This window comes from Streptomyces sp. NPDC026673 (genome assembly GCF_040638135.1).
Lineage (GTDB): Bacteria > Actinomycetota > Actinomycetes > Streptomycetales > Streptomycetaceae > Actinacidiphila.
This window is the reverse complement of the sequence record NZ_JBEZXR010000056.1, coordinates 1-57092: the sequence shown is the minus strand read 5'-3', so window position 1 is coordinate 57092 and position 57092 is coordinate 1. Positions and strand designations below refer to the sequence as shown.

The window sequence follows — 57092 nt, the reverse complement described above, 5'->3', positions numbered from 1 at the left end:
CTCCGCCGTCATCCCGTGTCCGCCGTGGTCCATCCGTCACTCTCCTGTCGTGCCTGCCGCACGCACCGCGCCGTCGGCAATGTGCCGGTTGGGGCGGGTGCGCCCGCACCAGACTAGAACCGCCCCCGGCCGCGCTTGCGACCGGGGGCGGTTCGAGGAGTGTGGTCAGCGCGTCACAGCACGCACTCGGCCTCGACGTAGCGCTCGGCCGGGACGGTCTTGAGGTGCTCGACGGCGTGGGACAGGGGCACCAGGGTGATGTCGGTGCCGCGCAGCGCGGTCATCATGCCGAAATCGCCGTTGTGCGCGGCCTCGACCGCGTGCCAGCCGAAGCGGGTGGCCAGCACCCGGTCGTAGGCGGTGGGGGTGCCGCCGCGCTGCACGTGGCCGAGGATGACCGGGCGGGCCTCCTTGCCCAGGCGCTCCTCCAGCTCCACCGAGAGCCGGGTGGCGATGCCGGTGAAGCGCTCGTGACCGTAGACGTCCTTGGCGCCCGACTCGAACCGCATCGTGCCCTCGCGCGGCTTCGCGCCCTCGGAGACCACGACGATCGCGAACTTCTTGCCCGCCGAGAAGCGCTCGCCGACCCGCTGGGTCAGCTCCTCGATGTCGAAGGGGCGCTCCGGCACGACGATCGCGTGCGCACCGGCCGCCATGCCCGAGTGCAGCGCGATCCAGCCGGTGTGGCGGCCCATGACCTCGACGATCAGCACACGCTGGTGCGACTCCGCGGTGGTCTTCAGGCGGTCCAGCGCCTCGGTGGCCACCGTCACGGCGGTGTCGAAGCCGAAGGTGACGTCGGTGGAGGCGATGTCGTTGTCGATGGTCTTGGGCACGCCCACGATCGGCAGCCCGTTGTCGGACAGCAGCCGGGCGGCCTTCAGGGTGCCCTCGCCGCCGATCGGGATGATCGCGTCGAGGCCCAGGTCGGCGACGTGGCCCTTGGCCCGTTCGACGCCGTCCCGCAGGTGCTCGGGGCGGACCCGGGAGGAGCCGAGGATGGTGCCGCCGCGGGCCAGGATGCCGCCGACCGCGTCGAGGTCCAGCTTGCGGTAGTCACACTCCAGGAGGCCCTTCCACCCGTCGTGGAAGCCTATGACCTCGTCCCCGTGGTCGACGACCGCGCGGTGCACGACCGACCGGATCACGGCGTTCAGGCCGGGGCAGTCGCCGCCGCTCGTCAGCACACCAATACGCATTTGCTCGTTACTCCTGAAAGATCGATCCGGGCGCCGGACCTCGTCGTCCGGATGGACCCGCGGCGACGCGCACCGCTGTTGCTACGTTATCGAGCCGGGTGCGGGCGGCGGAAACGCCGCCCGCAGTGCGGACACCACCCGGCCCGGGCCCCGTTCTCCCCCGGTGCGGCCCGCGACGGTGCGGGCCTCAGGCGGGCTGGCTCGCCGCCGCGATGCGCTCGGCGCGCAGCGCCTCGTACCACTGGTCGTCGACGGGCGGCAGGGCCCTGACGTCCATGGCCAGCTTGATCAGCATGTCCGCGATCTGCGGGTTGCGGGCCATGACCGGGCCGTGCATGTAGGTGCCGAAGACGGTCTCGTTGTACGCGCCCTCGGTGCCGTCGCCCGTGCCGTTGCCGTTGCCGAAACGGGTCCGCGCCAGGGGGCGGGCGTTCTTGCCGACGTGGGTGACGCCCTGGTGGTTCTCGAAACCGGTCAGCGGCGGCAGGCCGAGCGCCGGGTCGATGTCCGCCAGCACGTCGCCGACGCAGCGCTCGCCCTCGCCGCGCACGCTCACCACGTCCAGCAGGCCGAGGCCCGGCTCGGGGCGGCCGAGGTCGTTGACGAACTCATGGCCGATGATCTGGTAGCCGGCGCACACCGAGAAGACGATGGCGCCGTTGTCGACGGCGCGGTTCAGTCCGCCGTCGCGGCGCAGCCGCTCGGCGGCCAGCCGCTGCGGACGGTCCTCGCCGCCGCCGATGAGGTAGATGTCGCCGGAGGTGGGGATCGGCTGGTCGGACCGTACGTCGATCCGGCTGACCGGCACCCGCCGCTGGCGGGCCCGGCGCTCGGTGACCAGGACGTTGCCCTGGTCACCGTAGGTGCTGAGCAGGTCGGGGTAGACCCACACCAGACGCAGGCTGGAGTCGCTCACAGCGTGTTCTCCTGTCGAAACGGGTCTTCGGTCAGTTGCCGACGCGGCGGCGCAGGTCCTGGAAAGCGGTGTAGTTGGCGATGGCCTCAATGCGGCCGGCCGGGGAGGTGCGCACGGCCTCGTCGAAGTCCTGACACACCTCGAACTGCAGCCCCGCCACCTCGAGCCGGACCGCGAGGTCCAGCTTGCGGTCGCCGATGACCCGGATCGGGTGCCCGGCCAGGCGGGTGTAGTCCACGTCCCACAGCCAGGAGGTGTCCGTGCCGTCGGCCCCGCGGGCGTTCACCGAGAGGATCACCGGGGCGGGCGGGCCGTCGATCAGCGAGAAGGTCTCCAGCCAGCCGGCCGGGTTCTTCGCCAGCAGCAGCCGTACGTCGCGGCCCTGGAACTGCACCACGTCGTAGCGGCCGGCGACGGCCTGCACCTTGTACATCCGCTCCAGGGCGACCTTGGGGTCGACACCGAAGGCGGCGGCCGCGGCGGCGGACACCGCGGCGTTCGACTTGTTCGCGCGGCCGGGCAGCTGGAGCTGGATCGGCCACGCGGCGCCGTACGGGTCGATGACGTGGTCCCCGGACAGCGCCCAGGTCGGCATCGGGCGGCGGAAGCCGCACTCGCCGCAGAACCAGTCGTCGGAGGGACGCTGCAGGACACCGCCGCAGGAGGGGCACGACCAGGCGTCGTCCTTCCACTCCTGGCCCGCCGCGACCCACACGACGGTCGGGCAGGAGGAGGCGGCCCAGGTGATCAGCGGGTCGTCGGCGTTGGCGATGATGATCGCGTCCGTGCCCGCCAGACCCTCGCGCCACTTCTCGGCGAGCATGCGGGTCTCGGCCGCCCGGTCGAGCTGGTCGCGGGAGAGGTTGAGCAGGGCGATGGCCTTGGGCCTGACGTCACGGGCCACGCCCGCCAGGTACTTCTCGTCGACCTCGATCACGCCGTAGCGCGCCTCGGAGCCGCCCGCGAGCGCCGAGGTGATGCCGGCCGGCATGTTGGCGCCCAGGGCGTTGGAGACGACCTCGCCGTTGGCGCGCAGCGCCTCGGCGAGCAGTCGGGTGGTGGTGGTCTTGCCGTTGGTCGCCGACACGAGCACGACGTCGAGGTGCGTCGCCAGACGCGCCAGCAGATCAGGGTCGAGTTTGAGGGCCACCCGGCCGCCGATCACCGATCCGCTGCCCCGGCCCGCCGCCCGCGACACCGCCGCCGCGGCCTTGCCCGCCGTAACGGCCAGCTTCGCCCGGGGCGACAGTGGCTCCGCGTTGCCTGCCATCGTGTCCATATCCTCCTCGCGTCCGGCCCCGCCCACCGTCCCGGCGGCCGTCCGGAGTGCGCGCTTCCGGCCCGTTCCGTCAGCCGGGAGGCGACGGTCGCGGATCAGCCTATCCACTTCCCCTACCGGGGCAGAAACGAGCCGTCCCCGTACGCTGGCCCGCATGCGACACGCCACCATCCCCGGCAGCTCCGGGACCGTCCGCCCGATGCGGTTGCTGGGTGATCCGGGACTCCGGGAACCCTGCCGCGACGTGACCGTCTTCGACGCCGAACTCGCCTCCCTCGTCGAGGACTTGTTCGCCACGATGTACGCGCACGACGGGGTCGGGCTGGCCGCGAACCAGGTCGGCGTACCGCTGCGGTTGTTCGTTTTCGACTGCCCGGACGACGAGGACGTCCGGCACCTCGGGCATGTGGTGAACCCCCGCGTCGTGCACAACGGCGGCGTCGTGGTGGCCGGCCACGAGGGATGTCTGTCGCTGCCGGGCGTCCACGCGGGTACCCCCCGGTACGACGAGACCGTGCTCGAGGGGGTCGACCTGAGCGGCGAACCGGTGCGCGTCGAGGGCACCGGCTTCTTCGCCCGCTGCCTCCAGCACGAGTGCGACCACCTGGGCGGCGGCGTGTTCATCGACCGCCTCACCGGCCTGCGCCGCCGCCGCGCGCTGCGCGCGGTCCGGCGCGCCCCGTGGGCCCCTGGCGACGGCCGGGCCCCGGCCCCCGGGCCCGCGTAGGCCGGAGCCGACCTAGAGCCGCGGCCCGCCCGGGCGGTCGCCCACGGCGGCAAGGCGGCCCCACAGCAGGTCCGCGAGGTGGCGGACGAGGACGTCGCGGGAGACGGGGCGTTCGCCCAGCCACCAGTCCCCGGCCGCGTGCATCATGCCGACGATGCCGTGCCCCCACACCCGGGCGGCCACCTGGCCCTCGGGGCCGAGGTCGAGCCGCTCGGCGATGAAGCCGGCCAGCTCCTCGCCCATGCGGCGCAGCACGGGGGCGGAGTGGCGGCCGATGTCGAATCCGCGGTCGGAGTCGCCGGCGTTCTCGGCGGGGTGCATCAGGAAGCGGTAGACCTGCGGTCGGGCCTCGATGGCCGAGAGGTACGCGTGGAGGGTGGCCTCCACCCGGTCGCGGCGCTCGTTGGGCGCGTCGAGGGCGGCCCGCAGGTTGGCGAGCAGGGCGTCGGTGTGGCGCTTTGCCAGGGCTCGGTAAAGCCCGCTCTTGTCGCCGAAGTGGCGGTAGAGAATGGGCTTGGTGATGCCCGCCTCGGCGGCGATGGCGTTCATGGACGCCTCGGGGCCGTCGCGCAGCACGACGCGGTCCGCGGCCTCGAGCAGCTCCCTGCGCCGCTCCTCCGCCGCGGATGTCGTCCGCTGCTCCTGCCGCCGGCTGGTGTCCACCCGAGCCTCCCCGCCCGTTCGAATTTCCTCGCGCCTGCGAAACGTAACACCCATCGTCCGGTTGACATCCCTTACCAGCCGGTAACAGACTGGCGTTACCGCAAGTAACAAGCACGTGGAGGGGACAATGGGCGGCTTCACGCTCGAGCTCGACGACGACCAGAAATCGGTGCGCGACTGGATCCACGGCTTCGCGGCCGACGTCATGCGCCCGGCGGCGGCGGAGTGGGACGAGCGCGAGGAGACCCCCTGGCCGGTGATCCAGGAGGCCGCGAAGATCGGACTCTACTCGCTGGACTTCTACGCGCAGCAGTACTTCGACCCGACCGGCCTCGGCATCCCGGTCGCCATGGAGGAGCTCTTCTGGGGCGACGCGGGCATCGGCCTGTCGATCGTCGGCACCGGCCTCGCCGCCGTCGGCGTCCTGGCCAACGGCACCGAGGAGCAGATCGGCACCTGGATCCCGCAGATGTACGGCGACGTCAACGACGTGAAGGTCGCCGCCTTCTGCTCCTCCGAGCCCGACGCGGGCTCCGACGTCGGCTCCATGCGCACCACCGCGGTGTACGACCAGGCCAAGGACGAGTGGGTCCTCAACGGCACCAAGACCTGGGCGACCAACGGCGGCATAGCCAACGTCCACGTCGTCGTCGCGGTCGTCGACCCGGAGCTCGGTTCCAAGGGCCACGCGTCCTTCATCGTGCCGCCGAACACCCCCGGGCTCTCCCAGGGGCAGAAGTTCAAGAAGCACGGCATCCGGGCCTCGCACACCGCCGAGGTCGTCCTGGACGGCGTGCGCGTCCCCGGCAGCTGCCTGCTCGGGGGCAAGGAGAAGCTGGACGAGCGCCTCGCCCGGGCCCGCGAGCGGGCGAAGGGCGGCGAGCGCGTGAAGAACGCCGCCATGGCCACGTTCGAGGCCTCCCGCCCGGCCGTCGGCGCGATGGCGGTGGGCACGGCCCGCGCCGCGTACGAGGTCGCCCTCGACTACGCCATGACCCGCACCCAGTTCGGCCGCCCCATCATCGACAACCAGGGCGTCGCCTTCCAACTCGCCGACATGCGCACGCAGATCGACGCGGCCCGGCTGCTGGTCTGGCGCGCCTCCTGGATGGGGATCTCGGGCAAGCCCTTCACCTCGGCCGAGGGCTCGATGTCCAAGCTCTACGCCAGCGAGACGGCGAAGAAGGTCACCGCTCAGGCCATCCAGATCCTCGGCGGCAACGGCTTCACCCGCGAGTACCCGGTGGAGCGCATGCACCGCGACGCGGCCATCTACACGATCTTCGAGGGGACGAGCGAGATCCAGCGCCTCGTCATCGCCCGCACCCTGTCGGGCATGCCGATCCGCTGACGCCCGGCGCGCTCACGCCGCCGTCCCGGTCAACCCGGCCGCCTGCTCGGCGATCGCGAGGACGGCGGCGTTGGTGTTCGCCGCGGGCGGCCGGCGGGCCTCACGGACGCGTCGACGACACGGAGCGGTCGACACCGTGCCGCCGCAGGAACCGCCGCAACTCGTCGGCCGGTGGATGGCCGGACCCGGCAACGCCTCCCCGCAGTACCCGCCGTACCGCCGTACCCGCCGTACCGCCGTACCCGCCGTACCGCCGTACCCGCCGTACCGGCGGGCCGGCGGAGCCGCCACGCCGACCGCACGGGCGATGCGCGGCCCGGTCGGCATCCGGTCCACGTCCCGCTCGCCGGCCGGCAGCGCCGGGTCGATCGCCGGCGGCACCGAGGGGTCGGGCGACTCCAGGCGTACCGAGCGGCGGCTGTACGGGGGTGAGCAGGCCAGACTCGATGGCGCGGCCCCCGGACCGGCCCATCCGGAACGCGCCGGGAGGCGTCAGCGGCGCCGCGAGGGACGGGCGCGCGGCCGCGGGCGCAGGGCGGCCTCCAGATCGTCGAGGGTCTCCAGGAGCAGCTCGGCGCTGCGGCGGACGATGCGGTCGGCATCCGAGGCCGGCCAGTCGTCGAGCGTCGCGTGGACGGGGGAGAAGTCCGGCGGGCGTCGTTCCCGGACCGCGTCCGCCGCGTCCGCCGTGGCCGTGCGCAGGCGCCGCGCGAAGGGCGCGGCGTCCGGTACGGGAGCGGCGTCCGGGGCCGGGAGATGGGCCTCCATGAGCATCGGGACACGCCCCATGGCCGACAGGGCCGCGTCCGCGCCGTCCGCCGCGCGGCGGGACAGACCGCGGCCCCGGACGGGCTCTGCGTCGGCGCGGGCGACGGCCTGGTCCCAGGCGACCGCGGCCGCGCGGGCGTCCAGCAGGGCCGCGCGCACCGCCTCGCGGCTCCCCCGGGCGGGGGCGGCGTGCGCCTCCATCGCCGCGGCCGCGTAGCGCCCGGTGGCCTTGATGCGGTCGGCCAGCCGGTTCCGCAGCCGCGGGGTCTCCCAGGCCGGGAAGAGCGCGTACGCGGCCATCGCCAGCACCCCGCCGAGCAGGGTCAGCAGCACCCGGTCGGGCACGGTCTGCGTCCAGCTGGAGCCGGCCATGCCGAGCAGGAAGACCACGTAAGCCGACGCGGCCACCTGGGAGACCAGGTACCCGGTGCGCAGGAGCCCGTACATGAGGGCGACCGACACCACGGCCAGCACCGCGCAGGGATAGGGGCCCGGGGCGAAGGACTGCATCACGGCGGTCGCCACGGTCACGCCGGCGAGGGTGCCGATGAAGCGGGCCACGCTGCGCCCGTACGTCTGCGAGAAGTCTGGCCGCATCACCAGCACCGAGGTCAGGGGCGCCCAGTAGCCGTGGCCGAGGGGCAGCGCGGCGCCGAGCGCGTAGCCCGCGGGGGTGACGGCCGCCAGCCGGACGGCGTGCCGGAAGACGGGGGAGTCGAAACGGGCCTCGCGCCGCACCGTGCGCACGGTGAGCGGCAGCAGCTCGGACAGGCTGGGGCGGCGCAGGTGCGCGGTGTCGGCGCTCACGGAGCCGCCGCGGCCTGCGGCGGAGGAGACCGCCTCGCTGAGCAGCGCGACGAGCCGCAGCGCGGTGCGCCGGGCGGGCCCGGTCAGCCGCTCCTCCGGATCGGGCTCGACGAGGACCACGGACTCCGCCTCCGGCGGTACCCGCACCGGTTCGGCCTCCCGCACCGCGCGCGCCACCGCGTCCAGCACGGAGGCCGCCGCGGCCAGCAGCTCGCGGGCCCGGTCGCGCTCCGGGCCTTCCGCGGCGGCACCGACCGCCGGATCGGCCAGGGAGGCCAGGACGGGGCGGATCCGCTCGGCCAGCACCCGTTTCCCGCGCAGCGCGGCCGGGCGCCGCCGCGCCTGCCGGTCGGTGATCACCGCCGCGCTGCGCGCGGTCATCAGCGGCCCGGGGTCGAACGGCGCGACCGGGTCGTGCCGCAGCCGCCGCGCGTAGTCCGCCTCCGCGGCGAAGGCGTCGGCCAGCGCGTCGCGCTGCCGCCCCCAGCGGCGCACCGGGAACAGCACGATCAGTCCCGCCTGCACGACCCCGCCCGCCGCGATGACCAGGGCGTGGCCGAAGGCGCTGGGCACGGACGTCGGCAGCGTGACGACGACCAGCATCACGGCGACGGTCAGCGACGAGACGATGCCCGCCGTCGGCCCCAGCGCCCAGGCCATGCCCGCCAGGAACGCCCAGACCGCCAGCAGCACCACGAACACCGCCCAGTGCGCCGCCGCCAGGTAGCCCAGGAAGGTGCTGACCGCCAGACCGCCACCGGCGACCAGCGCCAGCACCGGCCGGGGGCGCCAGCTGCGCTGGAAGGTGGCCATGCCAGAGGCGAAGGCGCCGAAGGCCGAGGAGGCGGCCACCGATGGGGAGGCCAGCCACAGCGAGAGGCCGATGACGATGGCGACGCCCGCGGCGGCGCGCAGCGCGACGAGCGGTTCCAGCCTGGCACGCTCGATCCGCAGTCCCTCGCGGGCACTGCGGCGCAGGGCGCGCAACCAGGTCATGAGGCTGAGGATAGGACGGGTAGGACGGGGAGGGCCGGGTAAGCGCAGCGCAAGATCCGCTCCGGCGAGTCCGAGGAGGCAGACCGCCATGACCACCCCAGCACGCCGCGCCACCGTGCCGCCCGTGCCCCCCGCCCCGAGCCCGGTGCCGCCCTTCCCGCCCGATCCCGTACCGCCCGCCCCGCATCCGGTCCCCGGACCGACCCCCGACCCGATGCCCTCGCCGCCCCCGCAGCCGGAGCCCGATCCGGAGCCCCAGCCCGCGCCGCAGCCGTTGTAGGGCCTGGTCAGGGCCCTGCCGCGGGCTCTCTCTGTCCCGGGGGGCGTCAGGTCTGGTTCAATGGGTGCCATGGCCAGCCTCACTGACACCGCGACAGGTCGCAGCGACCTCGAGCCGTTCTGGCCGTCCAGGCAGGAGTACCAGTTCGACCGGGAGTGTTGTCGCGCGGTCCCCGCGCGGACCCCGGCCCGCAGCTGACGCCGTCCCTCCGGTCGCCGCCCGCCGCCGGCCTCCCGGTGGTCCCGCGCAATACGTCGTCCCACGACCCTTCGCGCGAGAGCCGAGACCTCCATGTCCTCCAGCACCCGTTCGCTTCCCCTGCCCGCCGCCAACCGCCATCACCTGCGCGCCGTTCGGGCCGGTGACGTCCGCAGCGGCGACCTCCCGCCGGTACCGGACTTCCTGCCGCCCGGCGCGACCTGGCTGCCCGCCCCGGGCCATCTGATGCCCACCGGGGTGGGCGGCCCGCCGATGGTCGGCTATCTCGTCCTGGTCCCCGCCGAGGGGCAGGCGCTGCCCGAGCCCCCGGCACCCGCCGCCGACCTGCCGGTCAGCATCGACGCCGAACGCCGTGTCGCCCAGGTGCGGGGCCGCACGCTCGACCTCACCTACCTGGAGTTCGAACTTCTCGCCCACCTGGTCGCGCACCCGCACCGCGTGCACACCCGCGACCAACTCGTCACCACGGTCTGGGGCTACGGCCACGTCGGCGACGGACGCACCGTCGACGTCCACATCGCCCGGCTGCGCCGCAAGCTCGGCTCCGAGCACCGCGGCAGCATCGTGACCGTGCGTCGCGTGGGCTACAAGTACGCGCCGCCGGCGGCCCGCTGAGCCGTACGGCGGCGGGGGGAGAGGCGGGCGGCCGCCGGGAGGGAGCGTTGCGGAACCCGGCGGAATCCCGCCTCTCCCACGTGTCACGTCTGTAGCATGTCCCCCCACCGGTCCATGGGTACGCTGTCCTCGTTCCGGTGCGGCTCGGCGCAGCGGAGGCAGGTCCGGAGGGCGTGATGGCTGAGTCTCGGGAGTGGACGCCTCCCGCGCCCGCGGCGGTCGACTGGCCGGCTTCCGCCGCCACCCACATGTCCCTCAACGACGTCGGCGGTTTCGACTGGGACCTCGATCGGGACCGCATGCATCTGGACGACCACGCGCTGCGGACCGTCGATCTGCGCCCCCGGGACTTCGACGGCGACCCGAAGGCGCTGTTCTCCCGGCTGGCGCCCGACGAGGCGGCCGCGGTGACCCGCACCATCACCCAGGCGCTGGGGGAGGGCCAGTCCTCCTTCCGCGCCTACAGCCGGCTGACCCGCCGCGACGGCCGCCGCGGCTGGATCCGCTTCCAGGGCCGCATCGTTCGCGACGGAACCGGCCGGGCCGGCCGGGTCATCGGCATCGTCACCGACGCCACCGACGAGCTCGCCCAGGCCGCCGAGTGCCTGCGCGAGGACGAGGACCGGCCGACGGAGAGCCATCTGGTCATGGAGGTCACCGCCTCCCTGGCCCGGGCCGTGACCGTGCGCGACGTGACCGCCGCCCTCACCGGGAACCGCAGGATGGACCGGCTCGGCATAGCCAGCCTCTTCCTCGGCCAGGTCGAGGCCGGCCGGGTCCACGTGGTGAGCGACGCCAAGGCCACCAGCTGGGTGCCGTCCCTGCAGTACACCCGCATCGACGACGACTTCCCGATGAGCGAGGTGGTACGGACCCTCGTCCCGCGCTTCATCACCTCACCCGAGGAGTTCGCCCGGCGCTACCCCAAGCTGTGGCCGCACATCGAGCCGCTGGGCGCCTCCGCCGCCGCCTACCTCCCGCTGATCGCCCAGGGCAAGCCCATCGGCGCGCTGGGACTGCTCTACCGGCACAAGCAGGGGTTCTCCCCGCAGGAGCGCAATCTGCTGATCGCGCTCGGCGGCAGCATCGCCCAGAGCCTGCAGCGCGCCATCCTCTTCGACCAGGAGCACGACATCGCGCAGGGCCTGCAGACGGCGATGCTGCCCCGCACCATTCCGCGCATCCCCGGCACCGAGATCGCCGTGCGCTACCGCTCCGCCCGGCTGACCAGGGACATCGGCGGCGACTGGTACGACGTCGTGGCGATGCCCGGCGGCCGGGTCGCCGTCATCATCGGCGACGTCCAGGGCCACGACACCCACGCCACGGCCGTCATGGGCCAACTGCGGATCGCGCTGCGCGCCTTCGCCGGAGAGGGGCACCCGCCCGCCAGCGTCATGGCCCGCGCCTCCGCCTTCCTGTACGAGCTGGACACCGACCGCTTCGCCACCTGCCTGTACGCCCAGGTCGACCCCGCCACCGGGTCCGCGCTCCTGGTGCGGGCCGGCCACATCGACCCCCTGGTCCGGCAGGCCGACGGCACCGTACGCGTGCTGCCCACCGCGGGCGGCCTGCCGCTCGGCCTCTCCGCCCAGTTCGGCCGGCCCGACTACCCCGTCACCCCCGCGGAACTCGATCCCGGCGACACCCTCCTGATGTTCAGCGACGGACTCGTCGAGCGGCCGGGCGCCGACCTCGACGACGGCGTACGGCGACTGTCCGGGGCCCTGCGCGAGGGGCCGCACGGGGTCCACAACCTCGCCGACCACCTGACCACCGTCATGGGCGAGCAGGGCACCGACGACGACATGGCCCTGCTGCTGCTTCGGCGCGACGCCGACGACTCCCCGCACCCTCCGCGCCGCCTGCACCGGCACATCGCCCCCGGCGACCCCCGGGCGCCGGCCGAGGCCCGGGCCATGGTCCGCGACGCGATGGCGGGCTGGGGCATGCGCGACCGGGTCGACGAGGCCGAGCTCGCCGCCGACGAGCTGATCACCAACGCGCTGGTGCACACCGACGGCGGCGCCGTGCTGACCCTGCGCATGCTCACCGACACCTCCCCGGCCCACGCCGGGCAGGACTCCGCCCGGCGGTTGCGCATCGAGGTGCACGACCTCGCCGCGAACTGGCCGCGCCGCCGCCGGCCCGACGAGCGCGAGGTCTCCGGACGCGGTCTGCTCCTGGTCGACCGGCTCGCCGACGCGTGGGGCGTGGAGCCGCACGGATCGGGCAAGGCAGTGTGGTGCGAATTCCGCGACCGCAGGGGCGTCACGGAGCCCGTCGGGCACTGATCGCCAGGGGCCGCGGGCATGCCGTTCCCGCCGGTCACGTACCCCGGATTCACCCGGACGGCTCACTCGAAACGACACACCGCCCGTTTGGCCGCAGGCTGTCGGTGAGGAGCCAAGAAGGAACTCTGCTCACATGCTGGCCGCGCCGGCACCGGGGAGGTCTGCGATGCCGACGGTGTCTACGAGCGTGATCGTCACCCGTACCGTGGAAGAGGTCTTCGACTTCCTGGCCGACGCCCGCAACCTCGCGTCGTGGAGCTCCGGGATCGCCGCCGTCGCGGCGGACTCCGTGGCCCCCGGCGAGCGGGCCGTCTACCGCTACCACTATCCGGGCCGCCACCGGGAGCACCGGCTGGTCTGCTCGGTCTACCAGCCCTGCCGGCGGATCTCCTACCGCGGCCGGCGGATGTGGAGCCCCTTGGGCACCCAGACCCCCGAGTTCGCCTTCCGGATGCTGCCGCATTCGCGCGGCGCGTTCGTCCAGCTGCGGGTCACCTGCACGCTCGGCGGCGGCATGCTGCTGCTCGGCCCGTTCCTGGGCTGGGCCTGGCGGCGCGACCTCCCGGAGGACGCGCGCCGGCTGCGCGAGGCACTCGGTGAACCCGTCATGGCGCCCCCGCCACCGCCACCGCCCCCGCCGCTCCCGTCACCGCCCCCCGCGGGGCCGCTGCGGGCGGGCCAGGTCCGGCCCCCCGCCCAGGCGACCGACGTCGTCGGAGCCTTTCCCGCGCCGCCGGCGGCCGCGCTGCGCGGCGCGGTGCCCCATGTAGCAGGTCAGGGCCGCATAGGTACCGGCACCTGACGGATCCGGCCGAATTCCCGGCCGCCGGGCCGCTTCGCTGACAGGCTGGACGTCGAACGTGTGCCCCCCCGCACCACAGAACAGAGAGGAACCGCAGATGGCGGAGCAGGCCCGCATCGGCGTCACCGGACTCGCGGTCATGGGCCGCAACCTGGCCCGGAACCTCGCGCGGCACGGCCACCCGGTGGCCTTGTACAACCGCACCCCGGCCCGGACGCGGTCCCTCGTGGAGGAGTTCGGCGGCGAGGGCGAATTCCATCCGTCGGAGACTCTCAAGGAGTTCGTCGAATCACTCGAACGGCCCAGGCGCATCATCATCATGGTCAAGGCGGGCGGCCCCACCGACGCCGTGATCGACGAACTGGTGCCGCTCCTGGAACCCGGCGACATGGTCGTGGACGGCGGCAACGCCGACTACCGCGACACCCGGCGCCGCGAGAAGGCCCTGCGCGAACAGGGGCTGCACTTCGTCGGCACCGGCATCTCCGGCGGCGAGGAGGGCGCCCTCAACGGTCCCTCGATCATGCCGGGCGGCTCGGCCGAATCGTACGAGTCGCTCGGCCCGATCCTGGAGGACATCGCGGCCAAGGTCGACGGGGTGCCCTGCTGCACCCACGTCGGCCCCGACGGTGCCGGGCACTTCGTCAAGATGGTCCACAACGGCATCGAGTACTCCGACATGCAGCTCATCGCCGAGGCCTACGACCTGCTGCGGCACGCCGCGGGCAAGCGGCCCGGCGAGATCGCGGAGATCTTCCGCACCTGGAACTCCGGCCGCCTCGAGTCGTACCTCGTCGAGATCACCGCCGAGGTGCTGGCCCACACGGACGCCGAGACCGGCAAGCCGTTCGTCGACGTGGTGCTGGACCAGGCGGGCCAGAAGGGCACCGGCAGCTGGACCGTGCAGAACGCCCTGGAGTTCGGCGTCCCCGTCTCCGGCATCGCCGAGGCCGTGTTCGCGCGCTCGCTGTCGGGCAGCGGCGCGTTGCGCGCCGCTTCGGGCGGCCTGCCCGGACCGGCCGAGACCTGGCTGGACAGCGCCGCGGGCGACCGCTTCGCCGACGACGTCGAACAGGCGCTGTACGCCTCGAAGATCGTCGCCTACGCCCAGGGGTTCAACCTGATCCAGGCGGGCAGCGAGGAGTTCGGCTGGGACATCGACGCGGGTGCGATGGCCACGATCTGGCGCGGCGGCTGCATCATCCGGGCGCGGTTCCTCAACCGCATCAAGGAGGCCTTCGACGCCCAGCCCGGCCGTCCCACCCTGCTGACGGACTCCCACTTCGCGGACGCGCTCGGCTCGGCGCAGGCGGCGTGGCGGCGCGTGGTGTCCACCGCGGCGCAACTGGGAGTCCCGGCACCGGGGTTCTCGGCCGCGCTCGCGTACTACGACGCCCTGCGGGCGGAGCGGCTGCCGGCCGCGCTCATCCAGGGGCAGCGGGACTTCTTCGGGGCGCACACCTACAAGCGGGTGGACAAGCCGGGCTCCTTCCACACGCTCTGGGGCGGCGACCGCTCGGAGATCCCCGCGGGCTGAGGCCGTACCTGCTCCGGACTTCCTCCGTCCTCCGGACCTGCGCCGGACCGGCATCGGGCGGGGGTGCGGGCACGGCCCCGCACCCCCGCCCGGCCCCGTCCCGAGGCGTTTAGGCCGCCGGCGGGGTGATGATCTGCTCCGCCCAGACGGTCTTGCCCGTCTCCGTGTAGCGGGTGCCCTGGGCGTCGGTCAGCTGCGCGACGATGGACAGCCCCCGGCCGTCCTGGTCGCTCGGTGCCGCGTGGCGCGGGTGCGGCGCGGCGCTGCAGGAGTCCGACACCTCGCAGACCAGGACCCGGTCGCGAATGAGCCGCAGCCGGATCGGCCCCGTGGAGTAGCGGATGGCGTTGGTGACGAGCTCGCTGACGACCAGGGTGGTGGTGAAGGCCAGTTCCTCGAGCTTCCAGTCGGTGAGCAGACGGTCCGTCCACGCCCGGGCGTCGGCGACGGCGGCGGGGTCGTTGGAAACCTCGCGGGTGGCGACGTCATCGGCGTCCAGGGCACGGGTGCGGGCGGCGAGGAGCACCGGTTCCGAGCCGGGATCGGCGTGGCGCAGAACGCAGTCCAGCACCGATTCCGCGTCGGCACACTCCCCCTTGTCGTCGGCGGGCAGGACGCGCAGCCCGGTCACCCGGTCGGCGCCCTCCGCACGGACCGGGGCCCCGTCTGTTCCGCAGCTCAGCAGCAGCACGCTGCCCGGCGGTACGTCGCACTCCGCCACCTCCGGCTCGCCGGGCGGGGGAGCCCCGTCGTCCGCGGCACCGGGCCGCGCGAGCGGGGCCGGGGCCGGGTAGCCGCCGCACGCCACGGTGCAGCGGCAGGCCACCGGGTCGTAGACGACGATCAGGCACTGGTCGGCCTCGTCGCCCACAGGGGTCGCGGTCGGCCGGTGGAGGCGGGAGATGACCTCGCCGGGGCTCATGTCGAGCAGCACCAGGGCCCGGACCGCGGCCCTGAGCTGGCTCATGGCGGTCGCGGCGGCCACGCCCCTGCCGCGCACCGAACCCGTCACCAGGGCCACCCGGGCGCTGGGGAGCGGGACGACGTCCACCCAGGCCCCCGGGGCGGCCGACGGCGGCATGTGCGCCCGGGCGCCCTGGATCGCGTTGACCGGGGGGGCCTGCGGCGCGAGCAGCGCCTCCTGCAGGATCCGTCCGGCGGCGTTCTCGATCAGGCGCCGGCGGGCGCCGTCCAGCAGCCGGGCGGCCCCGCGGGCCAGCTGGCCGATCGTCACCAGGTCGGCCCGGGAGAAGGCGGGGGAGCCGGTCGTCCGGTAGAAGGCCGCGACGCCGAGGACCACACCGGCGACGTCCAGCGGCACCACGAGCAGCGAGTGCGTGCCGGTGACCCGCATCAGGGGGGCGCGCACCGGGTCACGGGTGAGCCAGCCCGTCTGCGGGCGCAGATTCAGCACCAGGTGCGGCCGCCGATCGGTCAGGGACGCGTGGTACGGCGTCCTGGCCGGAAGGCTGCTGACGTCCCCGACCTCATAGGCGCGCGGGATCTCGGCACCCCGCGCCGCCCGGAAGGCGCCCCGGCGGAAGACGAGCCCGGTGGCGGGCAGTCCGGAGATCGCGGCCTGCTCCGTGACGGTGGCGTCCGACACCTCGACCGCGGCGAAGTCGGCCACGGCGGGTACGGCGGAATCCACGAGCTGCTGGGCTGCGTCGTAGGACCACGGCCGGTCCACAGGGCCGGCCTGGGGCGGGAGGGTGGCACAAAGCATGGCGGTCGCCTCGGTGGGGTGTGGGGCGGCGGTTTCCGGGTCAGGCGGGGCTTTGACAGGCATTGGTAGGCATTTCAAACACTCACTTCGAGCCTGCCTCCCCACAGGGGCAGCCGCATCCCCGCGGATCCGCAAAGGTCATCGGGGGTTTTCCGCATATGTGACCGCGGGTTTCCCGCAACAGTGGCGGCGCGGGCTGCCCGACGCGCGCGCCCGATCTACCGTGGCTGCTATGGACGTCCTCAGCCGCCCCGACGGCAGGCAGCCGCACCCGGCCATCTCGGTCGTTCTGGCCGACGACCATCTGGTGGTGCGGGCGGGCATGCGGCTGCTCATGGCGGCCGACCCGGCCTTCGAGATCGTCGCCGAGACGTCCACCGTCCCAGAGACCCTGGAAGCCGTCCGGCGGCACCATCCGCGGGTGCTCGTGCTGGACCTGACCATGTCCGGCAGATCGAGCCTGCCGACGATCCCCGCGCTGCTGACCGAGTCGCCCAGGACGCGCATTCTGGTGCTCACCATGCAGGAGGACCCGGCGTTCGCGCGCGAGGCGCTGCGCACCGGCGCGGCCGGATACCTGCTCAAGGAGGCCGCGGCCGAGGAACTGCTCGCCGCCGCCCACCAGGTCGCCGGGGGCGCCACCTATGTGCAGCCCTCGCTGGGCGCGCGGCTGGCCGTCGAGGACCTGGACCTGGCCGAGCGGCACCACGAGGAGCCGCTGACCGACCGCGAGGCCCAGGTACTGACCCTGCTGGCCCTCGGGCACACCAACCAGGAGATCGCCCGGCGCCTGTTCGTCTCCGTACGGACCGTCGAGACGCACCGGTCGCGGCTGCGCGACAAACTCGGCAAGGAGAGCCGGGCCGAGTTGATCGCCGTGGCCAGAGAGCGCGGGCTGGTGGCATGACGGCGTCCGGCCCTGGACGGACCGGGACACGCCTGGTCCTCGAGGGGGTCGGCACCTGTCTCCTGGCGGCCGCCACCGTCATGGAGGTCACCGACCGCTCCCAGGGGTGGGAACTGGTCCTCGCCCTCGCCGCGGCCCTGTGCTATCTGCTGCTCACGCCGCTGGTGGCGCCGAGGCACCGGGTCTGGCTCATGGTGGCCATCGCGTTCTCCCTGATGCTGACCGTGGCCGGGACGGTGCGCGTCGCCCAGCAGCCGTCGCTGAACGTGCTGCACCTGCTGCCGCTCCTGCTGGTCGCCTACGCCCTCTTCGCGGTCCGTTCGGCCTCGCGCAGGGAGGCCAGGCTGCGCCGGGAGCGTGTCAGGGCCCGGCACGACGGTGAGGAGCGCGAGCGCCGCCGCTGGGCGCGCGAGCTGCACGACGACACCCTGCAGGAGCTGGGGGCGGTCCAGGTGGTGCTGTCCACCGCCGCGGCGGACGGGCGTCCCGAGGCCATGCGGGAGGCCATTGACCAGGCGCGCGGTCTGGTCGGCAACCAGATCGCCTCGCTGCGGCACCTCATCGTCGACCTGCGCCCGGTGGTCCTGGACGAGCTCGGGCTGCGCCCGGCGCTGCAGGCACTGTGCCGGCGCTCCTTCGAGACCTACGGCATCCGCACCGAACTGCGGCTCGGCCCGCACGCGGACACCCTCGGCGGACGGCTCACCTCCGAGACGCAGGCGCAGGTGTACCGGATCGTCCAGGAGGCGATCACCAACGCGGTGAAGCACGCGGAGCCGACCCGCGTGGTGGTCGATCTGGAGAGCGACGAACGCATCCTGCACGTGTCGATCACCGACAACGGGCACGGCATGGCCGCGGCGACCGCGGCGGGCCGGGACACCTTCCGCACCGCCGAGCCCCCCTCGCCGCAGACGCGGGGCATGGGGCTGTCCGCCATGCGCGAGCGGGCCGAGCTCATCGACGCGCGGCTCACCGTCCGCAGCGCACTGGGCGAGGGCACCACCGTCGACCTGCGGGTGCCGTACGGGCCCGGCGAGGCGCCCGACGGCGAGTGACCGGTGCCCGGTCGGTGCGCTGCGCCGGGTCCGGGGCCGGGAGAAGGGTGTGGCCGGGTCGGGGGGCCAACGGCGTGGCGGGGGCGTGGCGGAGGCCGGGACGAGGGCCCCGTGCGCGGGCCGTGATCCCGAGCGGCACTATGGGGGCGTGCGACTGACGCCTGTGACCTGGGAACGGCTGACCGAGGCCGTCGCGGACCGTGTGGTGGGACTGGAGCCGGACGACGGCGGGGAGCGCCCCCGGATCGCGGTCGACGGGGCACCCGCCGCGCGGCCGGGCGCGCTGGGGGAGGCGCTCGCCGAGGCCCTGCGGCTGCGGGGCCGGCCGGTGGTGCGGGTACGGGCGGAGACCTACTGGCGCCCGGCCTCGCAGCGCTACGAGGCCGGGCGCCGGGACCCGGACGCGTACTACGAGCGCTGGCTGGACACCGGGGCCCTGTGGCGCGAGGTGTTCGGCCCGCTCGCGCCCGGCGGCACCGGGCGCGTGCTGCCGTCGCTGTGGGACCCGGCAACGGACCGTGCGACGCGGGCGGCGTACGAGGAACTGCCGCCCGGCGGCGTGCTGTTGCTGGAGGGCGCGCTCCTGCAGGGCTACGGCTTCCCCTTCGACCTCTGCGTCCACCTGCGGATGTCGCGTGCGGCGCTGGCCCGCCGCACGCCGGAGGAGGAGCGCTGGACGCTCCCGGCGTACGCCCGCTACGAGGACGAGGCGGCACCCGGGGAGGCCGCGGACATCCTCGTGCACACCGACGACCCGCGGCACCCGGCCTGGACCGGCTGAGCCGGCCCGGCGGGCCTTGCCGTCGCCCGGCGCGACCGTTAGCGTCGCGGTCCACCATGACTGTCGCCATCGCTCCGCTGACCACCGAGCACCTCCCCGAGGCAGCGGCCCTCCTCGACCGCTGGTACGCGAGGACCCGCAAGTCCCTGCCCCACCAGTCGGGCCGCACCGCCGCACCCGCGCAGGGGGAGGAGCTGCTGGGCAAGATCCTGGCGGAGCCGCGCGTGGAGGCGGTCCTCGCCCGGGGCGGGGACGGGGCGCTCACGGGCTACCTCGCCGCGACCCCGCTGGACTTCGCCGACGACGACCGCGCGGGCTTGCGCGCACATCCCCGCTCCGCCCTCGTCCGGTACGGCGGGCACGCGCTGCGCGGCGGCCGCGAGGGGGTGCGCGAGGACGTGCTGCGGGCGCTGTACGCGGCGGTGGCCCAACGCCTCGTCGCGGAGCGGCGGCCGGTGCACTACGTGGACCTGCCCGCCGACGAGGAGTTCGCCTCGGCCTGGTTCCGCTCCGGCTTCGGCCTGGAGCGGGTGCGGGGCCTGATGGCGGTACGGCCGCGCGGCCGGCAGCCGCGCGGGGTGGACGCGCTGTCGGTGCGCCGGGCCGGGCCCGGCGACCTGGACCGGATCGGGCGGATGGCGGTGGAGGCGGCCCGCGCCGACCGGGGGACGGCGGTGTTCCGGCCGCAGCCCGAGGGGGCGTTGGCGAGGTTGCGGACGCACTACGCGGACGCCCTGGCCGACGCGCGCTGCGGGGCGTGGGTGGCCGCCCGGCGGGGCGAGGAGATCGGCATGGTGGTGCTGACGCCGGCGGCGCCGGGCCCGGTGGTGCCCGACGGGTGCGTGGAACTGGTCGAGGCGTACGTGACCCAGGCCGCGCGCGGCGAGGGCATCAGCCGGGTGCTGCTGGCGACGGCGCTGGCGTGGGCGTACGACAGTGGCTACCGGCACATCACGGCCAGTTGGCCGGCCGGTTCGCCGGTGTCGGCCACGCACTGGCCGGCCGTCGGATTCCGGCCGGTGGCGTACCGGCTGCAGCGGGTGCTGGACCCGCGCATGTGCGCGATCCCACAACGTTGACACGTTTGGGTGGTGCGAAGCACTCCTCATTCACTGTTAAACTAATTGCAGATCGCCCGGCGGACCCACGAGCGTCCGCGGCGAACTCCCTTACCGCCCCGGCCAGATCCCCCCGTCCTGGCCGGGGCTTCTCCTTTGGTTTTGGTCTAGACATGACCAAAGCGTGGGAGTATCTTCGCTGTTGGTCTAGACCTAGCGCCTGCAGGCTGCGCACTGCTCTCAGAACTCCCCCACGTTCTCCGAGGAGCGAAGCATGCACAGGAAATTCGGCGCCGCCGTCGTCGGCCTGGGCCTTGTCGGGCTGTCCGCGCTGGGCACCGGCAGCGCCTGGAGTCACGGTTACACCGACGCCCCGATCAGCCGTCAGAAGCTCTGCGCCAACGGCACCGTGACCAACTGCGGCGACATCCAGTGGGAGCCGCAGAGCGTCGAGGGCCCCAAGGGCTTCCCGTCCTCCGGTCCCTCCGACGGCACCATCTGCGCCGGCGGCAACAGCAGGTTCGCCCAGCTCGACAATCCGCGCGGCGGCACGGGCTGGCCGACGACCAAGGTGACGAGCGGTCAGAACTACAGTTTCCGCTGGCAGTTCACCGCTCCGCACGCGACGAGCGACTTCAAGTACTACATCACCAAGCAGGGCTTCGACCCGAGCCGGCCGCTCACGCGTTCCGCGCTCACCCTGACGCCGTTCCTGACCGTCAACTACAACGGCGCCAGGCCGCCCGCCACCGTCACACACCAGGGCACGATGCCCACCGGCCGGACCGGACGGCACATCATTCTGGCCGTGTGGTCCGTCGCGGACACGGGCAACGCCTTCTACGCCTGTTCCGACGTGCAGTTCTGACCGCCCCGGGGCGGGCCGGCCAACGGCCCGGGCCGCGTCGCCGGGCTCGCCGATCCGCCCCCTCGGCAGCCCGGCGGCGACCGCGTGCCCCTCGTCCCGCCGGGTCGGGTCGGGCCCCGGGTGCGGGGCGGCGCTGGGGCGATGCTGCCGGTATTCGGCGGTCGCGCCGTGTCGCTCCCTTCGGTCGCAAGGCGGCGGGCTGCGGAGGGGAGGGTGGGCGGCTGGTCCGTCGTGGCGGTGTGCGGGTGGGTGCGTGGTCGGGGTTCAGGCGCCGGAGCGGGGTCCCTCTCCGGTGGCATCGGTCTCGTTGCCGCCCGCGGGTAGAGATGGCTGGTTGCGACGCCCGCCGTTCGTGGGTGGCGCGCCTGCCGTAACCGGCGTCTGCGGGTAATTCCCCTGCCGGCGACGGGTTCGGCTGGTTGGTTTGCGAGATCGGGCTCTGTTCCGCCGACATAGTCGGTGAAAGCGGGCCCGATGTCCCTCGGCGCAAAGATCGGGCTCTGTTCCGCCGAATATGTCGGCGAAAGCGAGCCCGATGTCCCGCCCACCCCCACCAGCACCTCGAATCAGCCGCAGACGCGGGTTACGGCGGGCGCGCCCACCACGAAGGGTGGGCGTCGCAACCAGCCATCTATACCCGCGGACGGCAACGCGACCCCCGCCACTGGAAAGGCACCCCGCTCCGGCGCCTGAACCCCCGCCGACCACCGGCCCGCACACCGCAACGAAGCCCCGAACCGCCACCCTCCCATCCGCAGCCCGCGTCTTTGCGACCAAAGGGAGCGAGACGGCGAGACAGCCGACGACGGCTGACCCTCGAACCAGCCCGCACAGCCCGCACCCCCGGGAAAGCCAGCGTGCCCGCCGTCAGCCCACCCGCTCTCCGCGGACCGCGCCACGGCATCGGACGCCACGACGACGCGGGACGCCCCGGGAAGAGGAGGCCCCCGCACGCCGGTCCGGCAGGCCCGCCGCCACGGCGATCGCGGGCCCCGCCCCCGCCGGGGCGGCGTACGCGGCCGTGTGACCGGCCGGGCCGTACTCGGCCGCGTGAGGCGCCATGGTGGACCCATGGTCAAGAAGGCGTGAATACGTCACGGCGTCAAGACGCCAACTCCGCGCATTGACCCGGCTGTCGGGTGCGGGTGATCTTTCTTCCGGCCGAACGCCCGCAGACCGGCCGACATTGTTGTCCCGGTCTGCGCCGTCCACCCCGCCCTCCGCATCGGAGTCGCCCTGTGCTCGTTCCCCGTCCACGACGCCCCCTGCCCAGACCCGGGGGCCCTTCCGCCGGTCCGCCGGCGTCCCGGTGGCGGCGTGCCACCGGCACGGCCGCGGCCCTGCTGCTGACCGCCCTCGCCGTCCAACTGCCGCAGCAGAGCACCGCCGTCGCCGACGACACCGCGCCCGCGAGCGAGTCGCTCTGCGGCACCCCGCAGCCCGGGCACTTCGGCTGCTTCGCGGTACGCCAGGCGGACACCGACGGCGGCCGCACCGCGCGGTCGGGCGCACCCGAGGGATTCGGTCCCGCCGACCTGCGCTCCGCGTACGACCTGCCCGCCGGCGGCGGTGCCGGTGAGACCATCGCGATCGTGGCCGCGTACGACAACCCGATGGCCGAACAGGACCTCGCCGCCTACCGCACCCGGTTCGGCCTGCCGGCCTGCACGACCGACAACGGCTGCTTCCGCAAGGTCGACCAGCGCGGCGGCACCGACTACCCGCAGCCCAACGACGGATGGGCCGGCGAGATATCCCTGGACCTGGACATGGTTTCGGCCGTCGCTCCGAAGGCGCACATCCTCCTCGTCGAGGCCGACAGCTCCGCCACGGACGACCTGGGCACCGCCGTCAACACCGCGGTGGCGCTGGGCGCCCGCTATGTGTCCAACTCCTACGGCGCCTACTACGACGGTCCGGACCTCGCGGCCCTGGACGCGGCGTACTTCGACCACCCCGGAACCGCCGTGGTGTTCGCCTCCGGCGACTACGGCCACGGGCTGAGCTACCCGGCGTCCTCCCCCTACGTGACGTCGGTCGGCGGCACCTCGCTCAGCAGGAGCGACACCGCTGCGCGCGGCTGGACGGAGACGGTCTGGAGCGGCAGCGGTTCCGGATGCTCCGCGTACCAGCCCAAGCCGGCCTTCCAGACCGGCACCGGCTGTGACCGGCGATCGGTGGCCGACGTCAGCGCGGTCGCCGACCCCGAGACCGGCGTGGCCGTCTACAACACCTACTCCGGCGGCGGATGGGGCGTCTACGGCGGCACCAGCGCCTCCGCCCCGATCATCGCGGGCCTCTACGCGCTGGCCGGGAAGCCCGTCGAGGGCACCTATCCGGCCGGGTACCCGTACCGCGCGCCCGGTGCGCTCAACGACGTGACCACCGGCAGCAACGCGCAGTGCTCCGAGGACGCGCCCTGCGACCCGGACACCGCGCCCGCGTGCGAGCCCGCGAACAGCTGCACCGCCGGTCCCGGCTACGACGGACCGACGGGTCTGGGCACACCGAAGGGCGTCGGCGCCTTCCGGCCCGGCCCGCACGGCACCGTGACCGGCAAGGTGACCGACCGGGCCACCGGCAAGGCGCTGCCCGGGGCGACGGTCCGGCTGGGCGCGCACACGGCGGTCACCGGCACGGACGGCACGTGGTCGCTGGCGGCGCCCACCGGCTCGTACCCGCTGACCGTCAACGCCTTCGGCTACGCCGAGAAGGACCTGGGCAAGGTCACCCTCGCCGACGGCACGGAGCTGACCAGGAACGCGGCGCTCGCCGCCGTGCCGACCACCACGGTCTCCGGGACGGTTCGCGACGGCGGCGGCCACGGCTGGGGCGTCTACGCCCGGCTGACCGTCGACGGCGTGCCCGGCACCGTGTACACCGACCCCAGGACCGGCCGCTACTCCGTGCGCCTCGAGCGCGGCAGGAGCTACACCCTGCGCGCCACCGGTCTCTACCCCGGCTACCGTCCGGCCGAGACGAAGGTTGCGCTCGGATCGTCCGCGAAGACCGCCGACCTCGCGCTGCCCCTGGTCGGCACCGGCACGCTCCCGCCCGGCTACGCCGTCGAGTACGGCGGCGGCGGCTTCCAGTCCTTCGACACCGCCGCGAAGCCCGCGGGATGGACCATCGTCAACCACACCGACGCCGGGGGCTGGGGATTCGACGACCCGCTCACCCGCGGCAACCAGACCGGTGGTGAGGGCGGTTTCGCCCAGGTCGACGACTACGCGCTCGGCTGGGGCGAGGTCGACACCGAGCTGATCAGCCCCGCCTACGACCTCTCGAAGGAAACGCGGCCGACGCTGGAGTTCGACACCGCGCTGCCGAGCCTGTGGCGCTTCAACGACCCCACCGCCGACATCGACGTGAGCACCGACGGCGGGGAGAGCTGGGAGAACCTCTGGCACCACACCGACGTCGTGGAGGGCCCCTCCCACCAGTCGGTTCCGCTCACCGACTACGCCGGCAAGTCGTCGGTGCGGCTGCGCTTCCACTTCGCCGGCTCGCTGACCGGCATCTGGCAGCTGGACAACGTGGCCGTCGGCACCCGCTCCCTCGTCACCGTCCCGGGTGGGCTGCTGACCGGCCGCGTGACGGACGCCAACACCGGTGCCGGGGTCGTCGGCGCCACCGTCTCCGCCGTGAAGTCCCCCGCGGACAGCGGCCGGAGCATCGCCTCGCCGGGAGACCCGGCCGTCGGCGACGGACTGTACTGGGCCTTCTCCTCCCGTACCGGCCGCCAGGAGTTCACCGCCGGGCTGCCCGCCTTCGGGTATCCGGCCGGCACGTCGACCGTGACCGTCAAGCCGGGCGCCGTCACCGCCGCGGACTTCGCCCTGCGCCCGTCCCGGCTGCGGGCCACCCCCGGCGCGGTGGGCGTCACCGTCCCCTGGGGTGAGAAGAAGACCGTCACCGTGAAGGTGCGCAACACCGGGGGCGCCCCGGCCGCTCTCGCCGTCGGCGAGCAGGCCGTCGCGGGATCCCCGGCGCGACTGCCCGGTGCCGCCAGGGAGCGGACGGCCGCCAGGCCCGACCCGCTCGACGTCGCGACGACCGCCACCCCGGCCGCGGGCCGGTCCGCCGGTGCGACCGCCGGTGCGACCGCCGGGGAGGCGTGGCAGCCGCTCGCGGACCTCCCGCAGCCCACGACCCTGGGTATCGCGGGCGCGTACGGCGGTGTCCTGTACACCGGCCTCGGCCAGACCCCCGACGGCCAGTGGACCACCGCCCTGCGCTCCTACGACCCGGCCACGGCGACCTGGAAGGACCTCGCCCCTGCCGTCACCAAGCGCAGCGGCGCGGCCTACGCGTTCGTCCGGGGCAAGCTGTACGTCGTCGGCGGCAAGAACCGCGCGGGCACGCCCATCGCCGGAGGCGAGGTCTACGACCCGGCGACCGACACCTGGTCGCGGATCGCCGACGCGCCCAAGGCGTACGGCAATTCCGCCGCGGCCGCGGTCGGCGACCGGCTCTATGTGATCGGCGGCTGCACCGGCGTCTCCTGCGGTACGCGCGACGTGCAGGTCTACGACCCGGCGAGCGACACCTGGTCCTCGGGCCCGGCCTACCCCCTGCCGACCTCCTGGCAGAGCTGCGGGACCGTCGACGGGACGCTCTACTGCGCGGGCGGTGTCCACCAGGGCAACGGACAGCCTCCGCACGCCACGGCCGTGGGCTACGCCCTCGACCGTGCCGCGGGCCGCTGGACGCCGATCGCCGACCCGCCGGTGGACTTCTGGGGCGCCGCGACGGCCACCGGGTCCGGCCGGCTCATGGCCGCCGGAGGTGTGCTGGTCGGGGCCGGCGCGGTGACCAACGAGGCGTACGCCTACGATCCGGGCGCGGACACGTGGAGCGCGCTGCCGAACCTGCCGCAGCCGCTGTACGCGGCGGCAGGCGCGCCCGGCTGGGCCGTCCTCGGCGGCCTGAGCCCCTACGGCGTGATGCAGACGTCGGCCCTCGAACTGCCCGGCTACGACGCGCCCCACGGGGACGTGTCCTGGCTGGCGGGGAAGGCGAGCGCCTCCTCCGTCGCCGCGGGCAGAACGGCGGAGCTGACCGTCACGGTCGACGCCGGCGCGATGGGGCCGGCCGACGCGGGCGTGCACCAGGCGCGGCTGGTCATCGACAGCGACGGGCCGTACGCCTCCGTCACCGTGCCCGTCACCATGACCGTGGTGGCGCCGTCCGGTTGGACGCACCTCAGCGGCACCGTCAGTGGTGCCGGGCGGCAGGGCGGCACCACGCCGCTGGCCGGGGCCACGGTCCGGGTCGGGTCCGGGGCGGGCACACACACGCTGAGCACGGCCGTGGACGGCACGTACGAGCTGTGGCTCCCGGACGCCGGACGCGCGATCCCTCTCATGGTGAGTGCCGAGGGTTACCGGACGGCAGAGCGCACCGTGCGGCCGCGCGGTCGCGACGCCGTCACCGCCGACGTGGTTCTGACCAGGCGTTAGGCGGCATGCGCGGGGCATCGTGGGGCCGGTCCGGTGGGCCGGCTCCACGGTGTGCATCGGGTGCCGGTGTGCGGCTCGGGGCGGATGCCCCGGCTGCGGGGTGAGTCGGGGCCGGGGGGCCGGGGCCGAGGAGTCGGGGCCGCTGGGTCAGGGCCCGGCGGCCGCCGCCGGTGCGGTGCCCGTCTCCGGCCAGGGCGCCCCCTGGCCGCCGTCCGGCATCCACCAGCCGCGCCGTGCCGCGAGGATCCCCGCCTGGAATCTGCTGGTGGCCCCGAGCCGCACCAGCAGGGCCTGCACCCGCCGCTGCACGGTGCGGTGGCCGATGCCGAGTTGACGGGCTATGGCCTCGTCGGGCAGGCCCATGCCGAGCAGGGAGAGGATGCGGCGCTCCTCGTCGCTGAGGAAGTCGTCGGCGCCGCCCTCCGCGTCCCGGTCGGGGACATAGGGCTGGCCCTGCTGCCACAGGGTCTCGAAGAGGGTGCTCAGCGCGTCCAGGAGGGCCGAGGGGTGCACCAGGATGCAGGTGTCGAGTACCTGGGGGGTGGCCACCAGCGGGATCAGCCCCGCCTGGTCGTCGGCGAGGAGCAGTTTCATCGGCGCCTGCGGCAGGACGCGTACCTCCTCGCCCGCCGCGATGTCCCGTTCGATGCGGCCGACCGCGCCCGGCAGGGTCAGTGCGTCCCGGCCGTGGATGAAGCGGCTGGTGAGCCGGCGGCCGGTGATGTCGGGGACCGAGTTCACGGGGGTGCCGTCACCGGCCTCGGCGTACGGCGGCGCGTCGATCCCCCGGATCTCCCGCTCCGCGCGGCGGAACAACTGCTGGCCGCAGCGGGCCACTCCGTCCCGTCCGGAGATCACCTCGATGAGCGAGGCGGAGTCCTGGCCCGCCCTGGCCCGGTGGTGGCGCTCGCCCAGGCGGTGGGCGAGCGCCCGTACCCGCCGGATGTCGCGCTCGCGGGCGAGCAGCAGCACCTCCACGGCGTGCTCCGGGGGCAGCGCGGTCCAGCTCACAGGGCGGCCGGGCATCCGGGCGATGAGGCCGCCGTCCTCCAGCCGGACCAGGGCGCTCTCCAGGGGATCGCGCTCCAGCCCGGTGCGGGCGGCGAGTTCGTCGACGGCGAGGGGGCGGTTGTCGACGAGGACGAGATAGACGGCCTCGGCCCGCTGGTCCAGGCCCAGGACTTCCAGCACGCCCTTACCTCCGCTTGTTCCCGGGACCGCCGCGTACGCGACGTGCCCCCCGCGCCACCCATGCTAATGATGTTGGTCGCGGCGGCGTCGGGCGGAGTGCCCCGCCGGACGCGACGGTGACGGGGACCGTGCGTCCGGCGAGGGGGAGGGGTGCCGTGGGGCGATGGGCGCCCCGCGGGGTGTCAGGGCGTGAGCGTCCACTTCTGGTTGCCGCCGCCGGTGCACGTCCACAGCTGGAGCCTGGTGCCGTTGGCGGAGTTGTTGCCCGCGACGTCCACACACTTGTTCGCCTGTGGGTTGACGATGTCGCGCGCCCCGGTGAGGACCCACTTCTGGTTGGTGCTGCCGGCGCAGTCCCACAACTGCAGCTGGGATCCGTCGGCGGTGCCGAAGTCCTTGACGTCCAGGCACTTGCCCAGGGCGCGCAGGGTGCCGTCGGAGGCCGCGGTCCACTGCTGGGCGGCGGTGCCGTTGCAGTCGTAGAGCTGGACGGGCGTGCCGTTGGCCGGGTTGGCTCCGGCGACGTCGACGCACTTGCCGGCCAGCCCGGTGATGCGGCCGGTCGTGCCGCCGCCCCCGCCGTCGGAGGTCGTGACGCGGACGTAGTCGACGACCAGTTGCTGCGGGAAGGCGGTGCTGCCGTCGGGGTCGCCCGGCCAGTAGCCGCCCACCGCGAGGTTGAGGATGACGAAGAACGGCTTGTCGAACACCCACTGGCGGCCGCCGAGGTCGGCGGGGGTGCGCCGCTGGTAGACGGTTCCGTCGACGGACCAGCTGATGGAGTCCGGGTTCCAGTCGACGGCGAAGGTGTGGAAGGCGTCGGCGAAGGCCTGGCCGCCCGGGAGGGTGTAGCCGGCGCCGATGCCGCCGGAGCCGAAGTAGCCGGGGCCGTGCAGGGTGCCGTGGACCGTACCGGGCTCGAAGCCGACGTTCTCCATGATGTCGATCTCGCCGCTGGCGGGCCAGCCGACGTCGCCGATGTCGTTGCCCAGCATCCAGAACGCGGGCCACATGCCCTGGCCGCGCGGGACCTTCATCCGGGTCTCGACGTGGCCGTAGGTGGTGGTGAAGCGGCCCGCGGTGTTGAGCCGGGCGGAGGTGTACTGGCAACTGCCGTACCAGCACTGGTATCCGGCGGGGTTCTCCTTGCGGGCGGTGATGACGAGGTGGCCCTGGCCGTCTAGGGCCGCGTTGCGGTTCCCGGCGGTGTAGTACTGCCGTTCGTGGTTGTTGACGTTGTCGCCGGTCTCGACCTGCCACTTGCCGCCGTCGACGGCACTGCCGGCCGGGCCGTCGAACTCGTCGGCGAAGGTGGTGACGGCGGCGGTGGCGGCGGGTGCCGCGGGGAGCGGGCCGGTGCCGGGGCCTGCGGCGGTGAGGGCGGAGAGGGTGAGCAGTGCGGTGGCGCCGGCGGCGAGCAGGCCGCGGGCGCGGAGGCGTCGGCGCGGACGGGGGTGTGGGGGGAGTGCCTTCACAGGGGCGCTGCCTTTCGGGACGGTCGTGGGGTCGTGAGGACGGACGTCAGTCATGAACCTGACATTTTTGGGAGCCTCGGGCGTGGGGGCCCGGTGATCGATTCCGTTCGCCTTTGTTCAAGGCTTAGTTCACGCCGTGATTGAACTGCCGCCCCCAGGTCCCGTCAAGAGGTCTGGACCAAGAAGGGCGGGCCCGCGCGGAGTTCCCGCGCGGGCCCGCCCCGCCGTCCTGCCGACGCCGCGACCGGTCACGTCCCGGGCTTGCGCCCGTACACGTACACGTCGTCACCGTTCTTGAGCAGACTCCAGTACTTCTTCGCGTCCGCCGTGCGCATGTTCACGCAGCCGTGCGAGCCCGGCGGCGACCACACGCTGCCCGAGATCGAGTGGAACGCCTGCCCCCGGTCGAAGAACTGGCTGTAGGGCATCGGGACGTTGTAGATGGTCGACCAGTGGTCGATGTTCCGCCAGTAGATCTTGTTGGCGCCGGTGCGCGTCTCGTAGCCGTTGCGTCCCGTCCGCACCGGCACCGGACCGAACGTCAGCTTCTTGCCGTCCTGTATCCAGCTCAGCTGCCGCGTCAGGTCCACGCACGCGATCCGCCCCTTGTTCGTGGGGCACTTGCCGGCCTTGTTGGGAGTGCTTCCCGCGGCCTTCTGGGCGTTCATGATCTTCATGACGCCCCAGGTCACCGGACCCGCGTAGCCGATGTTCGGGGATATCCCGTACTTCGTCTGGAAGGCGCGTATCGCCTTGCAGTCGGCCGCCGACTGCTTCCCGTCCACCGGCCGCCCCAGGAACTTCTCCACTTGCTTCTGGTACGGCCCCTTGCTCGTCGTGCACGACGCGGCCTGCGCCGTGCCGCCCCCCGCGACGACCGGAGTCACGGCCATCGCCATCACCGCGAGGGCGGCCCCCGCCCGTCGTCCCGCTGACGCTCCCGCTCTCATCGCATCCCCTTCCCCGGTGAGGCCGTCACATGACGGCCTCACCCCCTAGGACAAGCGGGAGGCGCCGGAGGTTGCGGAACGGGGCGCGTGGAAAAAGGGCGTGACGGGCCGTCAGCGCTGCGTCGCGCCGTCGCCGCCCAGGGCGTCGCGGACGATGCGCACGGCCTCCTCGGTGTCGGCCCGCGACACGTCGAGGTGGAAGACGAAGCGCAGCCGCCCCGGGTAGCCGGCGCAGCGCAGGCCGTGCCGCTCCAGGCGCTCCCGCACCTCCTCGGCGGACAGCCCCGGCGCCGGTTCGGCGAAGACCATGTTGGTCTGGGCGTCGCCCACCACCAGGCCCGGCACGCCCTTGATCCCCTCCGCGAACAGCGCCGCGTTCGCGTGGTCCTCGGCGAGCCGCGCCACCTGGTGCTCCAGCGCGAACAGCGCACCCGCCGCGATGATCCCCGCCTGCCGCATCCCGCCGCCGAGCGCCTTGCGCCAGCGCAGCGCCCGCGCCACGAACTCCCGCGTGCCCAGCAGCGCGGAGCCGACGGGCGCGCCGAGTCCCTTGCTGAAGCAGACCGAGACGCTGTCGAAGTGGCCGGCGATCAGCCGCGCCTGCTCGTACGGGTCGCCGCCGCCGGCCACCGCCGCGTTGAACAGCCGGGCCCCGTCCAGATGCGTGGCCAGCCCGTGCTCGCGCGCCAGCCCGGTCGCGGCCCGCAGATACTCCACGGGGACGACCCGGCCGCCGATGGTGTTCTCCAGGCACAGCAGCCGGGTGCGCGGGAAGTGCGGGTCGTCCGGCTTCACCGCGGCCGCGATGTCCGCCGGGTCGAGGGTCCCGTCCGCCCGGTGGGGCAGCGGCTGCGGCTGGATCCCGCCGAGGACGGCCCCGCCGCCACCCTCCCAGCGGTAGACGTGCGCCGACTGCCCCGCGATGTACTCGTCACCGCGGCCGCAGTGGGTCAGCAGCGCGCAGAGGTTGCTCTGCGTCCCGGACGACACGAACAGCGCCGCCTCGAAGCCGAGCCGCTCCGCGATCCGGTCCTGGAGCGCGGTGACGGTGGGGTCGTCGGCGAAGACGTCGTCGCCCACCTCGGCCTCCGCCATGGCGCGGCGCATGGCCGCCCCCGGACGTGTGACGGTGTCGCTGCGCAGGTCGATGACCCGCCCGGGCTGCTCATCGGTGACATCGGTGATCGGCATGCGTTCACCCTGCCATGCCCGCGCTTCGGTAGGATCGTCGGGTGAATTCCCACTGGCACGTCGTTCTGCCGCCGCCGCGCGCCTGACCGGGCGCACTTCTCACCGACGGCTCAGACCTCGACCCCGACCCCGCCGGCCGCCCGGCCGCCGGGGACGGCTGCGGTGCGCCCGTCCCGGATCCGTTCTCGCCGATTCGCGACGAAAGGCCACTCCCGTGCCGGAGAGCACACCCACGTCCGTCCCCGCCCTCGACATCGACGCCGCACACCCGCCCGCGACCGCGTCCGCGTCCGCCTCCGCGTCCGCCTCCGCGTCCGCGTCCGACACCGCGTCCGCGACCGCGTCCGCGTCCGCGACCGCGTCCGCGACCGCGTCCGCGTCCGACACCGCGTCCGCGACCGCGTCCGCCTCTGCGACCGCCTCCGCGACCGCGTCCGACACCGCCGCCCCGCGGGCCGGCTTCACCCACGGCGCGCTGCCCATCCTCGCCGCCGCCCTGCTCTGGGGCACCACCGGCACCGCGGCGTCCTTCGCGCCCGCCGGCGCGCCGCCGGCCGCGGTCGGCGGCGCCGGACTCCTTCTCGGCGGGCTGCTGCTCCTGGCCGGCGCGCGGGGCGTGCGCTCCGTGGTGCGCACCGCGGGCCGCGGCGGTCTCGCGCTGCTCGCCGTCGGCGCCCTCGCCGTCGCCGGCTATCCGCTCTCGTTCTACCCGGCGGTGGCCCGCAGCGGAGTCGCCGTGGCCACCGTCATCGCCCTGGGCAGCGCGCCCGTCTTCACCGGGCTGCTCGCCTGGGCGGCGGGCCTGCACCGCCCGAGCCGCCGGTGGGCCGCCGCGACGGTCGTCGCCGTCCTCGGCTGCGGGCTGCTGGTGCTCGGCGGCGCGGACGCGGGGCCCGCGGCGCGAACGGACGTCGCGGGGGTGGCGCCGGCGGCCCTGGCCGGGCTCTCGTACGCGGTGTACTCCCTGGTGGGCGGGCACTTCATCGGGCGCGGACGGCTGCCGGGCGCCGTGATGGGGGTGCTCTTCGGGGCCGCGGGCCTGCTGACCCTTCCCGTGGTGGTCGCCGCGGGCACCGCGTGGCTCGCGACCCCGCGCGGCGCCGGCGTCGTCCTGCACCTCGCGCTGCTGACGACCTTCCTGGCCTACCGGCTCTTCGGCCACGGCCTGCGGCACACCCCGGCCGCGGTGGCCACCACGCTCACCCTCGCCGAGCCGGCCGTGGCCGCGCTGCTCGGGGTGGCGGTGCTCGGGGAGCGGCCGAGCCCGGTGTCGTGGGGCGGCCTGGCCGTACTCGGCCTCGCCCTGGCGGTGCTGGCCCGCAGGGATCGCTGACGGCCGGACGGGGCGGCCCCGTGTCCGGTCACTCGGGCGGGATCTCGTCCAGGCGCTCGCCCTCGGCCTGGGAGGGGGTGGTGCGGGGCACGTCCGGGTGGATCTCCATCGTGCTGCGCTCGGCGTCGTCGTAGATGCGTTCGCCCTCCGCCTGGGAGGGGGTCTCCGCGTACAGGAACGCGTCGGGGTCGGAGGAGACGGACTTCATGGCGGACCTCCTCACGTTCGCTGCCTCCATCGTGCTCCCTCAGGCCCGCCGGGGCGACACCAGGAGGAACGCCCGCCGCCTGCGGTCGTGGTGGAGCGTGCACTGCCATCCGTGTGCCTCCAGCACCGCGCGGCACCCGTCCAGCGCGGTCTCGGCGGCGGCGGGGGCGTCGCCGGCGGGAGAGGTCCAGGACACCTCGGCGACCCCGCTCTGGGCGGCGGGTGCGACGGCGTAGCCGCCGGCCGCCCGCCGCCCGGCCGCGTCGCGTGCGGACGGGGGGATGCCGGCCGCCTCCAGTGCCAGGGCGACGGCATGGACGTACCGCTCGCGCTCCCAGGGTGCGGGGCGCGTGGTGTCGCCATCCTGCAGGACCCGGCGGATCTCCAGCAGGCCCGACCAGGCGGTGGCGACCTCCGCGGGGCGCCCCGGGGCCGGTGTTCCCGTGCCGCGGCCGTCGTCGGCCGCGAACCCGCGCTCCGGGGCGGGGGTGGCCGGAAGCGTGTCCGGGCCCGGCGGGTGCTCCTCGGTACTCCGCGGCGGCTGCGGGTGGGGGAGTTCGCCCCCGGTCAGTTCCGCGCGGACCCGGCGCCCCTGCTGCGTCAGATACCAGCCGCCGGTGCGGCCGTACCGCACGGCGAGGCCCTGCCTGGTCAGCGCGGCGCAGGTCGGCTCGCGCGCGCTCAACTGCCCGGTGTTCGCGTCGGACTCCAGGAGGGCTCGGCGCTGTACGGCGGTCAGGGTCATGCGACGACCCTATGAGCCGGACGTGGGGACCGGGAATGCCCTACACTCGAATTCGAGCAGTTGTTCGAACGAGGTGGAGGCGGGCAGACCATGGTCGAAGCCGAGCCGCACCAGGACCCCGGGCCCTGCGTGCTCTACATCCGCTGCGGCGGGACCGACCCGGCGACACTCGCGGCGCTGGCCGGGCTCGTCGGCCGGTTCACCCCCGTCGTCCGCGCCGAGCCGCCGGACGCGGTCGTGGCCGATGTGCGCTCCGCGGTGAGCTTCTACGGGCTGCTGCCCGAACAGCTCGCCCTGATGATCAGCACCCGGGCCTCGGCGCTCTACGACGTGAGCCTCACGATCGGCGTCGCCGGCAGCCGTACGGTCGCCGCCATGGCCGCCTGCGACGTCCTCGTCGGCCGGATCCGCGCGGTCGACTCCGATCCGCGGGCCGTCGCCGAGTTCCTGCGCCCCCAGCCGGTCGCGGCCCTCCCCGGGGTCGCCCCCGAGGCCGTCCGCATACTGATCGCGGCCGGGCTGGACACCGTCGGCAAGGTCGCCGCCGCGCCGCTGCCGGACGTCCAGGCGATCCTGGGCGCCGTTCCCGGGCGCGGCGTGTGGGAACGCGCGCAGGGCCTCGACCCGGCCCCGATCGTTCCCGAGCACCCACCCGGTTCGCTCGCCGCCGACCGCCTCTTCACCGCCGACGCCACCGACCGGGGTGCCCTGAGCCGTGCCGTCCTCGAACTCGGGCTCGGGCTCGGCGACCGGCTGCGCAGCACCGGCCGCACGGCCACCGGTCTCACCCTGACCGTCCGGCTCGCCGGTGGCTCGTCCGTCAGCCGCAGCCGCACGCTGCCGGAACCCACCTGCGACCCGGGCGAGCTCGCCGAGGCCGCCTACGCCATGCACGAGGCGCTCGGCCCGCACGGCGCCCCCGTACGGGCAGTGGCGCTGCGCGCCGAGGGGCTGTCCGCGGCCGACCCGGAGCGGGCCCGTCCGGTGCCGGTCGGCGCGGGACGCGCCAGGGCCGTGCTGCCGTCGACCTTCGCCGATCCCCCCGCCGCCCGCTGACCGGGTTCGTTCGACCGGGTTCGTTCAGGAGGAGCGGCCGCTGTCCTGGTGCAGCGCCTCCAGCACGGCGGCCATCACCTCTCCGCCGTCCAGCGGGCGCGGCAGCGGGCCGCGCCGGGCCCGCGCCATGTCCGCGAAGCACATGTCGCACACGGCGAGCGGGAGATGGCGGATGCCGCAGTCGCGGACGGTGTCGTCCTCCCGCCCGCAGACATCGCACCCCGATGACGCCGCCATGTGTTCGATACTGCCCCGTTCCGGCGTTTCGCGACAGGGCGCGACCGGGTCGCGACATCGCGTCAACAGGCGCCCCCGCTCCGCCACTTGACCGCGTCCGGGTTTCGCCCCGACGTGGCCGCGGTCCGGCGGGGCGGGCCCCGTCGCGCGCCGGACCGGAGTGCCGAGCGGAATGCCGACCGGGGTGCCGACCGGGGTGCCGGGCCGGTTCGGCGGCCCCGGCGCGGCTCCCACCTGGCCCCTTGCGATACGGGAGGGGCGGGACGAGAGTGGGATGGGAACAGATGATCGAGCATCGAACGGAGGTTCCGATGCGAGAGGGAAAGGCCGAACTGTACGCGCGCGACCTCACGGCGGCGCGCTGGGTCAAGAGCAGCAAGAGCGGCTATCTGCCGGAGTGCGTCGAGGTCGCGGACCTCGGCGAAGGAGCCGTCGCGATCCGCGACTCCGACAACACGGACCTGCCGCCCCTGCGGTTCACCGCGAGTGAGTGGGCCGCGTTCCGGGACGGAGTGCGCGAGGGCGAGTTCGGTTAGGACACGCCGCACGCCACCCGCGCCGTGCGGGCCGGCTCGCCGAGGCCGCTCGACCGGACCGGCGAACGGGCCCGCCACCCACGGACCACGCCAGGACCTGGCGTGGTCCCGGTGTGACCCGGTCCTGGTCATCCCCCGGCACGTGGAGCGTCCGGGCCCGCGGCGCGTGCGCGACCTGGCCCCCGTGGGTGCGGCGCGCCAGCAGCGCGTACGCGACCCGGCCCCCGTGGGTGCGGCGCGCCAGCAGCGGGTACGCGACCTGGCCCCCGTGGGCGCGGCGCACCCGCGGTTCCGTCGCCGGATGCCGCCCGGAGATCAGGCCGACGGTGCGGTACGCCGTCTCCTCGCCCTCCGCCGCGACGTACACCGGCACCGCCCCGCGGTCCGCCTCCCGCTCCGCCAAGGGCGCCTCCTCCGTCGTACGGCCGTCTGCGTGGACGCCGCGGACGACCGCACGGCCGCCGCCGAGGTTCTGCCGGGCCCCCGGCTCACCCGCACGAAGCGCCGGGCGACGCGCGGGGCTTACGATGAGTGGCCGGCAGCCCGTACCCGGAGAGGAAGCCTTGGCCAAGCAACGGATTCCGGTCGTCGTCCTCGCGGGATTCCTGGGCTCGGGGAAGACCACGCTCCTCAACCACCTGCTGCGCAGCAGCGGCGGCACCCGGATCGGCGCGATCGTCAACGACTTCGGCAGCATCAACATCGACGCGCTCTCCGTCGCCGGCCAGGTCGACTCCATGGTCGCCCTCGACAACGGCTGCCTGTGCTGCGCCGTGGATGCCGCGGAGTTGGACGAGATGCTCGCCCGCCTCTCCCGGCCGCAGGCCCGCATCGACGTCATCGTCATCGAGGCCAGCGGTCTCGCCGAACCCCAGGGCATGATCCGCATGCTGCTGGCCAGCACCGACCCGGCGATCACCTACGGCGGGCTGGTCGAGGTCGTCGACGCCGCCGAGTTCGAGGCGGTCCGCGCCCGGCACCCCGAACTCGACCGCCATGTGCGCGCCGCCGATCTCGTCGTCCTCAACAAGACCGACCGGGTCGGCGCCGCCGATCGCGACCGGGTCCGCGACGCGCTGGCGGCCGCCGCACCCGGTACACCCGTCGTCGAGGCCGCCCACGGCCGCGTCGACCCCGCCCTGCTCTTCGACCCCCGGCCGCGGGCCGCGGAGGAGGCGGAAGCCCGGCAGCTGTCGTTCGAGGAGTTGTTCGCGGACGACGGCCACGGTCACGAGCACGCGGACGGCGACCACAGCGGCCACCTCCACGCGGCGTACGAGAGCGTCGAGTTCGTCTCCGAGGCGCCGCTGCACCCGCGCAGGCTGATGGACTTCCTCGACGACAGGCCCGAGGGGCTGTACCGGATGAAGGGCTTCGTCCGCTTCGCCGCCCCGGCCCACCGGCAGAAGTACACGCTGCACGTCGTCGGCGGATTCCTGCGCTTCCTGCCCTCCCCGTGGACCCGCGGTGAGTCCCGGGCCACCCGCCTGGTGATGATCGGTACCGGCCTCGACGCGGACGCCCTGCGCAAACGGCTCGACGCCTGCGTCGCCGACCCCGCCGAGGAACTCCCCGAGGACGCCATGCTCGGCGTCCTGCGCTACCTCCGGCCCTGACCCGCCGATCACGTCCATGGCGGGGAACCGCCGCGCGTCAGGCGAACGCCACGACCAGCCGGACGCCGTCCCCGCCGAAGCGGCCGGCGAGGGCCTCCACCCCCCCCTGCCGGTGGAGCCATGGAAAGAAGCAGGGTGCGGTTGCGGGGAGTGTGCGAGTAGTCACGCGCTCCCGGGAAGCCTGAGTAGTCGGCGCGCGGTGCGGGTAGCCCTTGGGGACGGACGGGGCGGGCGGGGGCCGGGGGCACACGTGCTGAAGATTTTTCTGAGCTGGTCGGGTGAGCCCGCCAGGGAGTGCGCCAAGCTGCTCCACAAATGGCTGCCGCGGTTCAACGCGTCGATCAAGCCGTTCGTCTCCTCCGAGGACATCAGAAAGGGGGACCGCGGCCTGCAGCGGATCGCCGAACAGCTGGAAGGCTGCTCGTTCGGGATCGTTTGCGTCAATCGGTCGAACCGTGACGCGCCCTGGATCAACTTCGAGTCCGGGGCGCTGTCGCGTCAGGTCTCGGAGGGCAAGGTTATCCCGTTCCTGTTCGACGCCACGACGCCGCGGGATCTGGTCGACAGCCCGTTGCAGCAGTTCCAGGCCGTGGTGGCGGAGTCCGAGGGCGATGTGCTGGCCATGGTCAAGGCGATCAACGCCAAATGCGAGCCGGTGGCGGACGAGGCCGCCATTGACGAGCTCTTCCAGATGATTTGGCCCAGGATGCATGCGGGTCTGCAGGAGATCGCCGAGCGCTCCGCAGCCGGGGAGGAGTCCGAGGCGCCGCCGCCGCGGCCCGCAGAGGAGATCTTGGACGATCTTTTGCTCCTGATCAGGGAGCAAGTGAACAGGATCACCGATCTGGAACGGGCGGTGCGGGCGTTGAGTCCGGACAACCCCCGGCGGACGCCGTTCAAGGGCCTGTTCGACGATGTGAGCCTGGCGCCCGCCGAAGGCGTCGAGGGACCGGCGTCCGGCGGAGAGTCACAGCTCTCGCCCCTGGACAGGGGGCGGAGGGAGCGGTGATCGGCCACAGCCTGCGCATACTCCTCCGCACGCCGCAGGGTCTGCGCTTGCTGGCTCGCGAGTGGGCCGTGCAATTCGGTCTGCTGTCCGGAGCCGCCCAGCTGTACTTGGCGTTCTGGCCGGACAGTGCTCTGCCGCGCTGGCCGGCGTTGCTGGGTATCGCCGGGCTGGCCACGGTCGGCGGAGTGCTGCGGTCCTGGCCGCGATCCACGGTCAGCCGCGAGTTCACCGGACCGGGCTTTACCGTGACGGTGCAGGTCGGCGACCTCTTCGACCGCGAGTCGCACCTGGTCGTCGGATTCAACGACGTCTTCGACACCGACACGCGTGACGAGCGGCTGATCGTCCGGCGAAGCGTCCAAGGGCAGTTCCTGCACCGCGTCTACGCTGGAGACCTCGCACGCCTGGACGACGACCTCGCCGTGGCGCTCGGCGGGGTCTCCCCAGCGGGATTGGAGGAGCGGTCAGCGAAGCAAGCCGGCAAGCTGGTGCGTTATCCCGTGGGGACCGTCGCGGTGTTGTATGGGCCGGGCCGACGGTTCTTCTGCGCCGCCTACGGGCGGATGGGCAACGACCTGGTCATCTCCTCCGGGGCGGACCAGCTCTGGCACACCCTTTGGCAGCTGTGGACAGCCGTCCATCTGCACGGGCGGCGGGAGCCGATCGCCATGCCGGTCATCGGTGCGGGCCTGGCCCGCATCGACAGCATGGACCACATGGCGCTGCTGAAACTCATCCTGTTGTCATTCGTCACCAGGTCGCGGGAAAGCGTCGTGTGTAAGTCCCTCACGGTCGTGGTGCATCCGGGGGATTATGACCAGGTGGACATGCTGGAACTCGGCATGTTTCTAAGGAGCTTGTGACCTGGGCCGGTCGCCGAGACGAGGGGGCGTCACCTATGGACGATCCGCGCGGTTACAACAGGGCGCCCTACTTCTTCCTCAGTTATGCCCACACGCCGAAGCACGGTGGCCAGGGCGACGTGGATCCGGACATGTGGGTGTGGCGGCTCTTCCGCGATCTGTGCGATCACATTCTGCAGTTGACGGCTGAGCCCGTCGGTTCCCCCGTGGGCTTCTTAGACCGGACCGCGACCGTCGGCGAGGGTTGGGACGAACGGCTGACGGAGGCGCTGGCGACCTGTCGGGTGTTCGTTCCCCTGTATTCCCCGCGCTATTTCAGAAGTGATATGTGTGGCCGGGAGTGGTACGCCTTCTCCGAGCGCATGGCGCTGCAAACGGCCCGCTCGTTCGGCGAGGTGGCGCCGATCGTGCCCGCCCTGTGGGTGCCGGTACACCCGGCTCACTTGCCCGTCACCGCGGCCGCACTGCAGTTCAACCACAGCGGCTTCGGAGCCGACTACGCCGAGGAGGGCTTCTACGGGCTCATCAAGTTGAACTACCTCCGCAATGAGTACGAGAGGGCTGTCTACCTGTTGGCGAAACGGATCGTGCAGGTCGCGGAGGAGACGACACTGGCTCCCGGGCGCCGCCCGTCCTTCGACACATTGCCGAGCGCCTTCGGCGCGTCCGGCGAGGAGCGGACACTGAGGATCGTCATTGTCTCCTCCCGGGGGGAGGGCGGTAGCCGCGGTGGTGACAAGTCCGCCGTGCAGGAATGGAATCCGTACGAGCACGCACGGCCGCTCGCCGAATTCGCCGCCTACCTGGCCCGCAACCTCGACTACCGGGCGACCGTCTTGTCGTTCGACGACGTGTCGCCGGATGATCTGCTGACCGGCGGGTCTTCTTCCGGACCTGCGGTACTTCTGGTGGACCGGGGGGCGCTGCGCGAACCGGAGCGGCGCGAACGCCTGTCGGCCCTAGACTCCGGTGTCCCTCCATGGGTCGGGGCCGTGGTCCCCGGGAGCCCTCCTGAACCCGGTGTGCCGGACGAGGAGGATCCCGACCCACCTGACCTGGAGACTGTGGCGCCGGTCATGACCAGGCGCAGCCGCGCCGTCTCCCGGGCCGCGGTCACGGGGTTGTCCACGGCGGAGATGTTCAGCGAGGTCTTCCCGAAGCTCGCGAAGGCGATGAGTGCGCAGTTCGCGACGCATGCCCCGTCCCACCCGCCGACCAGACCACCGAGACGGCCCTCCTTCCAAGCCGATGGTCCCGAACCCGCGGCTGGGACGAGGCACGAGCAGGAGGCGCACGGTGACCGGAGGCCGTGAGGGACGCATCATCACCTTCTACTCGTACAAGGGCGGAGTGGGCCGCACCATGGCCGTCGCCAACATCGCCTGGATCCTCGCATCCAACGGCCATCGAGTTCTGGCCTGCGACTGGGATCTGGAAGCCCCGGGACTGCACCACTACTTCCACCCGTTCCTGCCTCCCGCCGCGCTGGGCTCCACGACCGGAATCGTCGATCTCTTCGCCGATCACGCCGTACTGGCCAGGGGCCGCGGGCCGAGGGGCAGGGACCTGTACACCCATACTGCCCGGGTGCGCCCGCATGCTCTGTCGGTCGAGTGGGCCTTCCCGGGTGGCGGTTCCCTGGACTTCCTGTCAGCCGGACGGCAGAACGCGGAGTATCTGGACACGCTGGCCTCTCTCTCCTGGGATTACGTCGGCGGCCCGTTTCTCAGCGCGTTGCGCGAGGACATGCAGCGCAACTACGACTACGTGTTGATCGACAGCCGTACCGGTCTGAGCAACGCCGTCGAGATCTGCACCGTGGATTTGCCTGACGTGCTGGTCAGTTGCTTCACCCTGAATATCCAGAGCATCGAGGGAGCGGCCAGGACGGCCCGGTACATCGGTCACAACTCTCCCGGTTGGGAGATCCGGATCCTGCCCGTGCCCATGCGAGTGGGCGGGCCCGACACGTCGAAGCTCGCGGCCGGACGGCAGCGCGCGAGGAATTCCTTCGAGGGCCTGCCGTCGGGTCTGTCGGGCGCGGCCGCCGACCGGTACTGGGCGGAAGTCGCGATCCCCGACCAACCGAAGTACGGGTGCGAGGAGATCCTCGCCGTCTTCGGTGACGTCTCGGGTGAACCGGGCAGCCTCCTGACCGCCTACGAGCGGCTCACATCGGCGATCACGGACGGTCTGGTCGAGCGGTTGCCGGTGCTCGACGAGAGTCTGCGAAGGCGGCATCTGGCTTCCTTCACCCTGCCTGTTCCGACGCGGGCGGTGCCCGTTGTGCTGGCGCACGTTCCCGCAGACCGGTTGTGGGCGGAGTGGATCGGCTGGGCGCTGCGCAGCGCGGGCTTTCAGGTGCTGCCGCCGGACTCGGGCGCCCCCTCCGGGACTCCGGCCGTCGTCGCGGTCTCGCCCAATTTCCTGGGCTCGCCGCGTTCCCGCACCATGCCGGCTGCCGCGGACGGTTCGGGCGGCACGCCGGGCGGAGTCGCGCGAGTGGTGCCCGTCATGGTCGAGCCGGTGGTGTTGCCAACGCGATTGGCCGGTCTCGTGCCGGTCGACCTGACCGGGCTGGACGAGGCGGGTGCCGCGGCGGCGGTGCTCCAGGCCCTCGATCAACCGGGCTCGCTGGACGGGGTGCTCGATCCTGCCCGTCCGAGGTTCCCGGCGCGGCAGCCGGTGGTGTGGCGGGTGCCCGGCCGGGACACCGCTTTCGTAGGACGTGACCTGGTGCTCGACCGCCTGCACGACAGCCTCGCGGTCAGCCGGTCGGTGGTGGTGCTCCCGGACGGCGGGCTCCCCGGTGCGGGACGACGCTGGCTCGCGGTCGAATACGCACACCGGTTCCGGGCCGACTACAACCTCGTCTGGTGGATACCGGCCGGCACGGCGCACGCGGCGACGGCGTCGCTCGCCCGGCTCGCGGAGGCGCTGTGGCCCGGCACGCTGCTGGACGGAGCCGACGCGGCCTGCGCCCGGGTGGTCGAGGCACTCACCGCCGGCCGTCCGTACGACAGGTGGCTGCTGGTGTTCGACGATGCGGGCGGTCCCGGCGAGTTGGCCGGGCTGGTGCCGTCTGGCGCTGGCCGAGTACTGATCACCTCCCGCTCCGCGTCTTGGGCAGAGAGCATAGAGACTGTTCAGCTTGGCGCCTTCAGCCGGGAGGAGAGCGTCGAACTGCTGCGCGGGCGGGTCTCCGGGCTGGGTGAGCCGGACGCGGATCGGGTGGCCTCGGCGGTGGGGGACATGCCGCTCGCCGTCGCCCAGGCCGCAACCTGGCTGAGGGAGACGGAGACATCCGCGGTGACTTACGTCCGCGAACTGGCGCGAGCCGGAGCAGAGTCGGCGTCGCCGGTCACGGCCTGCTGCCGGGTCGCCCTCGCCGGTCTTCGTGAGGTGTCCCCGGCCGCAGTCCGCCTGCTGTGGCTGTGCAGCCAGCTCGCTCCGACTCCGCTGCCACTGGACGCGCTGGTTCGCAGCGAGACCCTGGCGGGAGTGTTGTGGGCGGGCCGCGTCGACCGGGCCGATCCGTTGAGATTCATGCCCGTTCTCCAGGAGGCGGGCCGTAGTGGGCTGCTAGAGGTGGACAGGCGGGCCCAGACGCTGCGGATGCACCGAGCCGTACAGTTGGAGATCCATGCGGAGGTCGACTCCGACGAGCGGGATGCGGTCCGTCATCACGCGCACCTCATCCTGGCTGAGGCGGTCCGGAACCAGCCGGACGGCGTGCTCGGGGACGAGGCACCGGAAGGGCTCCAAGCGTTGTGGCCGCACTTAGACCACACGGAGGCGGAACACTGTTCCTCGCCGGAGGTCAAGTCCGCCCTCATGCGGCGGGCCTCGGGCAGTGCTCCAGGGGGCGCTGCCGGATAGCGTCCTGAGTCGTTGATCCGCTGCGTAAGTCCGTGATGGTTCGGCACGATGGTCGGATGGCGAGGACGGGACGGCCGGAGGTTGAGCTGGTACTGACCGACGTTGAGCGCGAGACATTGACCTGATTCGCCAGGGCCGGACGTCTTCGCAGGCTCTGGCCCTGCGGTGCCGGATCGTGCTGGAGTGCGCGAGCAGGTAGTCGAACAAGGATGTGGCTGCCCTGCTGAATGTGGAGGCACGTACCATCAACCGGTGGCGGGGTCGGTTCGTGGACGTCCACCTGATCTGCGACGAAGCGTGCACCCACATGACCGTCCATTTCACTCCCACCAGCAGTTCCTGGCTCAACCAGGCCGAGCGGTGGTTCGCACTGCTGACGACCCAGCAGATACGGCGAGACGTTCGCAAGAACATCAACCAGGTCCTGGAGAAAGACATCCGCACCTGGATCCAGACCCGGAACGACGACCCCAAGCCCTTCGCCTGGATGAAAACCGCAGACGCAATCTTCGAACGCCTCGCCGGATATCTGAACCGAATCAACGACTCAGGACACCAGTGCACGGTTCCCCGGGCGCCGCGGGCTCAGCGGCCCCGGAGGGCGCCCGCCGTCGTGCCCGCGCGGTCGCGGAGCAGGACGCGCAGGGTGTTGGCGTGCTCGTAGCCGACGCGCCGGGCGACGACCTCGACCGGGAGGTCGGTCGTGCGCAGCAGGTGCGTGGCCTGCTCGACACGCAGGTCCTGCACGAAACGGACCGGGGACACGCCCAGCACCCTGCGCACGGCCCGCTGCAGGGTCCGCTCGCCGACCCCCAGGGCGCGGGCGGCCTCCGCGATGCCGATCGGCTCCTCCAGCCGCTGCCGCACCCAGCGCTCGAACGCGGCCACCGTCGGATCGTGCTGGGCCAGCGCGCTGGGGATCGTGTAGGCCGACTGCGACGGACGCTCGTCGACGACCAGGTAGCGGGCGACGAGATCCGCCAGCGCCGGGCTGGACATGCGGACCACCGCCAGGGCGAGGTCGACGTGCCCGAAGGCCGCGCCCGCCGTCGTGACGCCGTCGCAACTGGTGACCATGCGGGTCTCGTCCACCGTGACGGCCGGGTACCGCTGCCGGAAGACCGGGGCCAGCCACCAGTTCGTCGTCGCGCGCCGCCCGTCCAGCACCCCGGACTCCGCGAGCAGGAAGGTGCCGGTGCAGGCCGAGGCGAGCGGAGTGCCGCGCTCGCGCGTCGCCGCGACCAGACGGCGCACCGCGGCCGTACCGCGGCCCGACACCCGCTCGACCAGGGCGTCCGGCCGCCGCTCCGCGAGAGCGGGCACGAGCACCAGATCCGCCCCCTCGGCCTCGGCGGCGGGGGCCGTCGCCACCGTGTGGCCGGCGCCGGTACGCACCCGGCGGCGCGGGCCGACCGTCGTCACGTTCCAGGCGGGCGGCGGCTGCGGAAGCTCGCCGCGCATCGCGTTGGCCGCCTCGAGCACGTCGAGGACGGCCGAGAGGCCGGAGTCAAAGACACCGTCGTATGCCACCACTGCCACATCCATGACGGAAACGATATCGAACGCGTCGTTTCCGACACTGGGTGAGCCGTGCCGCGCGGCATAGGTTTTCCGTTGTCCGGCCGGACGACGTCCACCACCGCACGACCACCAAGACGGAGCACACGATGACGAAGATCGGCCTGCTGGCCCGTATCGAGGCCAGGCCCGAGTACGCCGAGGAGGTCGCGGCCCTGCTGCGCGACGCACTGGCCGCCGCTCGGGAGGAGGAGCACACGGTCACCTGGTACGCGTTCCGCGAGGACGCCACCACCTTCGGCGTCTTCGACACCTTCGAGGACGAAGCGGGCCGCACCGGCCACCTGGAGGGCCGCATCGCCGCCGCCCTCATGGAGGCGGCGAAGACGATGCTGAGCACGCCCCCGGACATCCGTCCCGTGGACGTCCTCGCCGCGAAACTCCCGTGACGGCCGCCGCCGCCCCGGACCGGGGAAGGAGAAGGACATGAGCGCGAACGGGCCCCAGACCACCGTCGTCAATCTCAAGGGCCACCTCGGCGACCCCGACTACGCGGACGTCGTCTACGTGGGCCGCCCGATGCACCGCGGCGGCTGGCGGCTGGCCGGCTCCCCGCTGGCCAGTCCCTACCGGCCCGGGCGCGACGGCACCCGCCAGGAGGTCCTCGACAAGTACCGCGCCCACCTGCTGGGCCGCCCCGACCTGCTCGCGATGCTGCCCGCGCTGCGCGGCCGCAGGCTGGGCTGCTGGTGCGTGCCCGAACCGTGCCACGCTCAGGTGATCGCGGAACTCGCCGACGCGACCTGACCCCCCGCCCCGCCGGATACGGCCGGCCGGACGCGTGTCCCGTTCCGAGGGCCGCGCGTCCGTCCGGCATCCGGCGGGGTCCGCCGCCGCGTCCGACGATGGACCCATCGGTGCCGAGCGCCGTCCGGGCGCCGGCGGAACCCGGAAACCTGTCAGGAGATTCGACGTGGCTGAAATCATCGCGGACATCGAGGTGCCCGACACCCGGCTCGTGCGGGAGGCGACGGAACTGGTGCGCAAGGCCGCCGACCCCGTGGTCTACCACCACTCCCGCCGGGTGTTCTTCTGGGCGTCGATACGCGGCCGCAACCGCGGATGGGACGTCGACCCCGAGCTGCTGTACGTCGGCGCCCTCTTCCACGACCTCGGACTGACCGACACCTACGCCCGCACGGACCAGCGCTTCGAGATCGACGGCGCCGACGAGGCCCGCCGCTTCCTGCTGGAGCACGGCGTCCCGGAGGAACGCGCGCGGGTGGTGTGGGAGGCGATCGCCCTGCACACCACCCCCGAGATCCCCTGGCACATGGCGCCCGAGATCGCGCTGGTCACCTCCGGCGTCGAGGTCGACGTCCTCGGCTTTGGATATGACGAGATCACGCCGGAGCAGCGGGAGGCGGTCGTCGCCGTCCACCCGCGGCCCGACTTCAAGAACAACATCCTCAAGGAGTTCACCCACGGCATCGCGTCGCGCCCCGACACCACCTTCGGCAACGTCAAGGCCGACGTCCTGGAGCGCTTCGTGCCCGGATACGTGCGCGGGAACTTCGTGGACACCATCCTCCGGTCGCCCTGGCCCGAGTGACCCCTCACTCCCCGGAGGTGCCGTGCGGCCGGGTGGTGCGGAAGCGGTCGCGGTACGCGCCCGGGCTGACGCCCAGCCGGCGCCGGAACGCCCGCCGCATGGTCTCCTCCGAACCGAAGCCGCCGCGCCGGGCGACGGTGTCGAGGGCGTCGTTGCCCGCCTCCAGCAGCGCCTGGGCGGCCTCGACCCGGACGCGTTCCACGTACTCCGCCGCCGTGCCGCCCGTCTCGGTGCGGAAGAGCCGGGTCAGATGACGTGAACTCACCCCCGCCCGGGCCGCCATGGCGGGCAGGCTGTGGTCCCCCGAGGGATCGGCGGCCACCTGGTCGAGCACCTCGCGCAGCACCGAGTGCGCGGGGTGCCGCGGGCTCTGCCGCACGCTGAACTGCGACTGCCCGCCCGGCCGGGCCATGAAGACGACCAGGAACTTGGCGGCCTTGCGGGCGATGTCCGGCCCGAGGTCGGACTCGACCAGGGACAGCGTCAGGTCGATCCCCGCGCTGATGCCCGCCGAGGTGATGAAGCGGCCGTCCCGTACGAAGATCGCGTCGCAGTCCACCTCCACCTCGGGGTAGCGGGCGGCGAGGTCGTCCGCCAGCCGCCAGTGCGTGGCGGCCCGCCGGCCGTTCAGCAGCCCGGTCGCGGCCAGCGGGAACGCTCCCGCGCAGACCGAGGCGACGGTGCCGGAGCGGTCGGCGAGCCGGGTGATGCCCTCGACGAGCGCGCTGTCGGCGACCGCCGCCCACCAGTCGGGGCGCCCGGGGATGACCAGGGTGTCGACGGCGAAGTCCACCTCGTCCAGGGCCAGGTCCGGCATGAGCCGCAGTCCCGCGGTGGTGGTCACGGGAGCGCCGTCCGGCGAGACGGTGCTCATCACGTAGTGCGCGCCGTACTCGTTCGCCGCCGCGTACACATCCAGCGGACCGGTCACGTCCATCAGCTGCACCCCGTCGAAGAGCAGGACCAGGACGCGGTGCGGCGGGGCGGCGGAGGTTCCGGAGGGCTTGTGCGGGTTCACGCGGGGGTCACTCTCATTCCTTCGTTCCGACGGCCGTGACCGGCCGTGTGCGCAGCAACAGCCAGGTGGGCACGAGCGCCGCGCCGAAGGCGAGCGCTCCGGTCCCGCCGGCGATCGCCGCGTAGGCCGGCACCGGCACATGCGGCACGGGCGAGCCGGTCAGCGCGTACGCGACCAGCACCAGCGGCAGCGCGGCGGCCGCGGTGCCGAGGCCGGCACCGGTCAGGACGACCGCCCCGCTCTCCCACCGCATCATGCGCCGCACCTGCCCCGAGGTGCCGCCGGCGAGCCGCAGCAGCGCGAATTCGCGGCGGCGGACCGAGGTGTTCATGGCCAGAGTGTTCACTACGGTGATGCCCGTGTAGACGATCACCATGCCGGCCAGCAGGTAGTTCACCCACGCGTTCGCCTCCTGCTCCGCCGGCCGGTCATGGCGGGCGAGCCGGTCCTCGACGCCGGTGCCGGGATACCGCCCGGCGAGCGCGGCCAGCTCCGTGGGAACCCGGGCGCCGGACGGCCCGGGGGCGGCGCGCACCAGGACGGAGGCGTCCAGGCCCGCCGTGGTGTGGGGCAGCAACTGCTCATGGGCGAAGGTGACGTCCGCGAAGCCGAAGCCGCGCCCGTACACCGCCACGACCTCGGCCTTCACGGGCGTGCCGTCGCCGAGCCGCAGTTCGGCGGTGTCCCCGAGGCCGACGTCCAACGACGAGGCCGCCGTGGTGCTGACGGCGACGGTCCCCGGGCGCAGCCGCGCGGCGCTGCCCTCGCGGACGTCCAGGTCGAGGGTGTGCCGCAGCCCCCGGGGCGAGACGCCCTGGGCGGACAGGGAGACCGCCGACTCGCTGCCCAGCTGCCGGCTCCGGGCGACGACCTTGGACCGTACGACGGCGGTGGCGGCCGTCACGCCGGGCAGGCCGCGGGCCCGTTCGGCCAGCTCGGGAGGGAGCCCGTACGGCGAGGTGAGGACATGGTCGGCGACCGTGCCGGCCCGGGTCTGCCGGGCGGCCGCGTCCAGGGCGGTGGTCTGCGCGAACACCACGGTGGCGGCGAAGGACACCGCCAGCACCAGGGGGGTCACGGCACCCGCCAGCCGGACGGCGTTGGCCCGGTTGTTCGCCGCCGCCAGATGGCCGCTGACCCGCGACAGGCGCATCAGGGGGCCGAGCAGCCGCATCGCCAGGCGTGCGACGGCCGGGCCGAGCACCGCGATGGTGATCACCAGCAGGAGGACCAGGGTGTTGGCGAGATGGGCCAGCGCGGCCGGGTCCCCCCGTTGGCCGAGCCCGGTCGCGAAGGCGCCCAGCGACAGTGCCAGCAGCACCGCCCCGGTGATCGCGCGGCCCCGGCCGAGGGCGGGACGTTCCACGGCCGCCTCACCGAGGGCCTGCGCCGGGCGGACGCGGCTCGCCCGGCGCGACGCCGCCAGTGCCGCCACCAGGGCGGTGAGCACCGTGACGACCAGCGCGCCGGCGGCCGGGAGCGGCCCCACGACCGGCTCGAAGTCGGGCGGGACGATGCCGTGCCCCGCGAAGCGGTCGCGCATCCAGCGCGCCACGGCAGGTGCCAGGGGCCAGCCGAGCACGCCCGCGACCACCGCGAGGCCCGTCGCCTCGAGGCCGATCATGCGCCGTACCTGGCCGGGTGTCGCGCCCACGGCGCGCAGCAGGGCCATCTCGCGTGCGCGGTGCCGCACGGACAGGGAGAGCGTGCTCGCCACCACGAAGGCGGCGACGAGGAAGACCGTTCCGCCGAAGGAGCCGGCCAGCAGGGTCAGTGTCGAGCCGGTCGTCGCGACGTCGACGAACTCCGCCCGGGCGCGCCCGTCACCGGTGCGCACCGACAGCGAGGGATCGTCCAGCGTGGTCCTGATCCGGTCCGCCAACTTGTCGGGGTCGGGGCCCGACCGCCCGGCCGGTACGCCGACGGCGTCCACCGAGCCCGCGCGGCCCGCGAGGCGTGCGGCGGTCGCGTCGGCGAAGAACAGCACGGACTGGCGGGCCAGCCGTACGCCGGGCCCCGGCTCCACCACGCCCGTGACCCGGTACCGCCCGGGGCCCGACCGGGTTGCCAGCGTCACCGCGTCCCCGGCGCCGGCGCCGGACCGCCGGGCCAGGTCCTCGTCGAGTACGACGTCATGGGCGGCGCGCGGCGCGTGTCCGGAGACCAGGGTGAAGGGCCCCAGCCGGGCGCCGGACCAGTTGTGCCCCAGCGGGGGCGGTCCGTCGCCCGCCTTCCCGCCGCCGACGATCCGGGCGGGGAAACCGATGTCGGCCACGGCGCGCTCCGCGCCGGGCACGGCCGCGACCCGTTCGCGCAGCCGCTCCGGCACACGCACCCGCTCGCCGAGCGGCTGCGACGCGATGCGGTCCTTGCCGCCGGCCGTGTGCACCGTGAGGTCGGCGCGGTCGCGGCCGGAGACGACGACCGAGGCCCCCGCGTAGCGCTCCGCGGGCGGGGTGGCGCGCAGTCCCGACTCCAGCAGGATGCCGCAGGTGCCGAGCATCGCGGAGGCGAGCAGCAGGGCGACGAAGCTGCCGGCGAAACCTCCGGCGCGGGCGCGCAGCGTGCGCAGGGCGAGCGTGACCATCAGGCGGCTCCCCGCAGTGCGGAGAGCCGCCGGGTGACCTCGTCGGCCGTCGGCGCGGCCAGGTGCCCGGCGATCCGTCCGCCGCAGAGGAAGACGGCGGCGTCGGTGTGGGCGGCGGCGACGGGATCGTGCGTCACCATGATCACCGTCTGCCCGAGGTCGGCCACCGCCGTGCGCAGCAGACCGAGGATGTCGCGGGCGGTGTCCGGGTCCAGGGCGCCGGTCGGTTCGTCCGCGAAGACGACGTCGGGCCTGGTCACCAGCGCCCGCGCGACGGCGACGCGTTGCTGCTGCCCGCCGGACAGCTCGGCGGGCCGGTGGCCGGTGCGGTCGGCGAGGCCCACGCGGGCGACGACCTCCCGCAGCCAGGCGCGGTCCGCCCGCCGCCCCGCGAGGCGCAGCGGCAGGGTGATGTTCTGCCCGACGGTCAGTGACGGCAGCAGGTTGAAGGCCTGGAAGACGAAGCCCACGCGCTCGCGGCGGATCTTCGCCAGTTGCGTCTCTCCCATGCGGGTGAGGTCCGCGGTCCCCAGGCGCACGGTGCCGGCGGTCGGCCGGTCCAGCCCCGCGGCGCACTGCAGCAGGGTGCTCTTGCCCGAGCCCGAGGGGCCCATGACCGCCGTGAACGTCCCGCGCGGGAACGCCGCGTCGACGTCCCGCAGGGCGTGGACGGCACCGGCTCCGCGTCCGTACGTCCTGCTGACGCCCTCCAGCCGGACGGCGGCCGCGGGTGCCTCGGCGGGTATGGGCCGGGCGGCCCGGAACGCCGCGCTCACCGCGCGTCCCCGGAGGCCGTCCGCGCGCCACCGCGGCCCGGGGGAGCCGTGCCGGGCCCCGGCACCCGCGGTGTCCGGCCGGCTCCACGCCGCCGCCGGACGGCGTGGCCGTCCACACCTGGGACGGCGGGTGTGCGGGGCAGGCGGGGGAGGGGGGTGGCAGGCCGGTATCGCATTGCTGTGCTCCTTCTTCGGATGCGTCTGTGTGCCCGGGCGACCGCGTCCGCGGTCAGCGGGGGTCAGGGCCGGGGCGCGGGCCGGGGTCCGGGTCCGGTACGGCCAGGGCCTGGCGCAGCATCCAGCCCGCCTGTGCCGTGGCGGCCCGGGCGGCGGGACTGCCGGCCAGCGGGTCCTGGGCGGTGAAGGAGTGGACGGTGCCCAGATAGCGGACCGCGGTCACCTCGACGCCCGCCGCCAGCAGGGCCCGCGCGTACGCCTCCCCCTCGTCGCGCAGGACGTCCGCCTCCGCCGTGACGACCAGCGTCGGCGGCAGGCCCGCCAGATCCTCGGCCGCGGCGCGTGCGGGCGCCGCGGCCGGCTCGGTGCGCGCGGTGGCGTCGGGCGTGTACTGGTCCCAGAACCAACGCATCTGAGACTCCGTCAGGAAATGGTCCTCGGCGAACTCACGGTAGGACGGGGTGTCGAAGCCCGCGTCCAGCGCCGGGTAGAAGAGCACCTGCGCGCGCAGGCGCGGAGTGCCCCGCCGGGCGGCGAGCATCGCCGCGGCGGTCGCCAGGTTGGCGCCCGCGCTGTCGCCGGCGACGGCCAGCCGGGTCCCGTCCAGGCCCAGTACGGCACCGTGCCGCGCCAGCCATGCGACGGCGGCGTACACCTCGCGCAGCGCCGTGGGATAGCGGGCCTCGGGGGAGCGGCTGTACTCCACGAAGGCGACGGCCGCGCCCGAGGCGTGGGCGAGTTCGCGGACCGCCCGGTCGTAGGTGTGGCGGTCCCCGAGCACCCAGCCGCCGCCGTGCGCGTACACCACCACGGGCAGCGGCCCGCGCGCCCCGCGCGGACGGACGGTCCGCAGCAGCACCGAACGGCCCGGTCCGGCCTCGATCTCGCGCTCGTCGATGTCGGCGGGCGGCAGGACGACCGGGGTGCCGCTCCCGGCGGCAGCGCGGGCCCGCGCCTGCCGGGGGCTCAGCGCCTCCAGCGGCGGGCCGCCCGCCTCCCGCACCGCGTCGAGGAAGCGCCGGGCGTAGGGGTCGAGCCGTACGGCGCTGCCGGTGCCGCTGTCCGGGTCCGGGCCGCTTCGGTTGCCGGGGTCCGGGGACGGCGGGGGTGCGGTGGTGGTCATGGTTCTGTCTCCGTGGGGTGGTTCGGGGTCGCGGTGGCCGCGCCGGGTTCCGACGGCGGGGTGCCCGGCGCCGGCGTACGACCGCGGCGTCATCGGTGCGGGGCCGGACCGAGGTCCGGCCCCGCCGGACACGTCACTCCATCCCGGGCACGAGCAGCACGGCGATGCGCGTGTGGTGCACCACCGCGTCGGTGATCCGCGGCGAGAGCCAGGCCCCCAGGCGCGTGCGCGGGTGCGGGCCGAGGACGATCAGATCGGCGTCGTACCTGCGCGCGGCGTCGGCGATGGCGCCCGCGATGTCCGACAGCAGGCCGTCGACGAGCTCCCCGTCGGCGGCGATGCCGTGCCCGCGCAGGGCCTCCACGGCGTCGTCGAGGACCTTGTGCGCGGTCGCGTCGTCCTCCATGCCGACGACGGCGTCGTAGACGACGTCGGACGGGTCGACGTGCAGGACGCGCACCGACGCGCCGGTGAGCGCGGCCATTTCGGCGGCGGTGAGGACGGAACGCCGGTCGGTGCCGCTGTTGTCGACGGCGACCATGATGCGTCGGAACATGAGATGACTTCCTGTTCGGCCCGGGCCGGTCAACGGCCCTGGGCGGGCTGGGCGGCCGGGGCCGCCGTGTGGTCGGGGTGCGGCAGGGCGGCGTGCGTCCGTTCGCGCTGGGCGAGGGCGACCGCGGCGGAGACGGCGAGCAGGATCACCGACAGCCACAGCCCCTTGGCGATGCCGCCGGAGGAGTCGGACATCAGGCCGGAGATGAGCGGGCCGACCGCCTGGCCGACGCTGAACGCCACGGTCAGCAGGGCGATTCCGGACGTCCAGGCGTGTGCGGGCAGCATCCGCCGGGCGATGACGGTCACCGCGGTGGGACCGGCCATGAAGCTGCCGCCGAAGATCACCGCCGAGACGATCGCGGCGACCTGGCCCTGCCAGAGCAGGACCGGCAGCACGCCGACGAGCACCACGACGGAGACCGCCGCCGGGGCCAGACCGCCCCTCAGCCGGCCGATCACCCGGCCCCACACCAGCAGCGTCGCCAGTGCCGAGGCCGCGCCGAGCACGATGAAGAACGCCGCGGTGGACCAGGTCCCCTGCCCCTGGCTGTGCAGCAGGGCGATGACGAACGTCATGTACGAGACGTAGCCGGCGCCGAACAGCACGTACCAGGCGAAGGTCGGGGTCAGAAACCTCAGGCTCGCCCGCTCTTTGCCGGCGGTGGCCGCGGGTGCCGGCGGGACGCGCCGGGACGCCCACGCCGCCGGACCGGCGGCGAGCAGCGCCAGCAGTCCCATGAGGAGCCAGCCGCCCTGCCAGCCGGAGGCACCCCAGGCGGTCAGCGCCGAGGGCACCACGATCCCGGACAGGACGACGCCGATGCCGACGCCGGCCATGTAGGTGCCGACCATCACGGCCGAGCGCGCCTGCCTGCCGCCGGTGTGCACCCGCGAGGCGAGCGCGGAACCGATGACGAAGGTCACCGCGGTGGCGAGTCCGCCGACGAAGCGGAAGAGCGACAGCGCGACGAAGCCGCCGGTGGTGGCGGACGCCAGCAGCGCGACCGCGCTGAGCACCATGCCCCACACGAAGGACCGGCGCGCGCCGAACCTGCGCGACCACCAGGCCGCGGTTCCCGCGCCGAGGATGTAACCGAGCGCGTTGGCGGTGTTCATGGCGCCCGCCGCCGCGTAACTCCAGCCCAGCGTCTCGCGCATGGCGGGCAGGAGCAGGGCGTAGGCGAACCGGGTGAAGCCGAGGGCCACCACGGGCCCGGCCGCGAGGCCGAGCGCGATGAGCGGTTCGGGTACCGCTCTGCGGGTCTGGGTCGTGGTCTCGGTCATTGCACACTCTCCCGTGGGACGAGGGGGGGGACGTGGAGGCCCGCCGCGGCGGACACGCCGGGGTCGGGGGCGCCGGGCGGCGCCTGATGGGGGTGTCAACCGGCCCCGTGCGCGGTGCGATGCCCGGCGGAAGGGACCACTGACCCTCGGAACGGGTCATCGCGGCGCCTCCCCGAACGCCATCCGGGGCAGCGGCGGCACCCCGACCATCCGGGAGCGGACGGCGGCGAAGCCCACGGCCGCGGCGAGCGGCGCCAGGACGTACACCCACAGCCACCGTGTGTCGCCGGAGAAGAGCGCCGGGCCGAACTGGCGGGCCGGGTTGAAGCTGCCCCCGGCCCACCCTCCGGTCAGCAGGATCAGCACCGCGACGGCCGCACCGGCCACCAGCGGCACCCGGAAGGCCGGACCCGGCCGGGCGGCGACATGGGTTACGGCGGCCAGCAGCAGCGCGGTGGCGGCGGCCTCCGCCATGAACACCGCCGCGTACGGCACGCCTTCGGCCGCCCGTACGGCCGCGAAGTCGGGGCCGGGGCCGGCCAGCGCCTCACCCCACAGCAGCCGCCCCGCGGCGACTCCCGCGACGGAACCGGCCAGTTGCGCCACCGCGTAGGCCGCGAGATCCCGGCCGGGCAGCGCGCCCAGCAGCCAGAACGCCACCGAGACGGCGGGATTCATGTGCGCCCCCGACCGCCGGCCGAGCGGGGAGAGGACCAGCAGCCCGACGGCCGCGCCGCTGACGACGGCGTCCACGACGAGACGGCCGCCCGCCGAGGGGACGGCCCGAGCGAGCGGGGCCACGGGATCGGCCAGCCACCGGAGCAGGGTGGCCATGGCGAACAGCAGGAGGGCGGTCGCGGCGAATTCCGCGAGCCACGCGGACCGGCGCGCGTCGCGCGAGCGGGCCCCGCGCCGCGGCGGCGGGAGCCCGCCGTCCTCCGGCGTCCGCGGTTCCGGCGCCCGTGCGCCCATGCCGTTCCTCCTGGTCGTGCGGTACGAGGCGGGCACCCCCGGGCATCGGCGACCCGGCCGGGCGACGACCGCACATGCAACGATCCGCCCCGGTATTGCACGGGCGTTGCACACCGCGGGGCCGCCTCCCGCCCGCGACACCCCGGCCAACGCGGCCACGGGCCCGGGACCCGGGGCGGCCCCCGACGAGGCGGCGGTGACGTCCGCCGGGTGTGGTGCGTGCGCCCGAACACCTCCCGGGCGCTGGGGTGTTGACGCCGGACGAAGGGGCGGGCGCGGGCACGGCGTCATGTGTCCGTCCGGCCCGGCGACGGTCCGCGGGAGCGCGGGCGCCCGCCTGCGCGACGCCCCCGCCCGCGGCCCGCCCCCACGTCCGTCGCGTGTGCGGCGGCCACGAAGATGCCGGTACCGGGGGCGCGAACGCCGGGCGGGAGCAGGCTCGTTGACCTCCGGGCCCGCGTGGTGCCCGGTGACCGGCGCCCCGACCTCCCGACGTCCCGGCACGGCACCGCGTCCGCGTCGCGTGTCCCGATGCGTGGGGGGTCTGTCCCGCGGTCCGGTGGCGCGAGGTGCTGCCCCGACGGAAGGTGGAGCGCGGGCGGTGACGTCCCGCCGCCCGCGTAGAACAGAGAGCCGTCGCATGTCATCCACCACCAGCGCGTCCGACGCGGCGCGGGCCGCCGGCCCGATCCGCCTGCGGTTGATCGGCCCCCTCGAACTCCTGGATCCGGCGGCCGAACGGCGCCCCGTGATCCCCCGGGGCCGGGCCGCCCTGCTGCTCGCCCTGCTCGGCGTCCGGCGCAACCGCGTGGTCTCCCTCGGCGAGGTCGTCGACACCCTGTGGCCGCAGGACCCGCCGCCGGCGGCGGAGCAGGTCGTCGCCTCCCTGGTCAGCCGGCTGCGCAGGCTCACCGGCCCCTGCCTGGAGCGCGTGGGTTCCGGCTACCGGCTGGACACCACGGCCTGGCAGGTCGACCTGGACGAGGCGGCCCGGCTGACCTCGGTGGCCGAACGCCACCTGGGCGCGGGGGAGACCGCCCTCGCCGACGTCGCCGTGCGCCGCGCGCTCGATCTGCTGACCACAGGGCAGCCGCTGGAGGAGTTCCCGGCCGAGGAGTGGACCGAGGAACTGCTCCGCACCGTCGACCGGCAGTTGCGCCGCACCCGTGAGGCCGCGTGGCTCGCCGCCGCCCGGCTCGGCGACCACCGCCGCTGCGCCGACGTGGCCTGCGCCGCCATCGCCGTCGACCCGTACGACGAACCGGCCTGGCGGGCGCTGATGGCCGCCGAGTACGGACAGGGCTCGGCCGGTGCCGCGCTGCGCACCTTCGACCGGCTGCGCCGCAGGCTCCGGGCCGACCTCGGCACCGACCCCGATCCGCGGACCGCGGCGCTGCACGAGGCGATGCTGCGCGGCGGCGAGACGATGTGCCTGCTGACCCGCCCCCCGGTCCGGACCCGGAAGGGCATGACCGTGCCCCCCGGACGGCTGGTGGGACGCGACGCCGAACTCCGCCGGCTGCACGGGGCCTGGCGCGCCGCCCTCGCCGGACGTCCCGCGGCCGTGGTGGTCCGCGGCGCCTCCGGCATGGGCAAGACCGCGCTGCTGACGGCACTGAGCCGGCACGTCGAGAACCACGGGGCCGTCGCGCTGACCACCGCGCACCCGGCCCCCGGCCACGAACCGGAGGCCCCCGCGCTCGTGCGCGCCGTACGCGCTCACTGCCTCACCGCCCCGCCGGAGGAGGTGCGCGCCGCCGCGGCCGGTCTCGAACGCCCCCTGCGCGGACTCCTCCCGGAGCTGGACGTCCTGCTCCAGGGCGGCTGCCACGCCTCCGGCTCCGGTGCCGCACCCCAGGGGGACGACGCGGCCGTCGAAGCGGTCGCCGCCTTCGTCCTGCGCATCGCCGCGCGGCGCCCGGTGCTGCTCGCCCTCGACGACGCCCAGCACACCGACGGAGAGAGCCTGGCGGCCCTCCGGCGGGTGGCGGGCGCGGCCGGCCCGCGCCACCGCGTCCTGGTCCTCCTCACCGTGGGTGCCGAGCACGGCGCCCAGGACCTCGTCCCGGTGCTCGGCGGCCACGCCGAGCAGCTCTGCCTGGAGCCGCTTCCCGCGACCGACGTCAGAGAGCTCGCCCGCCGCCGCGGCCTGTCGAGCTCCGCCGAGCACGTGCACCGGCTCACCGGCGGTCGCCCCGGCCTGGTCACCGAGACGCTCCGCGCGGCAGCGGGCGGCGCGGACCTCACCGGACGCGAGCGGCTGCCGGTCGCCCCGGTGGAGGCCGCGCTCGCCCTGGTGGACCGGGCCGGCCACCACACCGCCGCGTTCCTCCGGTACGCCGCGCTCGTGGGCCCCCGGTTCCGTCTGGGGGACGTCCTGGAGATCAGCGGCGCCGACGAACGCGACGCCGCCGTCCACGTGGAGACCGCCCTGCGGGCCGGGCTGCTCGCGGCCGAGGGCGACGAACTGGTCTTCGGCGCCCCCCTGGTGCACGCCGCGCTCCGTACCGCGGTGCCGGCTCCGGTCAGGGCGGTGCTGGAACGGTCACGGCGGAGCCGCGGCTGCGCCAGTTGCGGCGCCCCCGCGGACCGGCTCGCGGGCTGAACGGGCGTACGGTTCGGGCGGCTTGGCGGCGTGGGCGGGGTCGTCGGCGCGGTGCGAGCCGCGCTTGGCGGGGCGGAGCAGGAGGAATCCCGCGACGGCGATTAGCGCGCCGAGTCCGGCCGGCCACAGGTTGGTCCCCGTGTCGGCCGGCCTGGCCGGCGGGGCTGGGGGCGACCACGCCGGTGGCGGGAGTCTGCTCGGGTGCCGCCGACTCGTCCTCGCCGTGGTGCTCGTGGCCTCCGGCCGTCGGGGCGGCCGTCG

General features: G+C 74.1%; 49 protein-coding genes and 1 pseudogene (1 of these 50 running past the window's edge). 27 read left to right on the top strand and 23 right to left on the bottom strand.

Going from position 1 to position 57092, the window contains the following annotated elements:
* The 4 genes from AB0F62_RS30270 to AB0F62_RS30255 form a co-directional block, all read right to left on the bottom strand.
* Positions 1-33, bottom strand: partial view of a cytochrome c oxidase assembly protein gene (locus tag AB0F62_RS30270; RefSeq protein ID WP_361806221.1) — the 5' end (the start) only. The gene continues 921 nt to the left of window position 1, outside the view; the window shows 33 of its 954 coding nt (coding positions 1-33); it begins with the start codon at positions 31-33; the stop codon falls past the left edge of the window.
* A 140-nt stretch (positions 34-173) separates the two neighbouring features.
* A complete protein-coding gene (locus AB0F62_RS30265) occupies positions 174-1199 on the bottom strand; it encodes a 6-phosphofructokinase (RefSeq protein ID WP_361806219.1) in 1026 nt (341 codons plus the stop codon).
* A gap of 187 nt (positions 1200-1386) precedes the next feature.
* Positions 1387-2115, bottom strand: a complete 729-nt coding sequence (locus tag AB0F62_RS30260) for a glutamine amidotransferase (RefSeq protein ID WP_361806216.1) — start codon at positions 2113-2115, stop codon at positions 1387-1389.
* Positions 2116-2146: 31 nt separating this feature from the next.
* Positions 2147-3385 carry a MurT ligase domain-containing protein gene (locus tag AB0F62_RS30255; RefSeq protein WP_361806213.1) on the bottom strand — a complete coding sequence of 413 codons (1239 nt, stop codon included), beginning with the start codon at positions 3383-3385 and terminating at the stop codon, positions 2147-2149.
* 163 nt (positions 3386-3548) lie between these two features.
* Between AB0F62_RS30255 and def the strand changes: the two genes are divergently transcribed.
* The gene (gene def, locus AB0F62_RS30250) at positions 3549-4121 is read left to right on the top strand and encodes a peptide deformylase (protein WP_361806210.1); all 573 of its coding nucleotides are present in this window, start codon (positions 3549-3551) and stop codon (positions 4119-4121) included.
* 12 nt (positions 4122-4133) lie between these two features.
* Here the strand turns inward: def and AB0F62_RS30245 are convergent, their stop codons facing one another.
* Complete coding sequence (locus AB0F62_RS30245; RefSeq protein WP_361806207.1) at positions 4134-4784, bottom strand: TetR family transcriptional regulator; 651 nt, start codon at positions 4782-4784, stop codon at positions 4134-4136.
* Between the two features lie 127 nt (positions 4785-4911).
* Here AB0F62_RS30245 and AB0F62_RS30240 point away from each other — a divergent pair, with 127 nt between their 5' ends.
* Positions 4912-6135 (top strand): acyl-CoA dehydrogenase family protein, encoded by a 1224-nt coding sequence (locus AB0F62_RS30240; RefSeq protein ID WP_361806204.1) that lies wholly within the window; start codon positions 4912-4914, stop codon positions 6133-6135.
* A 12-nt stretch (positions 6136-6147) separates the two neighbouring features.
* On the opposite strand, the gene AB0F62_RS30235 is transcribed toward AB0F62_RS30240, so the two are convergent.
* Both AB0F62_RS30235 and AB0F62_RS30230 read right to left on the bottom strand, forming a co-directional pair.
* A complete protein-coding gene (locus AB0F62_RS30235; RefSeq protein ID WP_361806201.1) occupies positions 6148-6516 on the bottom strand; it encodes a hypothetical protein in 369 nt (122 codons plus the stop codon).
* A 111-nt stretch (positions 6517-6627) separates the two neighbouring features.
* Positions 6628-8706 carry an FUSC family protein gene (locus tag AB0F62_RS30230; protein WP_361806198.1) on the bottom strand — a complete coding sequence of 693 codons (2079 nt, stop codon included), beginning with the start codon at positions 8704-8706 and terminating at the stop codon, positions 6628-6630.
* 88 nt (positions 8707-8794) lie between these two features.
* Here AB0F62_RS30230 and AB0F62_RS30225 point away from each other — a divergent pair, with 88 nt between their 5' ends.
* The 6 genes from AB0F62_RS30225 to gndA all read left to right on the top strand — a co-directional run bounded on the left by AB0F62_RS30225 (position 8795) and on the right by gndA (position 14453).
* Complete coding sequence (locus tag AB0F62_RS30225; RefSeq protein WP_361806195.1) at positions 8795-8986, top strand: hypothetical protein; 192 nt, start codon at positions 8795-8797, stop codon at positions 8984-8986.
* Between the two features lie 69 nt (positions 8987-9055).
* Complete coding sequence (locus AB0F62_RS30220; protein ID WP_361806192.1) at positions 9056-9184, top strand: hypothetical protein; 129 nt, start codon at positions 9056-9058, stop codon at positions 9182-9184.
* A gap of 93 nt (positions 9185-9277) precedes the next feature.
* A complete protein-coding gene (locus AB0F62_RS30215) occupies positions 9278-9820 on the top strand; it encodes a winged helix-turn-helix domain-containing protein (RefSeq protein WP_361806189.1) in 543 nt (180 codons plus the stop codon).
* A 176-nt stretch (positions 9821-9996) separates the two neighbouring features.
* Positions 9997-12114 carry a SpoIIE family protein phosphatase gene (locus tag AB0F62_RS30210; protein WP_361806186.1) on the top strand — a complete coding sequence of 706 codons (2118 nt, stop codon included), beginning with the start codon at positions 9997-9999 and terminating at the stop codon, positions 12112-12114.
* Positions 12115-12289: 175 nt separating this feature from the next.
* Positions 12290-12916 carry an SRPBCC family protein gene (locus AB0F62_RS30205; RefSeq protein WP_361806183.1) on the top strand — a complete coding sequence of 209 codons (627 nt, stop codon included), beginning with the start codon at positions 12290-12292 and terminating at the stop codon, positions 12914-12916.
* Positions 12917-13013: 97 nt separating this feature from the next.
* Positions 13014-14453 carry an NADP-dependent phosphogluconate dehydrogenase gene (gene gndA / locus AB0F62_RS30200; protein WP_361806180.1) on the top strand — a complete coding sequence of 480 codons (1440 nt, stop codon included), beginning with the start codon at positions 13014-13016 and terminating at the stop codon, positions 14451-14453.
* A gap of 109 nt (positions 14454-14562) precedes the next feature.
* On the opposite strand, the gene AB0F62_RS30195 is transcribed toward gndA, so the two are convergent.
* Positions 14563-16179, bottom strand: a complete 1617-nt coding sequence (locus AB0F62_RS30195; protein WP_361806177.1) for a SpoIIE family protein phosphatase — start codon at positions 16177-16179, stop codon at positions 14563-14565.
* 232 nt (positions 16180-16411) lie between these two features.
* On the opposite strand from AB0F62_RS30195, the gene AB0F62_RS30190 reads away from it, so the two are divergent.
* The 6 genes from AB0F62_RS30190 to AB0F62_RS30165 all read left to right on the top strand — a co-directional run bounded on the left by AB0F62_RS30190 (position 16412) and on the right by AB0F62_RS30165 (position 26313).
* Positions 16412-17086, top strand: a complete 675-nt coding sequence (locus tag AB0F62_RS30190) for a response regulator transcription factor (RefSeq protein WP_361806174.1) — start codon at positions 16412-16414, stop codon at positions 17084-17086.
* The gene (locus AB0F62_RS30185) at positions 17083-18144 is read left to right on the top strand and encodes a sensor histidine kinase (RefSeq protein ID WP_361806171.1); all 1062 of its coding nucleotides are present in this window, start codon (positions 17083-17085) and stop codon (positions 18142-18144) included. The genes AB0F62_RS30190 and AB0F62_RS30185 overlap by 4 nt, the downstream gene beginning before the upstream one ends.
* Before the next feature lie 148 nt (positions 18145-18292).
* Positions 18293-18925: a uridine kinase gene (locus AB0F62_RS30180; protein WP_361806168.1), complete on the top strand. Its 633-nt coding sequence runs from the start codon at positions 18293-18295 to the stop codon at positions 18923-18925.
* A gap of 56 nt (positions 18926-18981) precedes the next feature.
* Positions 18982-20004, top strand: coding sequence for a GNAT family N-acetyltransferase (locus AB0F62_RS30175; RefSeq protein ID WP_361806165.1), 1023 nt, complete (start codon positions 18982-18984; stop codon positions 20002-20004).
* Positions 20005-20257: 253 nt separating this feature from the next.
* Positions 20258-20851, top strand: coding sequence for a lytic polysaccharide monooxygenase (locus AB0F62_RS30170; protein ID WP_361806162.1), 594 nt, complete (start codon positions 20258-20260; stop codon positions 20849-20851).
* Between the two features lie 1238 nt (positions 20852-22089).
* The gene (locus AB0F62_RS30165; RefSeq protein ID WP_361806159.1) at positions 22090-26313 is read left to right on the top strand and encodes a carboxypeptidase regulatory-like domain-containing protein; all 4224 of its coding nucleotides are present in this window, start codon (positions 22090-22092) and stop codon (positions 26311-26313) included.
* Between the two features lie 147 nt (positions 26314-26460).
* Here the strand turns inward: AB0F62_RS30165 and AB0F62_RS30160 are convergent, their stop codons facing one another.
* From AB0F62_RS30160 to ltaE, 4 genes are all read right to left on the bottom strand, one after another.
* A complete protein-coding gene (locus tag AB0F62_RS30160) occupies positions 26461-27504 on the bottom strand; it encodes a helix-turn-helix domain-containing protein (RefSeq protein ID WP_361806156.1) in 1044 nt (347 codons plus the stop codon).
* A 182-nt stretch (positions 27505-27686) separates the two neighbouring features.
* Entirely contained in the window at positions 27687-28979 is a 1293-nt protein-coding gene (locus AB0F62_RS30155; protein ID WP_361806153.1) for a family 16 glycosylhydrolase, read from the bottom strand.
* Positions 28980-29227: 248 nt separating this feature from the next.
* Positions 29228-29872, bottom strand: coding sequence for a L,D-transpeptidase family protein (locus AB0F62_RS30150; RefSeq protein ID WP_361806150.1), 645 nt, complete (start codon positions 29870-29872; stop codon positions 29228-29230).
* Positions 29873-30040: 168 nt separating this feature from the next.
* Positions 30041-31120 (bottom strand): low-specificity L-threonine aldolase, encoded by a 1080-nt coding sequence (gene ltaE / locus AB0F62_RS30145; RefSeq protein ID WP_361806147.1) that lies wholly within the window; start codon positions 31118-31120, stop codon positions 30041-30043.
* 214 nt (positions 31121-31334) lie between these two features.
* Between ltaE and AB0F62_RS30140 the strand changes: the two genes are divergently transcribed.
* On the top strand, positions 31335-32453 hold the full coding sequence (locus tag AB0F62_RS30140; RefSeq protein ID WP_361806144.1) for an EamA family transporter: 1119 nt from the start codon (positions 31335-31337) through the stop codon (positions 32451-32453).
* A 28-nt stretch (positions 32454-32481) separates the two neighbouring features.
* Here the strand turns inward: AB0F62_RS30140 and AB0F62_RS30135 are convergent, their stop codons facing one another.
* Positions 32482-32661, bottom strand: coding sequence for a hypothetical protein (locus AB0F62_RS30135; RefSeq protein WP_361806141.1), 180 nt, complete (start codon positions 32659-32661; stop codon positions 32482-32484).
* 39 nt (positions 32662-32700) lie between these two features.
* Positions 32701-33405 carry a hypothetical protein gene (locus tag AB0F62_RS30130; protein ID WP_361806138.1) on the bottom strand — a complete coding sequence of 235 codons (705 nt, stop codon included), beginning with the start codon at positions 33403-33405 and terminating at the stop codon, positions 32701-32703.
* A gap of 90 nt (positions 33406-33495) precedes the next feature.
* On the opposite strand from AB0F62_RS30130, the gene AB0F62_RS30125 reads away from it, so the two are divergent.
* Positions 33496-34461: a hypothetical protein gene (locus AB0F62_RS30125; protein WP_361806135.1), complete on the top strand. Its 966-nt coding sequence runs from the start codon at positions 33496-33498 to the stop codon at positions 34459-34461.
* A gap of 24 nt (positions 34462-34485) precedes the next feature.
* On the opposite strand, the gene AB0F62_RS30120 is transcribed toward AB0F62_RS30125, so the two are convergent.
* A complete protein-coding gene (locus AB0F62_RS30120; protein WP_361806132.1) occupies positions 34486-34698 on the bottom strand; it encodes a hypothetical protein in 213 nt (70 codons plus the stop codon).
* A gap of 311 nt (positions 34699-35009) precedes the next feature.
* On the opposite strand from AB0F62_RS30120, the gene AB0F62_RS30115 reads away from it, so the two are divergent.
* The 7 genes and pseudogenes from AB0F62_RS30115 to AB0F62_RS30085 form a co-directional block, all read left to right on the top strand.
* Positions 35010-35234 carry a DUF397 domain-containing protein gene (locus tag AB0F62_RS30115; protein ID WP_361806129.1) on the top strand — a complete coding sequence of 75 codons (225 nt, stop codon included), beginning with the start codon at positions 35010-35012 and terminating at the stop codon, positions 35232-35234.
* Positions 35235-35797: 563 nt separating this feature from the next.
* The gene (locus tag AB0F62_RS30110) at positions 35798-36850 is read left to right on the top strand and encodes a GTP-binding protein (protein WP_361806126.1); all 1053 of its coding nucleotides are present in this window, start codon (positions 35798-35800) and stop codon (positions 36848-36850) included.
* A gap of 250 nt (positions 36851-37100) precedes the next feature.
* Positions 37101-37859, top strand: a complete 759-nt coding sequence (locus AB0F62_RS30105) for a TIR domain-containing protein (protein WP_361806123.1) — start codon at positions 37101-37103, stop codon at positions 37857-37859.
* A complete protein-coding gene (locus AB0F62_RS30100) occupies positions 37856-38722 on the top strand; it encodes a macro domain-containing protein (RefSeq protein ID WP_361806120.1) in 867 nt (288 codons plus the stop codon). Before AB0F62_RS30105 ends, AB0F62_RS30100 begins: the two co-directional genes overlap by 4 nt.
* A 35-nt stretch (positions 38723-38757) precedes the next feature.
* On the top strand, positions 38758-40035 hold the full coding sequence (locus AB0F62_RS30095) for a TIR-like protein FxsC (RefSeq protein ID WP_361806117.1): 1278 nt from the start codon (positions 38758-38760) through the stop codon (positions 40033-40035).
* A complete protein-coding gene (gene fxsT, locus AB0F62_RS30090) occupies positions 39917-42601 on the top strand; it encodes an FxSxx-COOH system tetratricopeptide repeat protein (protein ID WP_361806114.1) in 2685 nt (894 codons plus the stop codon). The genes AB0F62_RS30095 and fxsT overlap by 119 nt, the downstream gene beginning before the upstream one ends.
* Before the next feature lie 313 nt (positions 42602-42914).
* Positions 42915-43109, top strand: a pseudogene (locus tag AB0F62_RS30085) (IS630 family transposase); the annotation flags it as partial.
* A 77-nt stretch (positions 43110-43186) separates the two neighbouring features.
* On the opposite strand, the gene AB0F62_RS30080 reads toward AB0F62_RS30085, so the two are convergent.
* Entirely contained in the window at positions 43187-44146 is a 960-nt protein-coding gene (locus AB0F62_RS30080; RefSeq protein ID WP_361806111.1) for a helix-turn-helix domain-containing protein, read from the bottom strand.
* A gap of 122 nt (positions 44147-44268) precedes the next feature.
* Here AB0F62_RS30080 and AB0F62_RS30075 point away from each other — a divergent pair, with 122 nt between their 5' ends.
* The 3 genes from AB0F62_RS30075 to AB0F62_RS30065 all read left to right on the top strand — a co-directional run bounded on the left by AB0F62_RS30075 (position 44269) and on the right by AB0F62_RS30065 (position 45731).
* Complete coding sequence (locus AB0F62_RS30075) at positions 44269-44568, top strand: antibiotic biosynthesis monooxygenase (protein ID WP_361806108.1); 300 nt, start codon at positions 44269-44271, stop codon at positions 44566-44568.
* A 37-nt stretch (positions 44569-44605) separates the two neighbouring features.
* Positions 44606-44926 (top strand): DUF4326 domain-containing protein, encoded by a 321-nt coding sequence (locus tag AB0F62_RS30070; protein ID WP_361806105.1) that lies wholly within the window; start codon positions 44606-44608, stop codon positions 44924-44926.
* Positions 44927-45092: 166 nt separating this feature from the next.
* Complete coding sequence (locus tag AB0F62_RS30065; protein ID WP_361806102.1) at positions 45093-45731, top strand: HD domain-containing protein; 639 nt, start codon at positions 45093-45095, stop codon at positions 45729-45731.
* Positions 45732-45735: 4 nt separating this feature from the next.
* On the opposite strand, the gene AB0F62_RS30060 is transcribed toward AB0F62_RS30065, so the two are convergent.
* The 7 genes from AB0F62_RS30060 to AB0F62_RS30030 form a co-directional block, all read right to left on the bottom strand.
* Positions 45736-46749 carry a GlxA family transcriptional regulator gene (locus AB0F62_RS30060; protein ID WP_361806099.1) on the bottom strand — a complete coding sequence of 338 codons (1014 nt, stop codon included), beginning with the start codon at positions 46747-46749 and terminating at the stop codon, positions 45736-45738.
* 13 nt (positions 46750-46762) lie between these two features.
* The gene (locus tag AB0F62_RS30055) at positions 46763-49336 is read right to left on the bottom strand and encodes an ABC transporter permease (RefSeq protein WP_361806096.1); all 2574 of its coding nucleotides are present in this window, start codon (positions 49334-49336) and stop codon (positions 46763-46765) included.
* Positions 49336-50112, bottom strand: coding sequence for an ABC transporter ATP-binding protein (locus AB0F62_RS30050; protein ID WP_361806093.1), 777 nt, complete (start codon positions 50110-50112; stop codon positions 49336-49338). The genes AB0F62_RS30055 and AB0F62_RS30050 overlap by 1 nt, the downstream gene beginning before the upstream one ends.
* A 229-nt stretch (positions 50113-50341) precedes the next feature.
* Positions 50342-51412: an alpha/beta hydrolase gene (locus AB0F62_RS30045; protein ID WP_361806090.1), complete on the bottom strand. Its 1071-nt coding sequence runs from the start codon at positions 51410-51412 to the stop codon at positions 50342-50344.
* A 133-nt stretch (positions 51413-51545) separates the two neighbouring features.
* The gene (locus tag AB0F62_RS30040; RefSeq protein ID WP_361806087.1) at positions 51546-51968 is read right to left on the bottom strand and encodes a universal stress protein; all 423 of its coding nucleotides are present in this window, start codon (positions 51966-51968) and stop codon (positions 51546-51548) included.
* Between the two features lie 29 nt (positions 51969-51997).
* Positions 51998-53254, bottom strand: a complete 1257-nt coding sequence (locus AB0F62_RS30035; RefSeq protein ID WP_361806084.1) for a YbfB/YjiJ family MFS transporter — start codon at positions 53252-53254, stop codon at positions 51998-52000.
* Between the two features lie 156 nt (positions 53255-53410).
* Complete coding sequence (locus AB0F62_RS30030) at positions 53411-54226, bottom strand: aquaporin (RefSeq protein ID WP_361806081.1); 816 nt, start codon at positions 54224-54226, stop codon at positions 53411-53413.
* A gap of 640 nt (positions 54227-54866) precedes the next feature.
* Here AB0F62_RS30030 and AB0F62_RS30025 point away from each other — a divergent pair.
* On the top strand, positions 54867-56831 hold the full coding sequence (locus AB0F62_RS30025) for a BTAD domain-containing putative transcriptional regulator (protein ID WP_361806078.1): 1965 nt from the start codon (positions 54867-54869) through the stop codon (positions 56829-56831).
* Positions 56832-57092 lie beyond the last annotated feature (261 nt).

What these genes read in the sequence shown, in the direction of transcription:
- AB0F62_RS30055 (WP_361806096.1), bottom strand. Translation starts at nt 49,336, where the DNA reads ATGGTCACGCTCGCCCTGCGCACGCTGCGCGCCCGCGCCGGAGGTTTC.
- AB0F62_RS30170 (WP_361806162.1), top strand. Translation starts at nt 20,258, where the DNA reads ATGCACAGGAAATTCGGCGCCGCCGTCGTCGGCCTGGGCCTTGTCGGG.
- gndA (WP_361806180.1), top strand. Translation starts at nt 13,014, where the DNA reads ATGGCGGAGCAGGCCCGCATCGGCGTCACCGGACTCGCGGTCATGGGC.
- AB0F62_RS30035 (WP_361806084.1), bottom strand. Translation starts at nt 53,254, where the DNA reads ATGACCGAGACCACGACCCAGACCCGCAGAGCGGTACCCGAACCGCTC.
- AB0F62_RS30135 (WP_361806141.1), bottom strand. Translation starts at nt 32,661, where the DNA reads ATGAAGTCCGTCTCCTCCGACCCCGACGCGTTCCTGTACGCGGAGACC.
- ltaE (WP_361806147.1), bottom strand. Translation starts at nt 31,120, where the DNA reads ATGCCGATCACCGATGTCACCGATGAGCAGCCCGGGCGGGTCATCGAC.
- AB0F62_RS30150 (WP_361806150.1), bottom strand. Translation starts at nt 29,872, where the DNA reads ATGGCCGTGACTCCGGTCGTCGCGGGGGGCGGCACGGCGCAGGCCGCG.
- AB0F62_RS30115 (WP_361806129.1), top strand. Translation starts at nt 35,010, where the DNA reads ATGCGAGAGGGAAAGGCCGAACTGTACGCGCGCGACCTCACGGCGGCG.
- AB0F62_RS30195 (WP_361806177.1), bottom strand. Translation starts at nt 16,179, where the DNA reads ATGCTTTGTGCCACCCTCCCGCCCCAGGCCGGCCCTGTGGACCGGCCG.
- AB0F62_RS30215 (WP_361806189.1), top strand. Translation starts at nt 9,278, where the DNA reads ATGTCCTCCAGCACCCGTTCGCTTCCCCTGCCCGCCGCCAACCGCCAT.
- AB0F62_RS30130 (WP_361806138.1), bottom strand. Translation starts at nt 33,405, where the DNA reads ATGACCCTGACCGCCGTACAGCGCCGAGCCCTCCTGGAGTCCGACGCG.
- AB0F62_RS30075 (WP_361806108.1), top strand. Translation starts at nt 44,269, where the DNA reads ATGACGAAGATCGGCCTGCTGGCCCGTATCGAGGCCAGGCCCGAGTAC.
- fxsT (WP_361806114.1), top strand. Translation starts at nt 39,917, where the DNA reads ATGCCCCGTCCCACCCGCCGACCAGACCACCGAGACGGCCCTCCTTCC.
- AB0F62_RS30125 (WP_361806135.1), top strand. Translation starts at nt 33,496, where the DNA reads ATGGTCGAAGCCGAGCCGCACCAGGACCCCGGGCCCTGCGTGCTCTAC.
- AB0F62_RS30225 (WP_361806195.1), top strand. Translation starts at nt 8,795, where the DNA reads ATGACCACCCCAGCACGCCGCGCCACCGTGCCGCCCGTGCCCCCCGCC.
- AB0F62_RS30120 (WP_361806132.1), bottom strand. Translation starts at nt 34,698, where the DNA reads ATGGCGGCGTCATCGGGGTGCGATGTCTGCGGGCGGGAGGACGACACC.
- AB0F62_RS30025 (WP_361806078.1), top strand. Translation starts at nt 54,867, where the DNA reads ATGTCATCCACCACCAGCGCGTCCGACGCGGCGCGGGCCGCCGGCCCG.
- AB0F62_RS30045 (WP_361806090.1), bottom strand. Translation starts at nt 51,412, where the DNA reads ATGACCACCACCGCACCCCCGCCGTCCCCGGACCCCGGCAACCGAAGC.
- AB0F62_RS30240 (WP_361806204.1), top strand. Translation starts at nt 4,912, where the DNA reads ATGGGCGGCTTCACGCTCGAGCTCGACGACGACCAGAAATCGGTGCGC.
- def (WP_361806210.1), top strand. Translation starts at nt 3,549, where the DNA reads ATGCGACACGCCACCATCCCCGGCAGCTCCGGGACCGTCCGCCCGATG.
- AB0F62_RS30080 (WP_361806111.1), bottom strand. Translation starts at nt 44,146, where the DNA reads ATGGATGTGGCAGTGGTGGCATACGACGGTGTCTTTGACTCCGGCCTC.
- AB0F62_RS30230 (WP_361806198.1), bottom strand. Translation starts at nt 8,706, where the DNA reads ATGACCTGGTTGCGCGCCCTGCGCCGCAGTGCCCGCGAGGGACTGCGG.
- AB0F62_RS30175 (WP_361806165.1), top strand. Translation starts at nt 18,982, where the DNA reads ATGACTGTCGCCATCGCTCCGCTGACCACCGAGCACCTCCCCGAGGCA.
- AB0F62_RS30030 (WP_361806081.1), bottom strand. Translation starts at nt 54,226, where the DNA reads ATGGGCGCACGGGCGCCGGAACCGCGGACGCCGGAGGACGGCGGGCTC.
- AB0F62_RS30255 (WP_361806213.1), bottom strand. Translation starts at nt 3,385, where the DNA reads ATGGCAGGCAACGCGGAGCCACTGTCGCCCCGGGCGAAGCTGGCCGTT.
- AB0F62_RS30095 (WP_361806117.1), top strand. Translation starts at nt 38,758, where the DNA reads ATGGACGATCCGCGCGGTTACAACAGGGCGCCCTACTTCTTCCTCAGT.
- AB0F62_RS30040 (WP_361806087.1), bottom strand. Translation starts at nt 51,968, where the DNA reads ATGTTCCGACGCATCATGGTCGCCGTCGACAACAGCGGCACCGACCGG.
- AB0F62_RS30220 (WP_361806192.1), top strand. Translation starts at nt 9,056, where the DNA reads ATGGCCAGCCTCACTGACACCGCGACAGGTCGCAGCGACCTCGAGCCG.
- AB0F62_RS30070 (WP_361806105.1), top strand. Translation starts at nt 44,606, where the DNA reads ATGAGCGCGAACGGGCCCCAGACCACCGTCGTCAATCTCAAGGGCCAC.
- AB0F62_RS30265 (WP_361806219.1), bottom strand. Translation starts at nt 1,199, where the DNA reads ATGCGTATTGGTGTGCTGACGAGCGGCGGCGACTGCCCCGGCCTGAAC.
- AB0F62_RS30185 (WP_361806171.1), top strand. Translation starts at nt 17,083, where the DNA reads ATGACGGCGTCCGGCCCTGGACGGACCGGGACACGCCTGGTCCTCGAG.
- AB0F62_RS30210 (WP_361806186.1), top strand. Translation starts at nt 9,997, where the DNA reads ATGGCTGAGTCTCGGGAGTGGACGCCTCCCGCGCCCGCGGCGGTCGAC.
- AB0F62_RS30190 (WP_361806174.1), top strand. Translation starts at nt 16,412, where the DNA reads ATGGACGTCCTCAGCCGCCCCGACGGCAGGCAGCCGCACCCGGCCATC.